The 54,137-nt window shown below is 71.0% G+C and carries 58 protein-coding genes, 2 tRNA genes and 1 pseudogene (1 of these 61 only partly in view); 40 read left to right on the top strand and 21 right to left on the bottom strand.

Annotated elements, in window-relative coordinates; genetic code table 11:
• Positions 1-5 precede the first annotated feature (5 nt).
• On the bottom strand, positions 6-242 hold the full coding sequence (locus ACN26Z_RS24610; RefSeq protein ID WP_421463557.1) for a flavin reductase: 237 nt from the start codon (positions 240-242) through the stop codon (positions 6-8).
• A 645-nt stretch (positions 243-887) separates the two neighbouring features.
• Here ACN26Z_RS24610 and ACN26Z_RS24605 point away from each other — a divergent pair.
• From ACN26Z_RS24605 to ACN26Z_RS24590, 4 genes are all read left to right on the top strand, one after another.
• On the top strand, positions 888-1,691 hold the full coding sequence (locus tag ACN26Z_RS24605) for a helix-turn-helix domain-containing protein (protein ID WP_282237192.1): 804 nt from the start codon (positions 888-890) through the stop codon (positions 1,689-1,691).
• Positions 1,682-1,873: a DUF397 domain-containing protein gene (locus ACN26Z_RS24600; protein WP_421463556.1), complete on the top strand. Its 192-nt coding sequence runs from the start codon at positions 1,682-1,684 to the stop codon at positions 1,871-1,873. The genes ACN26Z_RS24605 and ACN26Z_RS24600 overlap by 10 nt, the downstream gene beginning before the upstream one ends.
• A gap of 31 nt (positions 1,874-1,904) precedes the next feature.
• The gene (locus ACN26Z_RS24595) at positions 1,905-2,096 is read left to right on the top strand and encodes a DUF397 domain-containing protein (RefSeq protein ID WP_421463555.1); all 192 of its coding nucleotides are present in this window, start codon (positions 1,905-1,907) and stop codon (positions 2,094-2,096) included.
• Positions 2,097-2,212: 116 nt separating this feature from the next.
• A complete protein-coding gene (locus tag ACN26Z_RS24590) occupies positions 2,213-3,172 on the top strand; it encodes a hypothetical protein (protein WP_421463554.1) in 960 nt (319 codons plus the stop codon).
• A 101-nt stretch (positions 3,173-3,273) separates the two neighbouring features.
• Here ACN26Z_RS24590 and ACN26Z_RS24585 read toward each other — a convergent pair whose 3' ends face one another.
• The 5 genes from ACN26Z_RS24585 to ACN26Z_RS24565 form a co-directional block, all read right to left on the bottom strand.
• Positions 3,274-4,242, bottom strand: coding sequence for a TAXI family TRAP transporter solute-binding subunit (locus ACN26Z_RS24585; RefSeq protein WP_421463553.1), 969 nt, complete (start codon positions 4,240-4,242; stop codon positions 3,274-3,276).
• Positions 4,239-4,661, bottom strand: coding sequence for a roadblock/LC7 domain-containing protein (locus ACN26Z_RS24580; protein ID WP_301547876.1), 423 nt, complete (start codon positions 4,659-4,661; stop codon positions 4,239-4,241). Before ACN26Z_RS24580 ends, ACN26Z_RS24585 begins: the two co-directional genes overlap by 4 nt.
• On the bottom strand, positions 4,662-7,079 hold the full coding sequence (locus tag ACN26Z_RS24575; RefSeq protein ID WP_282237196.1) for a nitrate- and nitrite sensing domain-containing protein: 2,418 nt from the start codon (positions 7,077-7,079) through the stop codon (positions 4,662-4,664).
• A gap of 62 nt (positions 7,080-7,141) precedes the next feature.
• Positions 7,142-8,161: a TAXI family TRAP transporter solute-binding subunit gene (locus ACN26Z_RS24570; protein WP_282237197.1), complete on the bottom strand. Its 1,020-nt coding sequence runs from the start codon at positions 8,159-8,161 to the stop codon at positions 7,142-7,144.
• Positions 8,162-8,178: 17 nt separating this feature from the next.
• Positions 8,179-10,263, bottom strand: coding sequence for a TRAP transporter permease (locus ACN26Z_RS24565; RefSeq protein WP_421464714.1), 2,085 nt, complete (start codon positions 10,261-10,263; stop codon positions 8,179-8,181).
• A gap of 714 nt (positions 10,264-10,977) precedes the next feature.
• Here ACN26Z_RS24565 and ACN26Z_RS24560 point away from each other — a divergent pair.
• Positions 10,978-12,123, top strand: a complete 1,146-nt coding sequence (locus ACN26Z_RS24560; protein ID WP_421463552.1) for a YihY/virulence factor BrkB family protein — start codon at positions 10,978-10,980, stop codon at positions 12,121-12,123.
• Between the two features lie 68 nt (positions 12,124-12,191).
• Here ACN26Z_RS24560 and ACN26Z_RS24555 read toward each other — a convergent pair whose 3' ends face one another.
• A complete protein-coding gene (locus ACN26Z_RS24555; RefSeq protein ID WP_282237199.1) occupies positions 12,192-12,392 on the bottom strand; it encodes a hypothetical protein in 201 nt (66 codons plus the stop codon).
• 719 nt (positions 12,393-13,111) lie between these two features.
• Here ACN26Z_RS24555 and ACN26Z_RS24550 point away from each other — a divergent pair.
• The 15 genes from ACN26Z_RS24550 (at position 13,112) to ACN26Z_RS24480 (ending at position 31,440) form a co-directional block, all read left to right on the top strand.
• Complete coding sequence (locus ACN26Z_RS24550; protein ID WP_093401396.1) at positions 13,112-14,290, top strand: ROK family transcriptional regulator; 1,179 nt, start codon at positions 13,112-13,114, stop codon at positions 14,288-14,290.
• Positions 14,287-15,867 carry a sugar ABC transporter ATP-binding protein gene (locus tag ACN26Z_RS24545; RefSeq protein WP_421463551.1) on the top strand — a complete coding sequence of 527 codons (1,581 nt, stop codon included), beginning with the start codon at positions 14,287-14,289 and terminating at the stop codon, positions 15,865-15,867. Before ACN26Z_RS24550 ends, ACN26Z_RS24545 begins: the two co-directional genes overlap by 4 nt.
• Positions 15,864-16,970 (top strand): ABC transporter permease, encoded by a 1,107-nt coding sequence (locus ACN26Z_RS24540; protein ID WP_282237201.1) that lies wholly within the window; start codon positions 15,864-15,866, stop codon positions 16,968-16,970. Before ACN26Z_RS24545 ends, ACN26Z_RS24540 begins: the two co-directional genes overlap by 4 nt.
• Positions 16,971-17,060: 90 nt before the next feature.
• Entirely contained in the window at positions 17,061-18,113 is a 1,053-nt protein-coding gene (locus tag ACN26Z_RS24535; RefSeq protein ID WP_421463550.1) for a substrate-binding domain-containing protein, read from the top strand.
• Positions 18,114-18,167: 54 nt separating this feature from the next.
• Positions 18,168-19,343, top strand: coding sequence for a Gfo/Idh/MocA family protein (locus ACN26Z_RS24530; protein WP_421464713.1), 1,176 nt, complete (start codon positions 18,168-18,170; stop codon positions 19,341-19,343).
• 500 nt (positions 19,344-19,843) lie between these two features.
• Positions 19,844-21,004, top strand: a complete 1,161-nt coding sequence (locus tag ACN26Z_RS24525; protein WP_421463549.1) for an inositol-3-phosphate synthase — start codon at positions 19,844-19,846, stop codon at positions 21,002-21,004.
• Positions 20,988-21,965, top strand: a complete 978-nt coding sequence (locus ACN26Z_RS24520; protein ID WP_282237204.1) for an SCO3242 family prenyltransferase — start codon at positions 20,988-20,990, stop codon at positions 21,963-21,965. Before ACN26Z_RS24525 ends, ACN26Z_RS24520 begins: the two co-directional genes overlap by 17 nt.
• On the top strand, positions 21,962-22,897 hold the full coding sequence (locus ACN26Z_RS24515) for a sugar phosphate isomerase/epimerase family protein (protein ID WP_421463548.1): 936 nt from the start codon (positions 21,962-21,964) through the stop codon (positions 22,895-22,897). The genes ACN26Z_RS24520 and ACN26Z_RS24515 overlap by 4 nt, the downstream gene beginning before the upstream one ends.
• Before the next feature lie 70 nt (positions 22,898-22,967).
• Positions 22,968-23,585, top strand: coding sequence for an EboA domain-containing protein (locus tag ACN26Z_RS24510; protein ID WP_421463547.1), 618 nt, complete (start codon positions 22,968-22,970; stop codon positions 23,583-23,585).
• Positions 23,585-24,436, top strand: a complete 852-nt coding sequence (locus tag ACN26Z_RS24505; protein ID WP_421463546.1) for a TatD family hydrolase — start codon at positions 23,585-23,587, stop codon at positions 24,434-24,436. The genes ACN26Z_RS24510 and ACN26Z_RS24505 overlap by 1 nt, the downstream gene beginning before the upstream one ends.
• Entirely contained in the window at positions 24,436-25,647 is a 1,212-nt protein-coding gene (gene eboE, locus ACN26Z_RS24500) for a metabolite traffic protein EboE (protein WP_421463545.1), read from the top strand. The genes ACN26Z_RS24505 and eboE overlap by 1 nt, the downstream gene beginning before the upstream one ends.
• On the top strand, positions 25,644-27,032 hold the full coding sequence (locus ACN26Z_RS24495; protein WP_421463544.1) for an alkaline phosphatase family protein: 1,389 nt from the start codon (positions 25,644-25,646) through the stop codon (positions 27,030-27,032). Before eboE ends, ACN26Z_RS24495 begins: the two co-directional genes overlap by 4 nt.
• Positions 27,029-28,096: a polyprenyl synthetase family protein gene (locus ACN26Z_RS24490; protein WP_421463543.1), complete on the top strand. Its 1,068-nt coding sequence runs from the start codon at positions 27,029-27,031 to the stop codon at positions 28,094-28,096. Before ACN26Z_RS24495 ends, ACN26Z_RS24490 begins: the two co-directional genes overlap by 4 nt.
• Positions 28,097-28,465: 369 nt before the next feature.
• A complete protein-coding gene (locus ACN26Z_RS24485) occupies positions 28,466-30,184 on the top strand; it encodes a ThuA domain-containing protein (protein WP_421463542.1) in 1,719 nt (572 codons plus the stop codon).
• A gap of 248 nt (positions 30,185-30,432) precedes the next feature.
• A complete protein-coding gene (locus tag ACN26Z_RS24480) occupies positions 30,433-31,440 on the top strand; it encodes a sugar phosphate isomerase/epimerase family protein (RefSeq protein WP_093401383.1) in 1,008 nt (335 codons plus the stop codon).
• A gap of 53 nt (positions 31,441-31,493) precedes the next feature.
• On the opposite strand, the gene ACN26Z_RS24475 is transcribed toward ACN26Z_RS24480, so the two are convergent.
• Both ACN26Z_RS24475 and ACN26Z_RS24470 read right to left on the bottom strand, forming a co-directional pair.
• Positions 31,494-32,672, bottom strand: coding sequence for an ROK family transcriptional regulator (locus ACN26Z_RS24475; RefSeq protein ID WP_421463541.1), 1,179 nt, complete (start codon positions 32,670-32,672; stop codon positions 31,494-31,496).
• A 170-nt stretch (positions 32,673-32,842) separates the two neighbouring features.
• Positions 32,843-33,226 (bottom strand): hypothetical protein, encoded by a 384-nt coding sequence (locus ACN26Z_RS24470; protein ID WP_282237213.1) that lies wholly within the window; start codon positions 33,224-33,226, stop codon positions 32,843-32,845.
• A 276-nt stretch (positions 33,227-33,502) separates the two neighbouring features.
• Here ACN26Z_RS24470 and ACN26Z_RS24465 point away from each other — a divergent pair.
• The 8 genes from ACN26Z_RS24465 (at position 33,503) to ACN26Z_RS24430 (ending at position 39,223) form a co-directional block, all read left to right on the top strand.
• Positions 33,503-33,575, top strand: a tRNA-Asn gene (locus ACN26Z_RS24465).
• Positions 33,576-33,865: 290 nt separating this feature from the next.
• Positions 33,866-35,101 (top strand): FAD-dependent oxidoreductase, encoded by a 1,236-nt coding sequence (locus ACN26Z_RS24460; protein ID WP_421463540.1) that lies wholly within the window; start codon positions 33,866-33,868, stop codon positions 35,099-35,101.
• A gap of 46 nt (positions 35,102-35,147) precedes the next feature.
• Positions 35,148-36,098 carry a hypothetical protein gene (locus ACN26Z_RS24455; RefSeq protein ID WP_421463539.1) on the top strand — a complete coding sequence of 317 codons (951 nt, stop codon included), beginning with the start codon at positions 35,148-35,150 and terminating at the stop codon, positions 36,096-36,098.
• A complete protein-coding gene (locus tag ACN26Z_RS24450) occupies positions 36,095-37,792 on the top strand; it encodes a M16 family metallopeptidase (protein ID WP_421463538.1) in 1,698 nt (565 codons plus the stop codon). Before ACN26Z_RS24455 ends, ACN26Z_RS24450 begins: the two co-directional genes overlap by 4 nt.
• 150 nt (positions 37,793-37,942) lie before the next feature.
• Positions 37,943-38,016 (top strand) — tRNA-Ile (locus ACN26Z_RS24445).
• Between the two features lie 113 nt (positions 38,017-38,129).
• A complete protein-coding gene (locus ACN26Z_RS24440; protein ID WP_091614758.1) occupies positions 38,130-38,414 on the top strand; it encodes a type II toxin-antitoxin system Phd/YefM family antitoxin in 285 nt (94 codons plus the stop codon).
• Positions 38,411-38,698 (top strand): type II toxin-antitoxin system RelE family toxin, encoded by a 288-nt coding sequence (locus ACN26Z_RS24435; protein WP_282237217.1) that lies wholly within the window; start codon positions 38,411-38,413, stop codon positions 38,696-38,698. The genes ACN26Z_RS24440 and ACN26Z_RS24435 overlap by 4 nt, the downstream gene beginning before the upstream one ends.
• A gap of 60 nt (positions 38,699-38,758) precedes the next feature.
• The gene (locus ACN26Z_RS24430; RefSeq protein ID WP_282237218.1) at positions 38,759-39,223 is read left to right on the top strand and encodes a tetratricopeptide repeat protein; all 465 of its coding nucleotides are present in this window, start codon (positions 38,759-38,761) and stop codon (positions 39,221-39,223) included.
• Here the strand turns inward: ACN26Z_RS24430 and ACN26Z_RS24425 are convergent.
• On the bottom strand, positions 39,194-39,604 hold the full coding sequence (locus ACN26Z_RS24425) for a type II toxin-antitoxin system VapC family toxin (protein WP_282237219.1): 411 nt from the start codon (positions 39,602-39,604) through the stop codon (positions 39,194-39,196). The genes ACN26Z_RS24430 and ACN26Z_RS24425 overlap by 30 nt on opposite strands.
• The gene (locus ACN26Z_RS24420; protein WP_204005847.1) at positions 39,601-39,879 is read right to left on the bottom strand and encodes a type II toxin-antitoxin system Phd/YefM family antitoxin; all 279 of its coding nucleotides are present in this window, start codon (positions 39,877-39,879) and stop codon (positions 39,601-39,603) included. The genes ACN26Z_RS24425 and ACN26Z_RS24420 overlap by 4 nt, the downstream gene beginning before the upstream one ends.
• A 448-nt stretch (positions 39,880-40,327) precedes the next feature.
• On the opposite strand from ACN26Z_RS24420, the gene ACN26Z_RS24415 reads away from it, so the two are divergent.
• Together ACN26Z_RS24415 and ACN26Z_RS24410 are read left to right on the top strand one after the other, a co-directional pair.
• The gene (locus tag ACN26Z_RS24415) at positions 40,328-40,582 is read left to right on the top strand and encodes a FitA-like ribbon-helix-helix domain-containing protein (RefSeq protein ID WP_013730933.1); all 255 of its coding nucleotides are present in this window, start codon (positions 40,328-40,330) and stop codon (positions 40,580-40,582) included.
• On the top strand, positions 40,564-40,980 hold the full coding sequence (locus tag ACN26Z_RS24410) for a type II toxin-antitoxin system VapC family toxin (RefSeq protein ID WP_421463537.1): 417 nt from the start codon (positions 40,564-40,566) through the stop codon (positions 40,978-40,980). The genes ACN26Z_RS24415 and ACN26Z_RS24410 overlap by 19 nt, the downstream gene beginning before the upstream one ends.
• 280 nt (positions 40,981-41,260) lie before the next feature.
• On the opposite strand, the gene ACN26Z_RS24405 is transcribed toward ACN26Z_RS24410, so the two are convergent.
• Both ACN26Z_RS24405 and ACN26Z_RS24400 read right to left on the bottom strand, forming a co-directional pair.
• Positions 41,261-41,635 carry a type II toxin-antitoxin system VapC family toxin gene (locus ACN26Z_RS24405; protein WP_421463536.1) on the bottom strand — a complete coding sequence of 125 codons (375 nt, stop codon included), beginning with the start codon at positions 41,633-41,635 and terminating at the stop codon, positions 41,261-41,263.
• Positions 41,632-41,886, bottom strand: coding sequence for a type II toxin-antitoxin system Phd/YefM family antitoxin (locus tag ACN26Z_RS24400; protein ID WP_102659982.1), 255 nt, complete (start codon positions 41,884-41,886; stop codon positions 41,632-41,634). The genes ACN26Z_RS24405 and ACN26Z_RS24400 overlap by 4 nt, the downstream gene beginning before the upstream one ends.
• A gap of 56 nt (positions 41,887-41,942) precedes the next feature.
• Here ACN26Z_RS24400 and ACN26Z_RS24395 point away from each other — a divergent pair.
• Positions 41,943-42,034 (top strand): annotated as a pseudogene (locus ACN26Z_RS24395) (VapC toxin family PIN domain ribonuclease); the annotation flags it as partial.
• 26 nt (positions 42,035-42,060) lie between these two features.
• Here ACN26Z_RS24395 and ACN26Z_RS24390 read toward each other — a convergent pair.
• Together ACN26Z_RS24390 and ACN26Z_RS24385 are read right to left on the bottom strand one after the other, a co-directional pair.
• Positions 42,061-42,408: a hypothetical protein gene (locus tag ACN26Z_RS24390; RefSeq protein ID WP_282237222.1), complete on the bottom strand. Its 348-nt coding sequence runs from the start codon at positions 42,406-42,408 to the stop codon at positions 42,061-42,063.
• Between the two features lie 166 nt (positions 42,409-42,574).
• On the bottom strand, positions 42,575-43,339 hold the full coding sequence (locus ACN26Z_RS24385) for a hypothetical protein (protein WP_421463535.1): 765 nt from the start codon (positions 43,337-43,339) through the stop codon (positions 42,575-42,577).
• A gap of 305 nt (positions 43,340-43,644) precedes the next feature.
• Between ACN26Z_RS24385 and ACN26Z_RS24380 the strand changes: the two genes are divergently transcribed.
• Genes ACN26Z_RS24380 through ACN26Z_RS24365 form a run of 4 tightly spaced genes read left to right on the top strand, consistent with a single transcriptional unit; the run spans position 43,645 to position 45,945 of the window.
• The gene (locus ACN26Z_RS24380) at positions 43,645-43,992 is read left to right on the top strand and encodes a PadR family transcriptional regulator (RefSeq protein WP_093401365.1); all 348 of its coding nucleotides are present in this window, start codon (positions 43,645-43,647) and stop codon (positions 43,990-43,992) included.
• A gap of 2 nt (positions 43,993-43,994) precedes the next feature.
• Positions 43,995-44,375: a DUF1048 domain-containing protein gene (locus ACN26Z_RS24375; RefSeq protein WP_421463534.1), complete on the top strand. Its 381-nt coding sequence runs from the start codon at positions 43,995-43,997 to the stop codon at positions 44,373-44,375.
• Positions 44,372-45,184 carry an ABC transporter ATP-binding protein gene (locus ACN26Z_RS24370; RefSeq protein WP_421463533.1) on the top strand — a complete coding sequence of 271 codons (813 nt, stop codon included), beginning with the start codon at positions 44,372-44,374 and terminating at the stop codon, positions 45,182-45,184. Before ACN26Z_RS24375 ends, ACN26Z_RS24370 begins: the two co-directional genes overlap by 4 nt.
• Complete coding sequence (locus ACN26Z_RS24365) at positions 45,181-45,945, top strand: ABC transporter permease (RefSeq protein ID WP_282237226.1); 765 nt, start codon at positions 45,181-45,183, stop codon at positions 45,943-45,945. Before ACN26Z_RS24370 ends, ACN26Z_RS24365 begins: the two co-directional genes overlap by 4 nt.
• A gap of 115 nt (positions 45,946-46,060) precedes the next feature.
• Here the strand turns inward: ACN26Z_RS24365 and ACN26Z_RS24360 are convergent, their stop codons facing one another.
• Positions 46,061-46,843, bottom strand: a complete 783-nt coding sequence (locus ACN26Z_RS24360) for an aminoglycoside phosphotransferase family protein (RefSeq protein WP_421463532.1) — start codon at positions 46,841-46,843, stop codon at positions 46,061-46,063.
• 214 nt (positions 46,844-47,057) lie between these two features.
• On the opposite strand from ACN26Z_RS24360, the gene ACN26Z_RS24355 reads away from it, so the two are divergent.
• The 3 genes from ACN26Z_RS24355 to ACN26Z_RS24345 are packed head-to-tail and all read left to right on the top strand — an operon-like array spanning position 47,058 to position 48,219.
• Complete coding sequence (locus ACN26Z_RS24355) at positions 47,058-47,402, top strand: ArsR/SmtB family transcription factor (protein ID WP_282237228.1); 345 nt, start codon at positions 47,058-47,060, stop codon at positions 47,400-47,402.
• Positions 47,399-47,866 carry an SRPBCC family protein gene (locus ACN26Z_RS24350; RefSeq protein WP_421463531.1) on the top strand — a complete coding sequence of 156 codons (468 nt, stop codon included), beginning with the start codon at positions 47,399-47,401 and terminating at the stop codon, positions 47,864-47,866. Before ACN26Z_RS24355 ends, ACN26Z_RS24350 begins: the two co-directional genes overlap by 4 nt.
• On the top strand, positions 47,863-48,219 hold the full coding sequence (locus ACN26Z_RS24345) for a nuclear transport factor 2 family protein (protein WP_093401358.1): 357 nt from the start codon (positions 47,863-47,865) through the stop codon (positions 48,217-48,219). Before ACN26Z_RS24350 ends, ACN26Z_RS24345 begins: the two co-directional genes overlap by 4 nt.
• A 15-nt stretch (positions 48,220-48,234) precedes the next feature.
• Here the strand turns inward: ACN26Z_RS24345 and ACN26Z_RS24340 are convergent, their stop codons facing one another.
• The 4 genes from ACN26Z_RS24340 to ACN26Z_RS24325 form a co-directional block, all read right to left on the bottom strand.
• A complete protein-coding gene (locus tag ACN26Z_RS24340; RefSeq protein WP_421463530.1) occupies positions 48,235-48,675 on the bottom strand; it encodes a VOC family protein in 441 nt (146 codons plus the stop codon).
• Between the two features lie 38 nt (positions 48,676-48,713).
• Positions 48,714-49,859, bottom strand: a complete 1,146-nt coding sequence (locus tag ACN26Z_RS24335; protein WP_421463529.1) for an RNA polymerase sigma factor — start codon at positions 49,857-49,859, stop codon at positions 48,714-48,716.
• A gap of 6 nt (positions 49,860-49,865) precedes the next feature.
• A complete protein-coding gene (locus ACN26Z_RS24330) occupies positions 49,866-50,273 on the bottom strand; it encodes a YciI family protein (protein ID WP_093401356.1) in 408 nt (135 codons plus the stop codon).
• A 117-nt stretch (positions 50,274-50,390) separates the two neighbouring features.
• Positions 50,391-51,269 carry a dihydrodipicolinate synthase family protein gene (locus ACN26Z_RS24325; protein WP_282237232.1) on the bottom strand — a complete coding sequence of 293 codons (879 nt, stop codon included), beginning with the start codon at positions 51,267-51,269 and terminating at the stop codon, positions 50,391-50,393.
• Positions 51,270-51,339: 70 nt separating this feature from the next.
• On the opposite strand from ACN26Z_RS24325, the gene ACN26Z_RS24320 reads away from it, so the two are divergent.
• Entirely contained in the window at positions 51,340-52,233 is an 894-nt protein-coding gene (locus ACN26Z_RS24320; protein ID WP_421463528.1) for a LysR family transcriptional regulator, read from the top strand.
• A gap of 121 nt (positions 52,234-52,354) precedes the next feature.
• On the opposite strand, the gene ACN26Z_RS24315 is transcribed toward ACN26Z_RS24320, so the two are convergent.
• Entirely contained in the window at positions 52,355-53,449 is a 1,095-nt protein-coding gene (locus ACN26Z_RS24315; RefSeq protein ID WP_421463527.1) for a hypothetical protein, read from the bottom strand.
• A 178-nt stretch (positions 53,450-53,627) separates the two neighbouring features.
• Between ACN26Z_RS24315 and ACN26Z_RS24310 the strand changes: the two genes are divergently transcribed.
• Positions 53,628-54,137, top strand: the beginning of a protein-coding gene (locus ACN26Z_RS24310) for an acyl-CoA thioesterase/bile acid-CoA:amino acid N-acyltransferase family protein (protein WP_421463526.1). 729 nt of this gene lie beyond the right edge of the window; only the first 510 of its 1,239 coding nucleotides appear in the window; it begins with the start codon at positions 53,628-53,630; its stop codon lies off the right edge, out of view.

Below are 54,137 nucleotides of genomic sequence, written 5' to 3'. Positions count from 1 at the left end.
GCGCGTCAGCGGGGGCGGGCCCAGGTGAGGAAGCGGTCGGCCAGGACGCCCGGCGAATGTTGGCCGGTGAGGTCGCCGGCCGCGTCGTACATCATCGTGCCGAGATAGATCAGCAGGCCGGTCCGGTTCTCCCGGTACTCGCCGAGCAGCGCCAGCCGGGCCGGCGAACACGGCCAGGCCGCCCCGCACACCCGGCACCGCCACGAGGGGCGGGCCGCGATATGCGGCCGGTAGCGGGGCATCAGCGCTGCTCCGGCTCGCCGCCAGGGGACGACGGCTCATCCCGGGGCGGTGACCAGCGGCCCCCGTTGGCCCGCCACTCCTGTGCCCGAGTGAGCCACCCCGGTCGCCCCGGGCGGTTGAGGGGGAACACCTCGGTCGGTGCCGCCGCCCAACTCGGGCGACAGCGGTCTTGCTGCGACGGTGTCGGGCGGCGCGGGTTTCGCTGCGACGGTATCGGGTGCGCTGGTTTGTCGGCGGCCGATGTGGGTCGCATGCCTGGTCCCGACGCGCCCCGGCGGGGCGGCTGGGCGGAGCTGCCGGGTGCCGGGTTGGTCGAGGTGGCCCGGTCGGTCATGTCCTGCCACCAGGCCGGTGGCAGGGGGCGGGCGTTCCGGGTGCGCTGGGGGAGCGGCGCGGGTGCCGCCGGGGGCCGGCATCGCCAGAACCTGATTCGCATGAAGCCTCCGTCGAGGTGGATGGGGCGCCGGCCGAATGTCGGGTGTTGCCGGCGCCCCGGCCTGGTTCCGCCCGCCGTCCGTTCCCGTGAGCGGTTCCGCTGCGTGACAGTCTGGTGAGGACACGACTACGGTGGGAGGCCCGGCGCGGCGACGACCAGCGCGTCCACGGCCGGTCCCAGGCGGTACGAGGATGTACGGAGGGTGTCCGTGGAGCGCTCGTCCATGCTGGAGCACTTCGCCGAGGAGCTGCGGCTGGCCCGGGCCGGCGCCGGCATGTCACAGACCGCGCTGGCTGAGGCGCTCAGCTACTCGGCCGCCCTGGTAGCCAAGGTGGAGACCGGCGAGCGCCGACCCAGCCTGGACTTCGCCCGCCGCAGCGACACCGTCTTCGGCGGGGACGGTCGGTTCGAGCGCATCCAGCGCCGAATCAGCCGCGAAACGGTGGTGCCATGGTTCCGCGACTGGGTCGGTGTGGAGCAGGAGGCGACCACGCTGCGCTCGTTCGAGCCGCTCTGCGTGCCGGGACTGTTGCAGACCGAGGGGTACGTCCGTGCGCTGCTCTCCGGTGGCGGCTTGTTCGCCCCTGACGAGATTGAGCAACAGGTGACAAACCGGCTGGACCGCCAGGCGGCGCTGACCCGTGACCGGCCACCGCTGTTTACCGTGGTTATCGACGAACACGTGCTGCGCCGCCGGATCGGCGACGCCGAGGTGATGCGCGAGCAACTGCGGCACCTGGTGAAGGTCGGCTCGACGCTGCCCCGGGTCCGCATCCAGGTCGTGCCGCTCTCCGCTGGGGCATACGCCGGACTTGGCGGCCCGTTCGTGATCGCCACCCCACCGCACGGGGAGGACGTCGTCTACCTGGAGGGACAGCGCCACGGGCAGGTCGTCGACCGCACCGAGTACGTCCAGCGCATGATTGACGTTTGGGAGTCGATCCGGGGTGAGGCACTATCGCAGCAGCAGTCCCTCGACCTGATGGCGGAAGTGGCGGAGACATGGAGTTGACCGACGCTCGTTGGCGCAAGAGCACCCGCAGTGGTCCTGACGGCGGCAACTGTGTGGAGGTGGCCGACAACCTGCCTGGTCTGGTGGCCGTGCGCGACTCCAAGGATCCGACCGGCCCAGTGCTGGCCTTCCCGCCCACCGCGTGGCGCGCTTTCCTGACCCGGGTCACCGAACAGCCGTAACCCCTGAATCTGATCGCGGAGTGGCGGAGACATGGACATGACCGGTGCCCGATGGCGCAAGAGCACCCGCAGCAACGGGCAGGGCGGCAACTGCGTGGAGGTGGCCGACAACCTGCCTGGTCTGGTGGCCGTGCGTGACTCCAAGGACCCGACCGGCCCGACACTCACCTTCCCGCCCACCGCGTGGCGCAGCTTCCTCACGCACCTCCCCGTAAACCCGTAACCCCGCCACGCTCCACCGTCCTATCTGGTCAATCTTGGACAGAATCCGTTAGCGAATAACGGGAAGTGTCCAAGATCTGGTGGTGTTGGGGCCGGTGGGGCGGCCACGGTCGGTGGATGGTTCCCGATGACGCGGCTGGGGCGCTGGAATGGCTGGCCTTCGAGCAGGCCGGTGTGCTCACCAGCGCGCAGGCCCGCAGCGTACTGACCGACGGCACCGTACGCGGGTTGGTGCGTTCCCGGCGGTGGCGGGCGATAAGTCGCGGGCTGCTGCTGACCGGCAATGGCCGGTTGACCCGGGATCAACAGTTGTGGGTCGCGGTGCTCGCCGCCGGAGCGGGTGCGGTGCTCGGGGGTGCCACGGCAGCCACCGAGGCGGGCGTACGTGGCCTGCGATCCGAGCCCCTGCACGTGCTCGTGCCGGCGTCCCGTCGGGCCGGGCGGACCATCCTGCGCCAGTTGCCGATCGACATGGCCGCAGTCGTGGTGCACCGGACATCGGTCCTGCCCGATGCGCATCTTCAGGTTGGTCGTCCGCCCCGCACGACCACCGCGCGGGCCCTTGTCGACGCCGCCAGCTGGGCACCCTCGCCACGGGTGGCGCAGGAGACGCTCGCCGCCGGCTGCCAGCAGCGGCGGGTGCTGCCGGAGGAACTGGCCGCGGTGCTGGACGTGCTGCCTCGCGCGCCTCGGCGGCAGTTGATCCGGCAGACCATCGACGACATCGCCGGTGGCGCTCAGGCGTTGAGCGAGATCGACTTCGTCCGGCTCTGCCGTCGGGCCGGTCTGCCCCGGCCCGACCTGAAACAGCGGCGGACCGACGCGGCGGGCCGGACGCGCTGGCTGGACGCGTACTGGCGGGAGTGGGGTGTGCACGCGGAGATCGACGGCGCGCACCACATGGACGTACGCCAGTGGACGGCGGACATGCGACGGCAGAACGACGTGTGGACCGCGGGGGAGCGGATCCTCCGCTTTCCCGCCTGGTTGGTCCGGGCACACCCGGAACAGGTCGCCGACACCGTCCGCCGCGCCCTCCTGGCCGCCGGCTGGCAACCCGACGCCACAAACCGCTGAGATCTTGGAAAGTTCCCGTTCGGACGGCGCTAACGGAAAAAGTCCAAGATCTCAGAAGCGGGGAGCGGGGAGCGGGGAGCGGGGGCTCCGTGGCGAGTGGGTCAGGCGCCCTGGTAGTAGCGGGCGGCGCCGGGGTGCAGGGGGATGGGGTCGGTGGTGGCGGCCGACTCGCGGTTGAAGTTGCGGGCCTCGGGGTGCGCCACGGCCAGGTCGGCCTGGTACGTGAAGAGCAGGCGGGTCAGGTCGTACGCCAGGTCGTCGGGCATCTCCGCGCTGACCAGGATCACGTTGGGGACCGTCACGGTGGGGGTGCCCGAGGGGGTGTCGTAGGCGTCGGGGGGCAGTTCGGCGGTGGTGTAGACCGAGCCGTGCGTGGCGCTCAGCGGCTCGATCAGGTCGGCGACCGGCAGCAGCCGGAACCGGTCGGGGGCGTTGGTGAGCAGGTCGGCGATGCCCGGAGTGGGTAGCCCGCCGGAGAAGAACATCGCGTCGAGCGTGCCGCTGCGCATCCGGGCCACCGTCTCCGGCAGCGAGACCCGGGCTCGGCGTACGTCCCGTTCGGGGTCCAGTCCGGCGGCGGTGAGCAGCCGAGCGGCGATGACATCGGTGCCGGACTTCGGTGAGCCGGTGGAGACCCGTCTGCCGCGCAGTCCCGCGAGGTCGGCGATCTGCGCGTCGGCGCGGACGATCACGTGGGTGTAGTTGCTGTAGACCCGGGCCAGCGCCCGAACCGGCTGCGGGCGACCATCGAAGGCGCCACGGCCGGCGGTGGCGTCGGCCGCCGTGTCGGCGAGGCTGAAAGCGATCTCCATGTCGCCGTCGACCAGCCGGGTGATGTTCTCGACGGAGGCCCCGGTCGGTTCCGCCCGAGCCTCGTAGCCGGGCAGGTGGCGGCTGATCACATCGGCGTAGCCGCCGCCGAGCTGGTAGTAGACCCCGGTGGTGTTGCCGGTGGCGAGGAAGATGCGCCCGTCGTGCCACGGCCGAGCCTCCGGGGTGCGCTCGGCGCCGCAGGCGCTGACCAGCGCGACCGCCAGCAGCGCCGCCACCAATCGCCGCCCCCGGCTCATGCCGGCACTCCGCCGGGGTGGTCCGCCCAGTTGCGGGCCGCCGGTTCGAGCGCCTCGGCGACCCGCTGGACCAGCGTCGCCGTTTCGTAGCCGATCTGGCCCAGGTCGCAGCCGGCGGCGGCCAGCACGCCGAGCAGGGCGCGGTCACCGACCGCCATAACCAGCAGTACGCCGCCGTCCATGTCCACGATCTGCTGTCGGACCCGGCCGGCGGACATCAGCCGGGCAGCGCCGACGGTCAGGCTGGCCAGGCCGCTGATCACGGCGGCGAGCTGGTCCGCCTGGTCGGTCGAGAGGTGCGGCGAGGCCGCCAGCCGCAGCCCGTCCCCGGAGACGGCGAGGGCGTGCGACACGTCCGGTACCTGCTCGGCGAAGTTCGCCAGGAGCCAGTCGAGGCCGGGGCTGCCGTTGGGCATCATTCAGGGTCTCCCGTTCGTCTGCTGGTTACGTCGCATCGCGTGAGCCACCCCGGCGGAGAGGGCGGACAGCCGGGCCCGTACCACCTCGGGGTCGAGCAGGTCCGGCGCGGCCTGCGGCGGCGGCACGTCGTGCAGTTCGGACTGCAGGCCGCCGCCGCGTACCCGCCGGGGCAGGCCGGCCGCGGTGGCTTCCTCGGGGCGGGCGGTGCCGGGTCGCCAGGCCGACGCGCCGTTGGCCGACGCGGGCGGCCCGTTCGGCGCGAGGCCGACGGGCTGTGCGGGCGGTCGGTAGTGCGGTTGACCGGGCTGTTCGGGTGACCAGGCCGCTGCGCCGTTGCCCACCACCGGCAGCGTCATCGTGGGGGCGCGGTGCACGTCGTACCGGTCTGCTGCGGCACCGACCACCGCCGGAGCGCCCCGGTGCCGGAACCAGGCGCCGGCGGCCGGGGGCGCCGGCCGGCCGACCGCGTTCGGACGGCCGGTGAGCTGCTCCATCCGGGTCAGCAGCGACTCCGGCACGTCCACCTGGGCGACCGTTCCGGCACCGGCGCTGTGCAGCCGCACCTGGATGCCGTGCCGGGCGGCCAAGTGGGCCACCACGTGCAGGCCCATGCTGCCGGCCGCGGCGCTGGACAACGCCGCCGGGGCGCGCAGCCGCTCGTTGATTTCGGCCAGCCGGTTCTCGCCGATGCCGATGCCCTGGTCGTGTACGCGCAGCGTCAGCCCGTCGACGGTACGTCGACCGTCCACGTGCACGGGAGTGTGCGGCGGGGAGTACGAGGTGGCGTTCTCCAGCAGCTCGGCCAGCAGGTGCACCAGGTTGCCGACTGCCGAACCGTGCACACCGGCGGTGGGCACGTCGATCTCGACCCGGGCGTACTCCTCGATCTCGGAGGCGGCGCCGCGTACGACGTCGGCCACCAGATGCGGGCCGTCCTGCGAGCGTCCGGGCTCGCCGCCGGCCAGGACCAGCAGGTTCTCGCCGTTGCGCCGCATCCGGGCGGCGAGGTGGTCGAGGGCGAAGAGTCGGGCCAACGCGTCCGGATCCGTCTCCTCCTGCTCGAACTCGTCGAGCAGCCGCAGCTGCCGGGTGATCAGCGTCCGGATCCGGCGGGCCAGCGCCTCGACCATCCGGGTCACGTCCATCCGCAGTTCGGCCTGCGCACCGGCGAGCCGCAGCGCGGCCCGGTTGACGGTGTCGAACGCCTCGGCCACCTGGGCGATCTCGTCGCGTCCACGGCTGATTCCCGCGGTGAGTTGCGAGGCGGTGCCCTCCGTCGGGCCGCTGTCGCCGGCCGCGATGGCGGTGATCCGCTCGGGCAGCTCCCGATGTGCCATGGTCAGCGCCGCCACCCGTAGCCGGCGCAGCCGGCGGCTGGTGCGTACCGCCAGCAGCGCGGCGCTGGCCAGCGAGACCAGCGCCAGGCCGGCGGTGGATCCGCCGGTGACCAACGCCCGTTGTCGGGCGTCCGTGGCCAACTCGGCGGCGCGCTGGTCCAGCTCGTCGGAGAGTTCCCGGCCGAGCAGGTTGAATCGGCGGATGGCACCGCTCTGGGCGACGTACCAGGCGTCTCCGTCGGCGGGCAGCGCGGCCGGCTCGGCGTCGGCGTTCAGTGCGCTGTCGCGCATCCGCCGGGCGGTGGAGACGTCGCCGCCGGCGATCAGACGGGTGTACGCGTCGGTGGCGCGTTCCCCGGCGATCCGGGAGAACTCGGCCTGCCGCTGCTCCTGCGCGCCGCGCAGCCGGCCCAGCCGGGCGAGCTCGCCCTCGACCAGCTCACCTCGCACGAAGATTGCCCTGAGCAGGTCACGTTCCAGCGACGCCAGGTGTTCCTGGGCGGCGACGGCGGCCACCTCACGGGCGCGGTTGGCCAGCTCGGGGTCGCGTAGCTGAGCGGGCAGCGCGTCGGCGACGGCGAGCAGCGACTCGACCAGCGCCGCGTAGATCCCGTCGGCATTGTCGGTGGTGAGCGCGGCGATCCGGGCCTCGTCGAGCTGGTCGAGGTGTTCGGTCACGCCGTCGAGGTCCTGGCCGAGGTCCGGGGCGGTGCGGCGGGCGTCGGAGCTGGCGGTCCGGTAGCGTTCGCCGGCCTCGTCGACCCGGCGCCGCTGGGCGTCGACCAACTGCCGGCCGGAGGTACCGCCGCGCTGGCGGAGCGCCGCCGTCTCGCCGAGTTCCCGTTCCAGCTCGTGTACCAGCGAGACGGTGGCGGTGGCGGTGCCGGCCAGCACCCGGGCCCGTTCAGCGTCGGTGGAGGCGGCCAGGGCGTCACCGGTCTGGATGGCCCCCAGCACGAGCAGGCCGGCGGTGGCGATCAGGATCGGTGCGAGCAGTTGGGTACGCACCGACCAGAGTCGGCCGGTGTGGCCGGACGGACGGTTGTGCCGGCGTACGCGGGCCAGCGAGGACAGCGGCACGGGGGTCTCCCGAGGTAGGGGCGGCCGGGCCGGAGGGGAGGTGCCGGCCCGGCCGCCGTCGGTCAGCTCGCGCCGAGGTCCTGCAACGCCTTGGCCGCGCCCCGGTGCAGACCGACCGGGTCGGTCTTGCGGGCGGTGTCCAGGGCGATGCCCTTGGCAGCGGGATTGGCCTGGGCCAGCGCGTCCTTCTTCTCGAACACGGTCCGAGTGATCGCGCAGGCCACGTTGGCGTCGAGGTCCTTGCGGACGAGCAGCACGTTCGGGACCACGATGGTCGGGGTGTCCGCCACTGTGGAGTACACGTCCTTGCCGATCATGCCGGCCTGGTACGCGGGGTTCAGCTCGCTCATCTTAGGCAGCAACGGCGTGATGTCGATGAATTTGACCTTGTCACCAGCGGTGGTGAACAGGTCGGTGAGGCCGCCGGTGGGCAGCCCGCCGGACCAGAAGAAACCGTCGACGGTGCCGTCCTTGACGCCCTCCACGGTCTTGGTGAGGTCGAGCCGCTGGGCCTGGACGTCCGTGGCCGGGTTCAGGCCGGCGGCCTCCAGCAGCCGGTTCGCGATGACCTCGGTACCGGACTTGGGGGAGCCCGTCGAGATCTTCTTGCCGCGCATGTCGGCCACCGAGTTGATCCCCGCGTCGGCCCGGACGACCACCTGGGTGTAGTTGTCGTAGATCCGGGCCAGCGCCTCGACCGGCTGCGGTGCGCTGAAGCTGTCCTTGCCCTCCACCGCGTTGACGGCCGTGTCGAACAGCGAGAAGGCCACGTCGTACTGGCCACCGACGAGCTGTTCGATGTTCTGGACCGATGCTCCGGTCTCGGCTGCGGTGCCGGTCAACCGGCCGCCGGTGCTGTCCGCAAGCTGCCCGGCCAGGGCGTTGCCGACCACGTAGTAGACGCCGGTGGCGTTACCGGTGGCGATGCCCACCCGGGTGTTCTCGGCCACCTCACAGGTGACGGCGCTCGCGGTGTCGTCCGTGGCCGCGGCGTCCTGGCGGCCTCCGCAACCGGCGGCGCCGGCGGCGACGAGGGTGAGGACTCCCACCCCGGCGACGAGCCGCGCGTTGATCCGTCCCACAGTGTCTCCTTCCTGGGTCATGCCGGTGATCCGGCTCGCGTTCCGCCGGAGGGGCCGGCGGATCCGCGTCGTATGAACACGCCCACCGCCATGACGCCGGCCAGCACGGCACCGATCGCGACGGGCACGGGTTGCAGCCAGAGCAGCGTCAGTCCGGCGGCACCGCCGATGACGCGTTCCGGCGCGCCCGCCGCGCCGACGCCGGGCAGCCAGCCGCCCGCCGCGACGGCCAGCACCGCGACACCGAGGGCCGTGACAACGGCCGCGACGAGGATCCGCCGGGGGCCGCCGATGCCGAGCAGGCCGAGCCCGGTCGGGGTGATCACGAATGCCAGCGGAATCAGGTACGCCGGCAGCGCGTACCGCAGGGTGTGCCACATGGTCGGCACCAGTCGTCCACCGGTGACCGCGGCGGCGGCGACGGCGGCGAGCGCGGTCGGCGGCGACACCTCGGACAGCACCGCGAAGTAGAAGACGAACATGGCGGCGGCGGGAGCGCTGACCCCGAGGTCCAGCAGCGCCGGCCCGATGATCACCCAGCCGATCACGAACGACGCGGTCACCGGGACCGCCAGGCCGAGCAGGCTGAGCGCGACGGCGGCGAGCAGCGCGGTCAGCGCGAGCACCACGGCCGGCTCGGAGCTGACCGCGCTCGCGGCGCCGACCAGGAGTGCGGCGGCCTGCGGACCGAGCCCGGTCTTGGTGGTGGTGGCGGTGATGACGCCGGCCGCCGCGCAGACGACGGTGACGGCGAGGACTCCGCGTACGCCGTTGGAAAGCGCCGCGACCAGTCGGGCGGGGGTGAGCCGGTGACTGCGGTCCAGGAAGGACAGGACGATCGCGAGGACGGTGGCCAGCACCACGGCACGGGTCGCCGACAGCCCGACGGCGAGCAGCCCGACGATGGCGAACAGCGAGGCGAAGTGATACCCGGACCGGGCCAGCAGCCGCCAGGCGGAACCGGCTGCGAGGGATGCCGCCCGCACTCCGGAGCGGCGTGCGTCGATCTCCACCGAGAGCACGATGCCGAGGTAGTAGAGGACGGTCGGCACCACCGCCCAGCCGAGTACCTGGAGGTAGGACACGCCGAGGTACTCGGCGATGATGAAGGCCGCCGCGCCGAGCGTCGGTGGGGACAGGATGGCACCGACGCCGGCTGCGGCGAGCATGCCGCCGGCCCGTTCCGCCGGGTACCCGGCACGGCGCAGGATCGGCCAGGTGACCGCGCCGATGCTGACGGTGGTCGCCGCACCGGAGCCGGAGACGGTGCCGAGCAGGAAGCCGGAGGCCACCGCCGTACGACCGGCGGCGGTGCGCGAGCGCCGGAACGCCGCGGCGGACAGGTTCACGAAGAACCGGCCGGCGCCGGAGAGATCGAGCACCGCCCCGTAGATGGTGAACAGCACGATGTACGTGGCGGCCACGTCCAGCGGGGTGCCGTAGAAGCCGCTGTCGGAGTTGTAGAAGGCGTCGACCAGTTGCCCGAAGTCCAGCCCGGCGTGCGCCACCGCCCAGGTCTGTGGCAGCAGTCCCCCGTAGTAGCCGTAGCCGAGGAAGAGCAGACAGACGGCGGGCAGGATCCAGCCGGTGGTGCGTCGGCAGCCCTCCAGCAGCAGGAACAGCAGGACGCTGCCCATCGCCACGTCCATCCCGACCAGCAGCCCCTGCCGGTCGAGGAAGGCGTCGTAGCCGCCGCCACCGCCGGCCAGGGCGATCGGCAGCACCGGGTACAGGCAGCCGGCCAGCGCCGCGGCGGCCATTAACCAGTCGACCCGGCTGGGCCCGGACCCGGTCGGCCTGGATCCGCCGGACCCGGTCGCGTCGGGTGCCGACGCCGACGAGGCTCGACCTGCGAACAGCTCCCGCAGGCGGCGAGGCGGCCGCAGGTCGGCCGGGTAGACGAGGAAGACCAACGGGAGTACGCCGGCGAGGAAGAAGATCAGGTAGTACTTGCTGCCCTGGGCCAGCGGCCGGAACACCTGCCAGAGCGCCAGCAGGCTGATCGCCAGGGTGGCCGCGGTCAGTGCGAGAGCGATTGGTCCGGTCAGCACCCGACCCGGCTTCTCGTCCTCGAACCGCCCGGCGATGTCGACCGGATCGATCTGGACCGGATCGGTCCCGACGGCGGGTGCCTCCGCCTCCGCGACTCGGCTGTGTCCGCCGCGACGCTCAGGTCCGGAATCTTCGGTGAATCGGATAGCCGACACGAGGGGGGACGATACGCGAATTGACTCCACGTTGGGGGACATAGTCGCACATCGCTTCGCTGAGTGACTTTACATTCTTTCAAGTCATGCGTCGCGGCAATAATTAAGAATAGCGTTCATGATTGGCCCGGACGTGCCGATGGAGGTAGGGCTGGTCGCCGGAGAGGGCAACGACAGCTGTCCGTTTTATCGGGTTAGCGGGCATCTTGCGGGCGGATTTGTCGACTAGAAAATCTAGTCGAGTGATTACTCTCCGTGTATGCAACTACGGTAGGTGTCGCTCCGAACCGGCTGGGTTGTCGCCTGCTCGACGTCCTCCGGAAGATTGACGCGGCCGGTCCCGGGGCGCATCGCCGGCCGGTGGGCCGATCCCGGCGGGCGAGGCACGACCAATTCCCCGCAGTGATCGCATTCGTCTGAGCCGGTGGATGGGAAGCATCGTAGGCGCATTTCCCGGGTCTGCCCGAAACCGGAACCGCGCCGACCGTCTCGCACCCTGGCCCGAGGCTTCGGGCCAGCCGGGCGAGCGGCTGCCCGGTGGGGTTACTTCACGTCGGTCGCTGGGCATGTCTCCTCAACCAGCACCGAGCGGAGCCGAGGGGAGAGGCGATGGCCTCCGAGGAGTCTTCCCGTCCAGACCGGCGTGACCCGGGGCTCGACACCGCCCCCGAGGGGCAGCGGGACGAGTCGGGTGCCGCCCGCGCCCGCGCGGAGCGGCCGGACGACCGTGACCGCGAGGGGCGGCGGGACGAGTCGGGTGCCGACCGCGACCAGGTGCCGGTAGGGCGCGAGGCAAGTGACCCGCCGGCACATCCGGGCCGGTTGTCGCGGGGCGAGTGGCTGGCGGCGGTGCGCCGGACGGTGCGCGAGTTCGGCGACGACAGCCTGACCGACTGGGCCGCGGCACTCACCTACTACGGGGTGCTCTCCATCTTCCCGGGCCTGCTGGTGCTGGTTTCGCTGCTGGGCCTGCTGGGCGCGGCGGCCACCCGGACGGTACGCGACACCGTCGCGGAGTCGGTGCCCGAGGAGAACATCCGCATGATCCTCGATGCCGCGATCGAGCAGGCCCAGCAGAACGGCGGGTTGGCCGGTATCGCCGCGATCATCGGTCTGCTCGCCGCCTTCTGGTCCGCCTCCGGTTACGTCGCCGCCTTCATGCGTGCCTCCAACGCGATCTACGACGTGCCGGAGGGGCGACCGATCTGGAAGACCCTGCCGATCCGGGTGGGGGTCACCGCGCTGGTCGGTGTGATGCTGTTGGCCAGTGCGGTGATCGTGGTCTTCACCGGCCGCTTCGCCGAGGAGGTCGGCGCTGCGCTGGGGGTGGGGAGCACGGCCGTGGCGGTGTGGGACATCGCCAAGTGGCCGGTGCTGCTGCTCCTGGTCAGCCTGATGTTCGCCATCCTCTACTGGGCGTCGCCGAACGCGCGCCAGGGCGGCTTCCGCTGGGTGAGCCCGGGTGGGGTGCTGGCGGTGCTGATCTGGCTGCTGGTCTCCGGCCTGTTCGCCTTCTACGTCGGCAACTTCGGCTCGTACAACAAGACCTACGGGGCGCTGGCCGGGGTGATCATCTTCCTGGTCTGGCTCTGGTTGAGCAACATCGCGATCCTGTTCGGTGCGGAACTCGATGCCGAGCTGGCGCGGGCGCGGGCGATCAGCGGCGGCCTCCGGCCGGTCGACCGGGAGCCCTACGTTGAGTTGCGCGACGATCGCAAGCTGCGCTCGAAGGAAGGTGGCGGGCGTGCCGGCTGAGGGTCGTCGCCGTGCCTCGGGAGCGCTGGGGCACGGCGACGATCTCAGCTGCGTACTGCGATTGACTGTCAGCCGCAGGCCGAGACGAGACACCAGGCGTTGAGCGTGATTTCCTGGTAGTCCCTGACCCGGTGCCAGCCGGGACGATAGGTGCTGCCAATCTTGTCGCAATAAATGTAGCCGCTCGGCACCTGGAACCCGTCGGTGTTTCGGAAATCGTAGTGGTAGCTGGAATCGGAAGCGGTGCCCTGCCCGGCCGGGAGCATCATCGTCTTTGTGTTTGAAGGCCAGTTCCCGGAGATTTTCAACTACCTGCCGAGCCAGTTCTTCACCTCTCCGCAAAAGACCCCAGCGGCGCAGTTGCCGAGCGGCGTCACGTCTCGCTGGTGGAGGATCGCAGCAGCTCAGAGAGCTCGCCTGGGGTCGTCCTGCGGTCGGCTGACGGTGCGCTGCCCGCGGTGGTCGACGGTGCCGCATCGGCTCGGGCGGCTGGGGTGACCAGTAGCGTGGCCTACAAAGCTACAGCCGTCGCCCGATGGCCCGTGTTCGTGGATTTCCGCCCTGTGTGCGGACCCGAGGAGGGTGCGCATCGTCAACGAACGTGTCGTCGGTATTCCCCCGTGTCTGGTCGGGGCGCTACCTTCGGTGTCAATCGGTGTGACGCGACTACATTGACTGGCGTTTCTGTTTATGGGCCGGGCTGGCCGGACGGATTTGCGCAATGTCCTCGCCCGGACGCATGTCATTCGACACCTGTCGTCGTGCGTCTGCTGGTGCGACGAGGGTCGATGGATTGGCTGCGGCGGGGGTGCTGGCCTGCGGCTCGGGCATGGTGTCGACCCGCGGGTAGCTTTTGCTAGATCCAGCAAAAGTTGGGCACAGATTGGTTCTAAGGTCTGGACAGGGTGCACTGAAGCCTCCTACTGTGTCGGGCACCACACGTCGGCATTTCGTCGATGTGAACACCCCCGGTGGGAGAGGTGAGCCCGTGCCCAACGCCGACCCCCTGCACGTCCGGTTGTTGCGGTTGTTACGCGACGAGGGAGCGCTGTCGCGGGCCGAACTCGCCGACCGTCTGGAGATGCCCCGGCCCCGGTTGCTCGCCGAACTGGAGCGGCTGGTCGCCCTCGGCTACGTGGCGGAGGCGGGCAAGGCGGCCTCCCGGGGCGGGCGTCGGTCGACGCTTGTCGAACTGAGCCCCGAGCTGCGTTTCGCCGCCGTCGACCTGGGTGCCAGCTCGATCGACGTCGAGGTCGTCAACGGCCGGCTGGAGCCGGTGGCAGCGTACGCGGAGGCGGCCGACATCCGGTCCGGCCCGAAGGCGATCCTCCAGCGCGTCAACGAGCTGCTGCACAAGGCCCGGGTCGACGGCGTCTACGAGCGACTCGACGCGGTCGGTATCGGTGTGCCCGGCCCGGTCAGCTTCCGCGACGGAGTGCCGGTCTCGCCGCCGATCATGCCCGGCTGGGACCGTTTCCCCGTCCGTGAACTGCTCACCCGCGAGCACGGCTGCCCGGCGGTGGTGGACAACGACGTGAACATCATGGCCATCGGCGAGCGGCACGGCGGCGTGGCCCACTCGGTCGACGATTTTCTCTTCGTCAAGATCGGCACCGGTATCGGCTGCGGGATCTACCTCAGCGGCGACGTCTACCGGGGTACCGACGGGTGCGCCGGCGACATCGGCCACATCCAGGTCGACCCGCAGGGGTCGATCTGTTCCTGCGGCAACGCCGGCTGCCTGGAGGCGCTCTTCAGCGGGGCGGCCCTCGCCAAGGACGCCACCGCCGCCGCGCGGGCCGGCACCTCACCCGCCCTGGCCGAACGGCTGGAGGCCAACGGCTCGGTCACCGCTCTCGACGTCGCCGCCGGGGCGCTCGAAGGGGACGTGACCTGCATCCAGCTCATCCGCGAGGGGGGACGGCGGGTCGGCGGCGTGCTCGCCGGGCTGGTCAGCTTCACCAACCCCTCGATGATCGTGATCGGCGGCGGACTCGCCCAACTGGGGCACATCCTGCTCGCCGAGATCCGCAGTGTCGTGTACCGCCGCTCGCTGCCGCTGGCCACCGGGAACCTGCCGGTGGTGCTCTCCGAGCTGGGCCCGCGGGCCGGTGTGGCCGGCGCCGCGGTGCTCGCCAGCGACCTGGCGTTCGGGGAGGCGGCATGACCGGGCAGGACATCGCGAGCGGGACTGGCGCGTCGCCGGACCCGGCGACCACCGGCGCGGGCGAGGTGGTGCTGCGCCTGACCGACGTGGTCAAGACCTTCCCCGGCGTACGCGCCCTGGACGGCGTGCAACTGGAGGTCCGCGCGGGCGAGGTGCACTGCCTGCTCGGGCAGAACGGTGCGGGCAAGTCCACCTTGATCAAGGTGCTCGCCGGGGTGCACCGGCCGGACTCGGGGCACATCGAGTGGCGCGGCGACCGGGTCGCCTTCGCCAACCCGCAGGCCGCGATGCGCGCCGGGATCGCCACCATCTACCAGGAACTCGACCTGGTCGATGACCTGTCGGTGGCGGAGAACGCCTTCCTGGGACACGAGCCCCGTCGGCTCGGGTTCATCCGTCGGGGCCACATGGCCAGCCGTACCCGCCAGATCCTCGGCCGGCTCGGCCACGCCGAGATCCCACCGGGCCGGATGGTGCGGGCACTGCCGGCGGCCGGCAAGCAGGTGGTCAGCATGGCCCGGGCGCTGTCCCACGAGGCGCGGCTGATCATCATGGACGAGCCGAGCGCCGTGCTCGCCCACGACGAGGTGGAGAACCTCTTCCGGATCATCCGCGAACTAACCGCGCAGGGCATCGCGGTCATCTACATCTCGCACCGGTTGGAGGAGATCCGCGAGATCGGTGACCGGGTGACCGTACTCAAGGACGGCCGGACCACGGCGGCGAACCTGCCGGCCCGCGAGACCCCGACCAGCGACCTGGTTTCCCGGATGACCGGCCGGACCATCGAGTACGTCTTCCCGGACCGCGCCGCCGACACCGTGATCGGCGACGAGCTGCTCCAGGTCAACGGGCTGACCCGCCACGGCGAGTTCGCCGACGTGTCGCTGTCCGTCCGGGCCGGTGAGATCGTCGGCATTGCGGGCCTGGTCGGCTCCGGCCGCTCCGAACTGCTGGAGACGATCTACGGTGCCCGGGCGGCCGAGGCCGGTTCGGTGCGGATGGCCGGCCGGACGCTGCGGCCGGGCAGCGTCGGCGCGGCGGTGAAGGCCGGCATGGGCATGGCCCCTGAGGAGCGCAAGAGCCAGGCGCTGCTGCTCGGCGAGCCGATCTACCGCAACGTCACCCTCGCCACCTTCGGCCGCTACGCCCGCTTCGGCTTCACCGACGTGAGCCGGGAACGGGCGGAGGCCGACCGGATCGCCGAGAGCCTGGAGATGCGCCCGCGCGACGTCCGCCGGGCGGTACGCACGCTCTCCGGCGGCAACCAGCAGAAGGTGGTGGTCGGTCGCTGGCTGCTCGGCGACACGAAGCTGCTGCTGCTCGACGAGCCCACCCGAGGGGTGGACGTCGGCGCCCGGGCCGAGCTGTACCAGGTGATTCGGCAGCTCGCGGCTCAGGGGGTCGGGGTGCTGCTGGTCTCCAGCGAGGTGCCCGAGGTGCTCGGCCTGGCCGATCGGGTGCTGGTGATGCGCGAAGGGCGGGTCGTCCGGACCGCCCCCGCCGACGAACTCGACGAACCCACCGTGCTCGACCTCGTGATGGCGGGGTCCCTGATGGAAGGCGCAGCGGCATGACCGATAGTCCGCCCACGACTAAGCTGCCGGCGCAGTCGCCGCCGGTGGACCCGGCCGAGACCGAGGCGGCGGGGCACGCCACGGCGGGCCCCACCGGCGGGCTGTCCTGGTGGCACGGCGACGGCGGTGAGGGCGCCAAGCGGAATCTCGCCCTGATCGGTGTGCTGCTGGCACTCTTCGTGATCGGTGCTGCCACCCGCTGGGACCTGTACTCCAACCCGGACTGGGTCTGGGCGAACATGCTCAGCATCCTCAAGCTCGCCTCGGTGGTTGGCGTGGTCACCGTCGGGATGACCTTCGTGATCATCGGTGGTGGCATCGACCTCTCGGTCGGCGCGATCGTTGCGCTGGCCGGGGTCTGGTGCACCACGGTGGCGACCCAGAGCTTCGGCGCCGGCGGGATGATCTTCACCGCGATCGTCGTCGGGGTGGCGGTCGGCCTGGTCAACGGGACGCTCATCGCGTACGGGCGGCTGGTGCCGTTCATCGCGACGCTGGCCATGCTCGTCGCCGCGCGCGGGTTGGCCGCCGAGATCTCCCAGAAGCAGACCCAGATCTCGCAGAACAGCACCATCAACGGCATCGCCAGTACCGATCTGCTCGGTATCCCGCTGCTGGTCTACATCCTGGCGGCCGTGGTCGCCGCAGGCTGGGTGTTGCTCAACCGCACCACCTTCGGGCGGCGCACCGTCGCCGTCGGCGGCAACCCGGAGGCCGCCCGGCTGGCCGGCATCAACGTCCGGCTGCACACCCTGCTGCTGTACGCGCTGTCCGGCCTGTGCTGCGGCATCGCCGCCATCATGCTCACCGCGCAGGCCACCTCCGCCCAGGCGGCGATGGCGAACCTCTACGAGCTGGACGCGATCGCCGCTGTGATCATCGGCGGCACGCTGCTCAGCGGCGGGCGGGGCACCATCGTCGGCTCCCTGCTCGGTGTGATCATCTTCGCCACCATCACCAACCTCTTCGCCATCAACGGCCTCTCCACCGAGGCGCAGAACATGGTCAAGGGCGGCATCATCGTCGCCGCCGTCCTGATCCAGCAGATCCAGTTCGGCAGTCTCTCCCAGTTCTTCCGTCGTAACCGGCTCACCACGAGCTGAGCACCACCGCATCCGGGCCACCCGAACAACCGACGGTGGTCGGGCTTCGTACACCCAAAATCCCCACCAGTGAATAACCAGGAGGTCGTCATGACCCAGCACAGTCGCGACATGTCGCGGCGCCGGCTGCTCTTCGGCGGGGCGGCCGTCGGCGCCGGCGTACTGCTCGCCGGTTGTACCAGCAACGAGCAGTCGCCGACCGAGGCACAGACCAAGGCGGCCGACGGCAACGCCAACTCCGAGCCGGGCAAGCAGGTGACCATCGGCTTCTCCGCGCCGGCCGCCGACCACGGCTGGATCGCCGCGATCACCAACAACGCCAAGTCGCAGGCCGCCGCGTACTCCGACGTGGAGTTCAAGACGGTCGAGGCCGGTGCGGACGCGGCGGCCCAGCGGGCGGCACTGTCCACCCTGATCTCGCAGAAGCCCGACGTGATCGTGCTGCTGCCGCACGACGGCAAGGAGCTGAACTCGTTCGGGCTGGAGGCGATGGCGGCCGGCATCCCGGTGGTCAACCTGGACCGGGCCTTCCCGGACGCCAAGGCGTACCGCCTGCAGATCAAGGGCGACAACTACGGCATGGGCGTCTCGGCGGCCACCTTCATCGTCGAGCAGCTCAAGGCCAAGGGCGTGAGCAACCCGGTGATCGCCGAGATCGCCGGGATGGACGAGTTGGAGCTGACCCAGGAGCGTACCCAGGGCTTCAACGACACCCTGGCCCAGCACGGCCTGAAGGTGAAAAACCGCCGGGCGGCGCGGTTCACCGCCGACTCGGGCCAGCAGGAGGCGAGCCAGCTGCTCCAGGCTGAGCCGAAGATCGACGCGATCTGGAACCACGACGACGACCAGGGCATCGGTGTACTGGCCGCGATCAGCCAGGCCAACCGCAACGAGTTCTTCATGGTCGGCGGCGCCGGCTCGAAGAAGGCGATGGAGGACATCCAGGCCGACAACACGGTGCTGAAGGCCACGGTGACCTACAGCCCGTCGATGGCGTCCTCGGCGATCTCGCTGGCCCGCCTCATCGGCCAGGGCAGGGGCATGTCCGACCTGGTGGAACTCCAGGTTCCGAAGGAGATTGTCCTCGCCTCCGAAACGATCACCAAGGAGAACGCGAGCAACTACCTCAAGCTCGGGTTCTGACACAACGGGGGGAGACCCACCTTGTCCACGACAAACAACGAACTGCGGGTCGGCATGGTCGGCTACGCGTTCATGGGAGCCGCGCACTCGCAGGCGTGGCGCACCGTGAACCGGGTGTACGACCTGCCGGCGCGGGCCCGGATGGCGCTCATCTGCGGCCGGGACGCCGGGAAGGTGGCCGACGCCGCCGACCGGCTCGGCTGGGACGAGCACACCACGGACTGGCGGGAACTGGTGAACCGCCCGGACATCGACGTGGTCGACATCTGCACACCGGGTGACAGCCATGCCGAGATCGCGCTGGCGGCGCTGGCCGCGGGCAAGCACGTGCTGTGCGAGAAGCCGTTGGCAAACACGGTCGCCGAGGCCCGGGAGATGGCCGCTGCGGCGGCCACCGCCCAGGCCGGCGGGGCGCGGTCGATGTGCGGCTTCAACTATCGGCGGGTGCCCGCGGTGGCGCTGATGCGTCAGCTCATCGCCGACGGGCGGCTCGGCGAGATCCGGCACGTCCGGGCCACCTACCTGCAGGACTGGATCGTGGACCCGCAGTTCCCCCTGGTCTGGCGGCTCCGCAAGGAGGTGTCGGGCTCCGGTGCACTGGGCGACATCGGTGCGCACATCATCGACCTGACCCAGTACGTCACCGGACAGCGGATCAGCGGGGTCAGCGCGGTGACCGAGACCTTCGTCAAGGAGCGGCCGTTGCCGGCCGAGTCGAGCGGGTTGGCGGCGCAGGCCGACGGGGCCGGCGCCGCCACCGGCCCGGTCACCGTCGACGACGCGGCGATCTTCGTGGCCCGTCTGGACGGCGGGGCACTGGCCACGTACGAGGCGACGCGGTTCGCCACCGGGCGCAAGAACGCCCTCCGTGTGGAGATCAACGGTTCGCTCGGCAGCGTCGCCTTCGACCTGGAACGCCTCAACGAACTGGAGTTCCTCGACGCCACCCGGCCCGCCGCCGAGCAGGGTTTCAACCGGATTCTGGTGACCGAGGCCGAGCACCCGTACCTGTCGGCCTGGTGGCCGCCGGGGCACATCATCGGGTACGAGCACTCCTTCACCCACCAGATGCGCGACTTCATCGAGGCGGTGGCGACCGGCGTCGACCCGTCGCCCTCGTTCGTCGAGGCGTTGCAGGTGCAACTGGTGCTGGACGCGGTGACCCGCTCGGCCGAGCTGGGCTCCTCCTGGGCCGCGGTGGAGCCGTCGATGGCGACGGCCGCCGCCTGAACCACCTCCGGAGCCGACCGGCGAGGATCGGCCACGGTTGCGCCCCGTGGCCGGTACGGGTCGGGTCCGGAGGTCGTGCTCCCGGGCGACCGGCGGCACGAGCAATGCGGCTCCTCCGGTGCGGCCGGACCGGGATTCCCCGGCAGCACCGGAGGGCCGCCGCCCACCTACCAGTCCGCTGACCACCCACCTGGAGACTCCCGCCGCAAGGCGGACCGTGTCCGACGAGTCGTCCGACCGGGACACCGTCGTCCCGGCCGGGCCGGATGCGGGGGAGGCAGGGGCGAGACGCCGACTGCCCCTGCCTGCCAGCCCCGTCCGACCGACCCACCCGGTACGCCGGCCCGACGTCGTCGCCGCCGACCTCGGCGCCGGCCGGCGAGTACCCACCGGGGGGCGGCGGACGGGGCGCATCGGCTTAACCCGTATCTTTTTCAACTTTTTCCTGATATCAAGATGCAATCGATGCTTGTCGGTTTCTGGACACCGGAAGGAGCGCCATGCGTACAGGTGTCTGGCTGGTGGGAGCGCGTGGCTCGGTCGCGACCACCAGCATCGTCGGGGCGCTCGCGCTGCGTGCCGGGCTGACCGGGCCGACCGGCTGCGTCACCGAACTGCCCGGGGTCAATAGCCCCGCCCTGCCGGGCTTCGCCGACCTGGTCTTCGGTGGCCACGACGTGGCCGTCACGCCGATCGCCAAGCGCGCCGAGGCGCTCGCTGACGCCGGTGTACTGCCGGCCCGCCTGGTCGCCGCGCTGCCCGAGGAACTGTCCGCCGTGGAACGGGAACTGCGCCCCGCGCCCACCGCCGGGACCCAGGCCGACCGGGCCGCCGCGCTCGTCCGCGATCTCACCGCCTTCCGGCAGCGACACGAGTTGGCCCGGGTGGTGGTGGTCAACGTGGCCGCGACCGAACCGGCGCCCCGCCCGCATCCCGGGCACGCCGACGCGGACGCGCTGCGGGCCGCTCTCGCCGGCCCCGACGAGGTGCTGCCCCCCAGCTCGCTCTACGCGTACGCAGCCGTCGCGGCGGACTGCCCGTACGTCGACTTCACCCCGTCGACCGGTCTACGGCTGCCGGCGCTGACCGCGTTGGCCGACCGCCACGGCGTGCCGTACGCCGGCCACGACGGCAAGACCGGGGAGACCCTGCTCAAGTCGGTGCTCGCCCCGATGTTCGCGATGCGTCACCTCACCGTCCGGTCCTGGTCCGGGCTCAACCTGCTCGGCGGCGGTGACGGCGCCACCCTCGCAGATCCCGACGCCAACGCCGCGAAGGTGCGCAGCAAGCAACGGGTGCTCGGCGAGACGCTCGGTTACCTGCCGCAGGGCGACACCCGGATCGGGTACGTCGAGGAACTCGGTGACTTCAAGACCGCCTGGGATCTGATCACCTTCGCCGGGTTCCTGGGCACCGGGATGCGGCTGGAGTTCACCTGGCACGGCTGCGACTCGGCGCTGGCCGCCCCACTCGTGCTCGACCTGGCCCGGCTCACCGCCGCCGCGCACGCCGCCGGCCGCACCGGGCCGCTTACCGATCTGGCCTTCTTCTTCAAGGATCCGCTGGGCACCGCGACGCACTCGCTGGCCGACCAGTGGACCCGGCTGTGCGCGTTCGCGAGCAGCCTGGACGCCGGAGGCATCGATGCCACGCGTGGCTGATCTGGCCGAGCTGGTCCGCGCCCCGGCCGCGCTCTCCGTACCCGGGGACGTGGTCGCCGGCGCCGCTGCGGCCGGCAGCCTCGGTCCGCGTACCCCCGCCCTCGCCGCCGCGTCGGTGCTGCTGTACTGGGCCGGCATGGCCGCCAACGACTGGGCCGACCGCGAGCTGGACGCCGTGGAACGCCCCGAGCGGCCGATACCGAGCGGCCGGGTCGGTCCCGGTCTCGCGGTCGGCCTCGCCGCCGGTCTCACCGTGGCCGGCGTCGGGCTCGCCGCCGCAGCTGGCGGACGGCGCGCCACCGCCGTCGCGTTGCCGCTCGCCGCCGCCGTCTGGGGGTACGACCTGGCGGCCAAGAACACCGCCGCCGGCCCCGCCGTGATGGCCACCTGCCGGGGGCTGGACGTGCTGCTCGGTGCCGCCGGGGGTCGGACGGCGCGGGCGTTGCCGGCGGCGGTCACCGTCGCCGCGCACACCTGGACCGTCACCGCGCTGTCCCGCCGGGAGGTCAGTGGCACCGACCGCGCCCTGCCGCTGCGTACCCTCGCCGGCACCGCCCTGGTCGCGGCGAGCGCCGCGCTCCCGCCCGGTCGCCAGCTCACCGCGAGCGGCACCCGGGCCGGTGGTCCGGCGGAATCCGGCCGGCGCGCCCCTGTGGTCCGCGCCGACGGTCAGCGAACCGGCGACGTCGGAATCGGTCGGCGTGCCCTTGACGCGGCGGCGGTGGCGCTGCCGGCCGTCCTCGCCGCCTGGTACACCGTTCGCTACGGCACCGCGCAGGCGCGGGTGGCGGCCGAGCCCACCGCCGCGCGGGTCCGCTCGGCGGTGGGCGCCGGCATCACCGGCCTGCCCGCCTTGCAGGGGGCGCTCACCGCCCGCGCCGGGTCCGGTCTGCTCGGACTGGCGGTGGCGGCGGCCGCGCCGTTGGGCCGGCGGCTGGCCCGGAAGGTCTCACCGACATGACGGCCGCCGGCACCGACACGGCCGCCGACGAACTGCGGTTCGGGTACGGGACCAACGGCTTCGCCAACCATCGCCTCGACGACGCGCTCGCGGTCATCGCCGATCTCGGTTACGCCGGTGTCGCACTCACCCTGGACCACGACCATCTCGACCCGTTCGCGCCCGGACTGGCGGGGCGCGTCGACGCCGTCGCCCGTCGGCTGGCCGAACTCGGCCTCGGCCTGGTGATCGAGACCGGCGCGCGGTTCCTGTTGGACCCCTGGCACAAGCACGCCCCGACGTTGCTGCACGACGACCCCGCGCTCCGGATCGAGTTCCTGCGCCGGGCGGTGGCGATCGGCGCGGATCTCGGCGCCGAGGCGGTCTCGTTCTGGGCCGGTGTCCGGCCGGGCACGGTCTCCCCGGCGGTGGCCTGGGACCGCCTGGTCGCCGGCTGCGCCAGCGTGATCGAGGCGGCGGAGGCCGTCGGGGTGACGCTTGGATTCGAACCGGAACCGGGCATGCTGGTGGCGGACATCGCCGACTGGCGTCGCCTGCACGCGGCCCTCGGCTCGCCGGCCCGCCTCGGCATCACCCTCGACATCGGACACTGCCGTTGCCTGGAGCCGCAGTCGGTGCCCAACTGTGTCCGTGACGTCGCCGCACACCTGGTCAACGTGCAGATCGACGACATGCGGCGGGGTGTGCACGAACACCTGGAGTTCGGTTCCGGCGAGATCGACTTCCCGCCGGTGCTGGCCGCGCTGCGCGAGATCGGCTACCGGGGCCTGGTGGCGGTCGAGTTGCCCCGGCACTCGCACGCCGCTCCCGCCGTCGCCGCCCGCTCGCTGGATTTCCTGCGCACCGCCGCCTCGCGGCACGCCCTTTGCTCTGCTTCAACCGGCGCACCGCCAGGCGTCCGCTATCCGGACAACGACCGACGCGTGGAGTGAAGCAGAGCAAAGGACGCACGCGGTAACACCGCCACGGCCGTCGACGGCGGCGGACGAGGGAGGAGACGCGATGACAGTGGACGAGCTGCGGGCGGCCCTGCGGGGCGTACCCGATCCGGACTGGTTGGCCACGGCCCTGGACCGCGTCGCGACCGACCCCACCGCCATCGCGCGGTTCTTCCCGGCGGCCGGTCGTCGCTGCGGGCGACACGACCTGCCCGACCTGCCCGGATGGACCGCCGACGAGGCCGCCCGGGCCGTGCTGCTGGCCAGCCTGCCCACCGACCATGCCGAGCAGGCCGAGATTCTCTACCGCACCGGGGACGCCGCCGAGAAACGGGCCGTGCTCAAGGCGCTGCCGCTGCTGCCGATCGGCGCGGCCGGAGTGGCGCTGCTGCACGACGCGATCCGCACCAACGACACCCGGTTGGTGGCCGCAGCCCTCGGCCCGTACGCCCGCCACCTCGACCCGTCGGCCTGGCGGCAGGCGGTGCTCAAGTGCGTCTTCACCGGCGTGCCGCTGGCGGTGGTGGCCGACCTCGACACCCGCGCGGACGGGGAACTGGCGGAGATGCTCGCCGCGCTGGCCGCCGAGCGCCGGGCCGCCGGTCGGAGCATGCCCGCCGACGCCACCGAACTGCTGGATCGGCTCACCGCCGCCAGCCAGCCCCAGCCCAGGGAGGTGTGATGCGGATCTTCGACCCGCACATCCACATGACGTCGCGCACCACCGACGACTACGAGCGGATGGCCGCCGCCGGCGTCCGGGCGGTGGTGGAGCCGGCGTTCTGGCTGGGCCAGCCGCGTACCAACGTCGGCTCGTTCACCGACTACTTCGACTCGTTGGTCGGGTGGGAGCCGTTCCGGGCCGGGCAGTTCGGGATCCGCCATCACGCCACGATCGCGCTGAACCCGAAGGAGGCCAACGACAGGCGTTGTCGGCCGGTGCTCGACGAGCTGCCCCGCTACCTGGAGAAGGACGGCGTGGTGGCGGTCGGCGAGATCGGGTACGACTCGATGACCCCCGAGGAGGACGACGCCTTCGCCGCCCAACTCGCCCTGGCCGTGGCGCACGACCTGCCAGCGATGGTGCACACCCCGCACCGGGACAAGGCCCGGGGTGTCGAGCGCAGCCTGGCCGTGGTCGCCGAGTCCGGCATCGCGCCGGAGCGGGTGGTGCTCGACCACCTCAACGAGACGACAGTGAAACTGGTCCGGGACACCGGCTGCTGGCTCGGCTTCTCCATCTATCCGGACACCAAGATGTCGCCGCCGCGAATGGTCGAGCTGCTCAAGGCGTACGGGACCGAACGGATGCTGGTCAACTCGGCCGCCGACTGGGGACGCTCCGACCCGCTGCTCACCCGGGCCACCGGCGAGGCGATGCTGCGCGCCGGCTTCACCGACGACGACGTCGACCGGGTGCTCTGGCGTAACCCGATCGAGTTCTACGGGCAGTCCGGGCGGCTCGACCTGACCGACGACGACTTCGCCGAGCCGACCTTCGCCGGCAACTCGATCCTGCGCGGCGGCAGCTGATGCGGCTACGGCACGCCGGCGGGCGCACCGTCCACCTCGGGTACTGCACCAACGTGCACCCCGCCGAGGACCTCGCCGGCATCGTCGCCCAACTGGACACCTACGCGGTGCCGATCCGCGAGACGCTCGGCGCCGACCCGCTCGGGCTGGGCCTGTGGCTGGCCGCTCCGGTCGCCGCCGAACTGGCCGCCGACCCGGCCGCCCGTCGTCGGTTGCGCACCGAGCTGACGGTACGCGGGTTGGAGGTGGTCACCCTCAACGGCTTCCCGTACGCCGCCTTCCAGGCACCGGTGGTCAAGGGCGCGGTGTACCGGCCGGACTGGACCACGGACGACCGGCTCGGGTACACCCTCGACCTGGCCCGGGTCCTGGCCGACCTGCTGCCCGACGACGCCGCCCGTGGCTCGGTCTCCACCCTGCCGCTGGCCTGGCGCGCGCCGTGGGACCGCAGCCACGCGGAGGCCGCCCGTCAACGACTCGACCGGCTCGCCACCGGACTGGCCGCCGTCGAGCGGGACACCGGCCGGCCGGTGCGGGTCGGTTTCGAGCCGGAGCCCGGCTGCGTGGTGGAGAGCACCCCGCAGGCCGTCGCCGCGCTGTCCGGAATGGACACCGATCGCCTCGGGATCTGTCTGGATCTGGCCCACCTCGCCTGCGCCTGGGAGGAGCCCGCCGCCGCTCTGGAGCGGCTGGCCGTCGCCGGCCTGCCGGTGGTCAAGGTGCAGGTGTCCGCCGCGCTGGAGGCGGCCGACCCGACCGCTGACGCCGCCGCCCTGCGCCGCTGGGTCGAGCCGCGTTTCCTGCACCAGACCCGCACCGCCGGCTGCGCCGCCGCATCGGCCGGTGGGCTGCGGGCCGCCGATCCGGCGGATCCGAGCTGGGCGGCCGACGATCTCGACGTCGCCCTGGACGCCGGGCTGCCCGGGCCGTGGCGGGTGCACTACCACGTGCCACTGCACGCCCCACCCGAACCACCGCTGGGCTCGACCCTGCCGGTGCTGCGCGCCGCGCTGGCCGCGCTCTTCACCGGTGCGGACGCCGGCTGCGACCACCTCGACGTCGAGACGTACACCTGGGGGGTGCTGCCGGCCGCGCGGCGCCCGCGCACCGACGCGGAGCTGGCCGCCGGGATCGCGGCCGAGCTGGCCTTCACCCGGGATGAGCTGGTCGCCCTCGGGCTGACCCCGCTAGCTGAGGCGGTGAGAGCATGAGCAGGCAGCTGGTGGTGCTCGATGTGGTGGGGTTGACCCCCCGGTTGCTGGCGCACATGCCCCGGCTCCGCGCGGTCGCCGACACCGGATTCCGCGCCGAGTTGGGCACCGTGCTGCCGGCGGTGACCTGCTCGGTGCAGTCGACCTTCCTCACCGGCGCCCTTCCGGCGGAGCACGGCATCGTCGGAAACGGCTGGTACTTCCGGGACCTCGGCGAGGTGCTGCTCTGGCGGCAGCACAACGCGCTGGTCGGCGGGGAGAAGCTGTGGCAGGCCGCGCGCCGCGCCCGACCCGGCTACACGGTGGCGAACGTCTGCTGGTGGTACGCGATGGGCGCGGACGTGAACTGGACGGTCACCCCGCGCCCGGTCTACTACGCCGATGGTCGCAAGGAGCCGGACTGCTACACGGATCCGCCGCAACTGCACGACGCGCTCACCGGCCGGCTCGGCACGTTCCCGCTGTTCACCTACTGGGGGCCGGGCGCGGGCCTGCCGTCGTCGCGTTGGATCTGCCGGGCGGCCGAGCAGATCCTCACCGAGTCCTCGCCCGATCTGACCCTGGTCTACGTGCCGCACCTGGACTACGACCTGCAACGTTTCGGTCCGTCCTCGCCCCGGTCCGCCGCCGCGGCGGCGGAGCTGGACGGCGTGCTCGCGCCGCTGCTGGACGCCGCGCAGAGCCGGGACGCGACGGTGGTGGTGCTGTCGGAGTACGGCATCACCGAGGTGTCCCGGCCGGTGGACGTCAACCGGCTGCTGCGCGCCGAGGGACTGCTGCGGGTGCACACCCAGGCGGGCATGGAGTACCTGGACCCGTGGACCTCGCGCGCCTTCGCCGTCGCCGACCACCAGATCGCGCACGTGTACGTGCGCGATCCGGCCGACGTGCCGGCGGTGGCGAAGCTCTGCGCCAGCCTGCCCGGGGTGGCCGAGGTGCTCGACGCCGACGGCAAGGCGGCCCACGGGCTGGACCATTCGCGCGCCGGTGAGCTGGTGCTGGTGGCCGAGCCGGACGCCTGGTTCACGTACTACTACTGGCTTGACGACGCGCGTGCGCCCGACTTCGCCCGGCTGGTGGAGATCCACCGTAAGCCCGGGTACGACCCGGCGGAGCTGTTCTTCGACCCCGCCGCGCCGGGTGCGGCGAAGCGCCGCGCCGGGGTCGCCTTGGCCCGCAAGAAGCTCGGGATGCGGTACCTGATGAACGTGGTCGGGTTGGATGCCGGCGCACGGGCGGTCCGGGGCTCACACGGACGGCTGCCCGCCGATCCGGCCGACGGGCCGGTGCTGCTCTGCTCCGACTCGTCGGTGGCCCGGGACCGGATAGCGGCCACGGAGGTGAAGGGGCTGCTGCTGGAACTGGCCGGGTTGGAGGGACGGTGACGGTCGCCGAGGCAGCTGTCGATTCCGCCGGGCTGCGGGCCCGCTTCGACGCCGAGCTGACCGCGTTCCTCGACCGGCAGGATCCGGACTGGCCGGACGGCGCGCCACGGGGCGTCTTCACCACATTGCACCGGTTCGTGCTGGCCGGCGGGAAGCGCCTGCGACCACTGTTCTGCTACTGGGGCTGGCGGGGCGCGGGCGGCCCGGACGGCACACCGATCGTGGTTGCCGCCGCCGCGCTGGAGCTGTTCCACGCCTTCGCGCTGATCCACGACGACATCCTGGACGGCAGCGACCGCCGCCGGGGGGAGCCCTCGGTGCACCGGATCTTCGCCGACCTGCACGCCCGCTCCTCCTGGCGGGGCGACCCCGAGGCGTACGGGCGCAACACCGCCCTGCTCTGTGGTGACCTCTGCGCCGCCTGGTCGGATCAGATGTTCCACGAGTGCGGGTTGAGCCCCGACCAGGTGCACCAGGGGTACGCCGTGTTCGCGCTGATGCGGACCGAGGTGATCGCGGGGGAGTATCTCGACCTGGTGTCCGGGGTGGGCGACGGCTCGGTGGCGAGCGCGCTCACGGTGATCCGGATGAAGGCGGCCCGCTACACGGTCACCCGGCCGTTGCAGATCGGCGCCGCGCTGGCGGGCGCCCCCGTCGAGCTGCTCGACGCGCTGGCCGAGTTCGGTGACCCGCTCGGGGACGCCTTCCAGTTGCGCGACGACGTGCTGGGGGTCTTCGGTGACCCGGCGGTCACCGGCAAGTCCGTCCTTGACGATCTGCGCGAGGGCAAGCCGACGGTGATGATGGCGCTGGCCCGCGATGCCGCCGACCGGGCGCAGGGCGCCCGGCTGCGCGAGCTGTTCGGCAATCCCGACCTGGACGCCGACGGCGCCGCCGAGCTGCGCGAGATCATCGAGAGCACCGGCGCTCGCCGGAAGATCGAGCAGATGATCCAGGTCCGCGCCGAGGCCGGGCTCGCGGCGCTGGAACACACCGAGGTGACCGCGGAGAGCCGGACCGCCCTGATGGAGCTGGCCGGCCAGGCCATCGACCGACAACGCTGAATGCCATCGACCGGCGGCGCTGAGCGCTGTCGCGCCGGAAGCCCTCTCGTACGGCTTTTGATCGAACTGACTAAAGTCGGCATCCGGCGGGCAAAAGATATAGACACATCAACGTATGACGTTTAGTGTCGTCGCTAGGACCAACACGTTTCGTCAAGGTAAACCGGCGTCGCGGCACCCCTCCTCGGCACCCCCGCTACGGCATTCGGCGCGACGGCGCGCGCCCCGCCCTGGCAGAGGGCGGACGGTACGAAAATCCAGTTGTGGGCGTGCAACGGGGGCGTCGCGCAGGTCTGAGGAGGGGCCCCTCGTCAACGCCTAGTGTTGGTAAGGGGCCCCTCCTGACACAACGATCGTTGGGAGAGCTAGATGCGAAAACTCCTCCGAACAACCGTCGGCCTGGCCACCGCCGCCCTCGCCGTACTCGCCTGCACCACACCGGCCACCCCGGCCAGCGCCGCCGACGCCCCGTACGACGTGCTGGTCTTCTCCAAGACGGCCGGCTTCCGGCACGACTCCATCGCGGTGGGCACCCAGACCATCCGGGACCTGGGCGCGGCGAACAGCTTCACCGTCACCGCAACCGAGGACGCCGCGGTCTTCACCACCGGCAACCTCGCCCAGTACGAGGCAGTGATCTTCCTCAACACCACTGGTGACGTGCTGAACAACAGCCAGCAGAGCGCCTTCGAGTCGTACATCAGCTCCGGCGGAGGCTACGTCGGCGTGCACTCCGCCGCCGACACCGAGTACGGCTGGTCCTTCTACGGCAACCTGGTCGGCGCGTACTTCCGCTCCCACCCGGCAATCCAGCAGGCCACCGTCCGGGTGGAGAACCGCGCCCACGCGGCCACCGCCCACCTGCCGCAGAACTGGGTCCGTACCGACGAGTGGTACGACTTCCAGAGCAACCCCCGCGCCAACGCGCGGGTGCTGGCGAACCTCAACGAGTCGACGTACTCCGGCGGTGTGATGGGCGCCGACCACCCGATCGCCTGGTGCAAGACGTACAACGGCGGCCGGTCCTTCTACACCGGCGGCGGGCACACCCAGGCGTCGTACGCCGAGCCAGCCTTCCGGGCGCACCTGCTCGGCGGCATCCGGTACGCAGCCGGCCGCACCAAGGCCGACTGCCGGCCGGAGACCGGCTACACCACCCTCTACAACGGCTCGACCAGCGGCTGGTCCCAGGCCGGGCCGGGCAGCTTCAGCAACTCGGACGCCACGCTGACCTCCGTCGGCGGGATGGGGTTGTTCTGGCACAGCGCCAAGCAGTTCACCAACTACTCGCTGAAGCTGGACTGGCGACTGGCCGGCGATGACAACTCCGGCGTCTTCATCGGCTTCCCACCGTCGAGCGACCCGAACTCCGCCATCAACAACGGCTACGAGGTGCAGATCGACCCCACCGACGCCGCTGACCGGACCACCGGCGCGGTCTACGGCTTCAAGTCCGCCGACCTCGCCGCCCGGGACGCCGCGCTGAACCCGGCGGGGGAGTGGAACACCTACGAGCTGCTGGTGGAGGGGGAGCGCCTCCTGGTCTTCCTGAACGGCTCGAAGATCAACGATTTCACCAACACCGACCCGGTCCGGTCGCTCGCCGGCCACATCGGCATCCAGAACCACGGCACCGGCGACGACGTCTCGTTCCGCAACATCCGGATCAGGGAACTCGGCGGCACGAACCCGCCGCCGGACGGTGACCGGACCGGTCGGATCACCGGACTGGCCGGCAAGTGTCTGGATGTGCGTAACGGCTCGTCGGCGAACGGCACGCAGATCCAGCTCTGGTCCTGCAACGGCGGCGCGGCGCAGACCTGGACGGTGACGCCGAACTCGACGATCCGGGCGTTGGGCAAGTGCCTGGACGTCAACGGTGCCGGGTCAGCCGACGGCACGAAGATCCAGCTCTGGACCTGCAACGGCGGTGGTGCGCAGGTCTGGTCGGCGCAGTCCAACGGCACCCTGCGGAACCCGAACTCGGGCAAGTGTCTGGACGTGTCGAACAACAGCTCCGCCGACGGGCAGGCCGTGCACCTGTGGACCTGCCACACCGGCGCCAACCAGCGCTGGGTCCTTCCGTAACCGAACCAGCGGTAGTGCCCCGGTGCGACGCTCACCCGTCGCGCCGGGGCACTTTCCTACCGCGCGCCGCCCGCCTAGAGTGGGAGACGGCGACCGCGAGGTGGCCGGTGAGTCGACGGGAGGCGCAACCCGTCGGCCCCAGACGCGACAAGCGTCCACCGGTGCACCGTCGGGGCCGCCGCATCCGGCCATCCTCGCCCCGGTCCCGCAGGTAACGGAATCCCCAACACGACAGGGGAAAAGGACACATGGCGCGACCGATCACGCTGTTCACCGGCCAGTGGGCCGACCTTCCGTTCGACGAGGTGTGCCGGCTCGCCGCCGAGTGGGGCTACGACGGCCTGGAGATCGCCTGCTGGGGCGACCACTTCGAGGTCGACAAGGCCCTGGCCGACGACTCGTACGTCGAACGCAAGCGGGAGACGCTCGCCAAGCACAACCTTCAGGTCTTCACGATCTCCAACCACCTGGTCGGCCAGGCGGTCTGCGACCACCCGATCGACGAGCGGCACCAGGGCATCCTGCCCGCCCGGATCTGGGGCGACGGCGAGCCCGAAGGAGTACGCCAGCGGGCCGCCGAGGAGATCAAGGACACCGCTCGCGCGGCGGCGAAGCTCGGCGTGAACACCGTCGTCGGCTTCACCGGCTCGTCGATCTGGCACACCCTGGCGATGTTCCCGCCGGTGCCGCCGGAGATGATCGAGCGCGGCTACCAGGACTTCGCCGACCGGTGGAATCCGATCCTCGACGTCTTCGACGAGGTCGGGGTGCGTTTCGCCCACGAGGTGCACCCCAGCGAGATCGCGTACGACTACTGGACGACGAAGCGGACCTTGGAGGCGATCGGTAACCGGCCCGCGTTCGGGCTGAACTGGGACCCGTCGCACTTCGTCTGGCAGGAACTCGACCCGGTGAACTTCATCTTCGACTTCGCCGACCGGATCTACCACGTCGACTGCAAGGACGCGAAGGTGCGTACCGGCGACGGCCGTCGCGGTCGGCTGGCCTCGCACCTGCCCTGGGCGGATCTGCGCCGCGGCTGGGACTTCGTCTCCACCGGCCACGGCGACGTGCCCTGGGAGGACTGCTTCCGGGCGCTGAACGCCATCGGCTACTCCGGGCCGATCTCCGTCGAATGGGAGGACGCCGGGATGGACCGGCTGGTCGGCGCCCCGGAGGCGCTCCAGTTCGTCCGCCGGCTCGCCTTCGACGCACCGTCCGCCGCCTTCGACGCGGCGTTCAGCAGCAAGGACTGAACCGTACGGACGCCCGGGAGCCGGCCCGCGCCGGCTTCCGGGGGTCGGCGTGGTCAGCCGGCGCTGAAGACGTGCTCGCTGGCCAGGTGGGCCGCGCCCACCACGGCGGCCCGGCCGGCCAGATCCGACAGGACGATCGGCATGGCGCCGGTGGCCAGTGGCGCCGAGCGTCGGTAGACCACGCCACGGATCTCGGAGAGCAGGAGGTGACCGAGCCCGTCGGGCGCCCCACCGATCACGACGATGCCGGGGTTGAAGAAGCTGACCAGGCCGACCAGCACCCGACCGAGCCGGCGGGCGGCATCACGGACCAGCAACTGGGTGGCCGCATCCCCGGCGGTGGCGGCCGCGGCCACGTCCTCGACGGTGAGCCCGCCCGCCTCGGCCAGCCGCGCGGCCAGCGCCGGGGAGCGACCCGTCCGGGCGACCGCCAACGCCGCCCGGACCAACCCCACGTCCCCGCAGTACGCCTCAAGACAACCGGCCTCCCCACAGGCGCAGGGCGGGCCCTCCTCGCCGAGCGGTAGATGCGCGATGTCGCCGGCGCTGCTGGTCGCACCCCGGTAGAGCGACCCGCCGAGCACCAGCCCGCAGCCGATCGCCGTACCGAGCTTCAGGTAGAGAAAATCCTCGACGGTACGGCCGATGCCGGCGTGCCGCTCGCCCAGGGCGAGCACGTTCGCATCGTTGTCGACCAACACCGGGCAGCCCAGTTCTGCGGCGAACGCGTCGCGGACCGGGAAGCGCTGCCATCGGGGCAGGACGGCCGGTGCAGTGGAGGTGCCGCCGTCGACCGGCCCGGGAAGGGCGACACCGACCCCGGTGAGCTCGGTGACACCCAGCTCGGCGCGGAGTTTGTCGACCAGCTCGACGGCCCGGCCGGTCACCGGCTCCGGTCCGTCGCGCACGTCCGCCACCTCGTCGGTCTCGGCCAGCACGTTCAACTCGCCGTCAGTGATCGCAACGGTGACCCGGTCGGTGGCGACCACCACGCTGGCGAAGCGCACGCCGCCGGAAAGGCGGAGCAACGACGACCGGCGCCCGCCCCGGGAGGCCGCCGGCCCGGCGGTCTCGACCAGCCCTCGGGCGGTGAGCCGGTCCAGTTCGGTGGTGAGGGCCGTCCGGGACAGACCCAGCAGGTCACCCAACTCCACCCGGGAGCGGGGACCCTCGTCCCGCAGTAGCCGGACCAACCGTGCCTGCTGCGGATTCTCCGGCCGGACCAGGGCCATCTCGACCACCTCCGTGCGGAGTGTTCCACGGCGGTGTTTCAGGCCAGTGGCCGGCCGGGAGCGGACCCGTCAACGCCTGTCGCCGCAGCGGCCCGGCGTGACCCGCCGCCGGCCGGGCACACGGACGGGCCCGGCCACCAACATCGGTGGCCGGGCCCGTCCGGGGGTGCTCAGAGGGTGCTGCCGTTGGCTCCAGAGCCGGACGGCTTGCTGCGGGGGGTGGCGGACGTCGAGCTGGAACCCGACGAGCCGGAACCCGACTTGGTGCCGGCCGTGGCCGGCGTACCGGCGAACGCGTCGTCGGCGGGGGTGATCCCCGCCTTGCCGTTGGCGTTCAGCTTCTCGCCCAGCTTGGAGTTGCCGAGCTTGTCCCTGCCCTCGTGGTAGAGACGGTTCGCCTGGGCCTGCGCGACCCCGGCCGCCTCCTGGACGGTCGGGTGGTCGAGCACCTTGCGGCCCCGGACCACCAACTCCTCGTACTTCTCCCGGCCGGCACGGGCGCCCAGGACGAACCCTGCAGCCAGCCCGCCAAGGAACATGATCTTTCCGCGCATGGCGGCTCCTTTCGTACCTGACGCGCCGCCGTCCCGCTCCCGGATACCCGGGTGGCGGGACTGACCGATTCGCGCCTGCGTCCTGTCGTCGGCAGCTAACTACCCATCCTGCTCTCCGCTCATACCTCCTTGTGCCAGGATGACGATTTGTCCGGTAAACCGCCCCCGGGCCGCTCGGTGGTGGCCGATGAACCCCCTGGACCAACACCCCCCGCCGTCCTGTACTCTTGTGCCCGGCGCGCGGTGCGGAGCGATCCGCTCCGGGCGTTGTTGCGGTCCCCCGTAGCTCAATTGGCAGAGCAGCCGGCTGTTAACCGGCAGGTTTTTGGTTCGAGTCCAAACGGGGGAGCTTCCCTCCCCACCACGACGCCCACCGGCCAGATCCGGTGGGCGTCACTCGTGTCCCCACCAGATCCGGCCGACCGGCGCGACGCCGGGCTTCAGCGGGCGGCACCCGGCCGACGCGTCTACGCTGGTGCGCGTCGATCCTGCGACGACAGCCGGTGGGTGGGATGTCCGGAAACTGGAAGATCGGCTCGGTCGAGCCGCGACCATCCGAGGCCGCTGCGCGCCCCACCCTGGCGGCACGGCCCGCCCGCCGCCAGCCCGCACCGGCACGACCAGCGCAGGGCGTACCCCATGTCCGCTGACACCGACGTTGTGATCGTGGGCGGCGGCCTCGCCGGTCTCGCCGCGGCCCGCCGCCTGCATCGCGCCGGGGTGTCCTGGCGGTTGGTGGAGGCCGCCGACCGGCTCGGTGGCCGGGTCGCCACCGACACCGTCGACGGCTTCCTGCTCGATCGTGGATTCCAGGTCCTCAACACGGCGTACCCCCGGCTCGGCGCGCTGCTCGACGTGGACCGTCTCGACCTCGGCTTCTTCGTTTCCGGGGTGCTGGTACGCAAGGGCGACCGGCTGCTGCGACTGGTCAGTCCGCTACGCGATCCCGCCGGTGGGCCGGGCACCGCCCTGGCCCCCGTCGGGTCGCTGCCCGACCGGCTGCGCTTCGCCGCCCTCGCCGCGAGCTACGCCACGTTGCCCGCGGAACGTCTGCTCGCCAGACCCGAAACCACCGCCGAGACGGCGCTGCGTCGCGCGAACCTCTCCCACGCCATCATCGAGGATCTGCTGCGCCCGTTCCTGTCCGGCGTGCTGCTCGACCGGGAACTGGCAACCTCCAGCCACGTCCTGGCCATGGTGCTGCGCTCGTTCGCCCGAGGCCGGGTCGGCCTGCCCGCCGACGGCATGGTGGCGTTGCCCCGGGCCGTCGCCGCCGCGCTGCCGGCCGGGCTGCTGGACCTGAACACCACCGTCGCCGCGGTGGCGCCGGGCCGGGTCAGCACCAGCGCCGGTGAGCTGCGCTGCCGGGCCGTCGTCGTCGCCGTCGACCCGCTCACCGCCACCCGGCTGCTGGACCTGCCGCCGGTGCGCATGCACAGCTACACCACCTACTACCACGCCACCGCCGAGCCACCGGTGGGCGAGCCGATCCTGCTCGTCGACGGCGACCGCCGTGAGATGGTCGCCAACACGGTAGTGGTCAGCCGGGCCGCGCCCAGCTACGCGCCACCCGACCGGCACCTGATCGCCACCTCCGTGGTCGGCCCGTCGGTACCGTCCGAGTCGGCCGTGCGGCTGGAACTGACCCGGCTGTACGGGCGGCCCACCGCCGACTGGGAGCACCTGACCACGGTCACCATCCCCGCGGCGCTGCCCGCCGCGCCGCCGCCACAGGGCCGGCTACGAAAGCCCGTGGCGCTGGGAAACGGGCTGTTCGTCGCCGGTGACCACCGCGACAGCCCGTCGATCCAAGGGGCACTCGCCAGCGGATGGCGCACCGCCGGAGCCACCCTGCGGCACCTGCGTCAGCACTGAAATTCGGGGTCACCAGGCCCGATGATGATCACCTATGATCCTCGCCATGCCCCGACCCCTCGCGCCGCCGGTGTTCGACGCCGCGGCGGCGTACCCCCAGGTGGCCGCCGCCCGTGACGCGCTGGCCGCGGGCGACTGGCCGGCGATGCGCACCCTCGTCGACGCCCAGGACGCACACGGCAGGACGGTCCTCGTCGGCGAGGTCGGCGACACGGCGGACGCCGAGACGTTCCTCCGGAAGGCGCTCGCCGAACAGCCGGACGACCCGGTGGCCGCTGCCATGCTGGGGGCGCACCTGATCCGCGCCGGGTGGCGGATCCGGACCGCCCAACGGGCGCAGGACGTCAGCCGCGAACAGTTCGCCCAGTTCTTCGAACATCTGCGCCGGGCCGAGCAGGTCCTCATCGAGGCCACCGCCCGCCACCCGGAGGACGCGGCAGCCTGGACCCAGCGGGTCACCAGCGCCCGCGGCCTGCAACTCGGCCAGGCCGAGGCCCGCCGCCGCTACGACCGCCTCGCCGCCAGGCACCCGCACCACCTGCCGGCCCAGAGCTCCCTGTTGCAGCAGTTCTGCCCGAAGTGGAGCGGCACCTGGGAGAAGGCGCACGACTTCACCCGGGAGTGCACCGCCGCCGCACCGGCCGGCGCGCCCAACGCGGTCCTCATCGTCGAGGTGCACCTGGAGCAGGCCTTCGACCACGGCACCCTGTCCGCTGCGCGGGCATTCCTGCGCGGCCAACAGGTGCGCGCCGCGATCCACGATGCGGCCCAGCGCTCCATCTGGCACCGCGAGTTTCGGCACGGCTGGGGTTGGGTCCGGGTACGCAGCACCTTCGCCCTCGCCTTCTGCCTGATGGAGGAGTGGACGTCGGCGGCGCAGCAGTTCGCCGCCCTCGGTGACCTCGGCGACGAGTCGATGTTCGGCTACTTCGGCGACGCGGTCGCGCAGTTCCAGCGGTTCCGCGACAAGGCGTACGCGAAGGGCGGCCAGCCGTGATCCAACACCTGGAAACCGACGGGGTGCCGACCCTGCTCGCCCCGACCGGCGGGCCGATGCGCGCCGGGCTGACCTTCCGGGTCGGCACCGCCGACGAGACGCTGGCCCGCCACGGCATCACGCACCTGCTCGAACACCTCGTTCTCGCCCCGCTGGGCACCGCCGACTACCACTTCAACGGCGCCACCGGACCGACCTTCACCACCTTCCACATGCAGGGCTCAGCACCGGACATCGCCACCTTCCTCACCTCCGTCTGCGCCAACCTGACCGAGCTGCCGACCGGGCGGTTGGAGGTGGAGAAGGACATCCTGCGCACCGAGTGGAGCAGCCGGGGAAGCGCGGCCATCGACGACATCCCGCTGTGGCGCCACGGTGCCCGCGACCACGGGCTCAGCAGCTACCCGGAATGGGGACTGGGCAGGCTCACCGCCGAGGAACTGCGCCAGTGGGCCGCACGCTGGTTCACCCGGGAGAACGCGGTGCTCTGGATCGCCGGCGACCGGGTTCCCGAAGGGCTGCGGCTGGACCTGCCCGCCGGCAGCCGGCAGCCGGTACCGGCCGCCTCGTCGGCGCTGCCGACCACCCCGGCGTACTTCGTGCACGGCTCGCGGGCGGTGGTGCTCGACGCGGTCGTGCGGCGCCGCACCTCGGCGAACGTCTTCGCCGAGGTGCTGGAGCGCGAACTGTTCCGGGCGCTGCGCCAGGACGCCGGACTCTCCTACACCATCGGCAGCGGCTACGAACCGCGTGGCGACGGCCAGGCCCACCTGCGGGCCCTGGCCGACTCGCTGGCCGAGAAGCAGGACGCCGTGCTCGGTGGATTCATCGACGTGCTGGCCAAGCTGCGGGTGGGCCGGATCGAGCAGAGCGACCTCGACGCCGTGGTGGCCAAGCGGATCGACATGTACGCCACCGCCGAGGCCGACGCCACCCGGCTGCCCGCGTACGCCTTCAACCTGCTCACCGGCGAGCCAAACCGCACCATCGACGAGCAGCTCGCGCAGTTGAAGGTGGTCACCCTCGCAGACCTGCACGAGGTCGCCCAGGAGGCGTACGCCTCGGCGCTGCTGATGGTGCCGAACGGGACCAGCGCCGACTGGGCCGGCTTCACCGCCGCGCCCACCTCGTCGGAGTCGACCGTCGCGGGCACCACCTACCGCGCCCGCGACGACGACAGTCGACTGCTCATCGGCACCGAGGGGGTCAGCCACCTCAGTGCCGGCGGCACCCTCACCGTCACCTACGCCGACTGCGCCGCGATGCTCGCCTGGCCCGACGGCGCCCGGCAGCTCATCGGGCACGACGCGATCGTGCTGCACATCGAGCCGACCCTGTTCGACACGCGTCCGGCGGCGATGCAGGTAATCGACAGCGGAGTACCGATCGACCGGCAGATCACCATGCCGCCCCGCGATCCGGAGAGCATCCCGCAACCGCGTACCCTCCGCGAGGCCCGCGAGCGCCTGACCCGGCCGAAGCGGGCCGGGTGGGAGGTCCTGCTGATGGTGCTCAGTGGCCTGGCCACGCTGGTGGTGGGCGGGTTCACCCTGCTGCTCACCATCGGCATGCTGATCAGTCCTACCGCCGAGGAGGACGTCGCCGTACTGTGGGGTGCGGTCGTGATCGGCTGGCTGCTCACTGTTATCCTCGCGTTGCCCATCGTGCTGCTGACGCGGGGGCGACGCCGGTGAGGAGAGGCCGCGGCCGCCGAATCCCTCCCGACCTGCACCGCACGGCGCTCACATCGAGCGTCCGACCGTGCGGTCCGGCGGACCGCAGGGAGGTCGGGAAGGTTAGTTGGCCGGTGATCGACTGGGCGGGATAAGATCCGGCCCGGTGCCGGGGCGGTAGCTCAGCCGGTTAGAGCAGGGGACTCATAATCCCTCGGTCGCGGGTTCGAGTCCCGCCCGCCCCACGCAACTTTCTGACCTGCCGTTTTGTGGCGCCGTGTGTTCACCATGCGAACCATCGGCATGGTGTCTGGAGGAACGGTGGACGCCGCAGCAGATTTTGGTCATACTTATGACCATGACGACGCTGCCGTTGGGGGAAGTGAAGACTCGGCTCTCTGAACTGGTGGGGCGGGTGCACGACCACCATGAACGGGTGACCGTGACCGTGCATGGTCGGCCGTCGGCCGTGCTGGTGTCGGTGGAGGACTTGGAGCGTCTGGAGGAAACCGTCGCGGTTCTCGGGGATGCGGGCACCCTGCGGCGGCTGGCCGACTCCGACGCCGAACTGGCCCGAGGTGAAGAGGTGTCCGCCGACCAGCTTGCGGAGACCATTCGCGCCCGTCGCGCCTCGGCCGCGTGAGCCCTCGGCTGCCGGAAGATCCGCACACGCTGCGCACCACACCGACCGTCCGTCGAGCGCTCGCCGAACGGTTGCCGGAGGCCGTCGCTGTCGCCGCGTACGAGTTCATGACCGGGCCGTTGGTGCGAGAGCCGTACCGGGTCGGAAAGCGTTTGTTGCCGCCGTTGTCGGATCGGTTCAGCGCCCGGCGAGGTACCTACCGGATTATCTACCGCATCGACGACGACAACCGCACCGTGACTGTTGTGGACATTGATCATCGAAGGGATGTGTACCGCTCCTGACGCCCCTGGCTCTCCGCGCCCGATGGCGTCGAGGCATTCAGTACGGTAGGTGCCGTGTCGATGAGTGTGGCAGACGAGGCTGCGGCCCTTGAGGCTGAGGTGGAGCAGTATCCGGACGAGCGAGGTGAGATCCTGCTCGAGGCTGCCGACGCATGGCGCCGGTCGGGGCGGTTCGACCGAGCAGCCGACCTGCTGACCAGGCTGATCACTGACGCCGGTGGGGACGGCTGCTCCGCGATGGCGCAGCTCGCTGAGGTGCGATTCGAGCAGGGCGACGTCGATGAGGCGTACGTCTTGCTGGATGCCCTGGCTCACGACGCAGCGGTGGATGACGGTCACTGCACCTTGGTCGCCGAGCTGCTCGCCGAGCGAGGCGACCTGCATGGTGCGTTGCGCTGGTACGAAGGGGTCGCAGAAGCGCAGGCCGCAGCCGGTGTCGCCGGCCGCGCTGCCGTACGGCGGCCGGACCCCGCACCAGGGTGGTGGATTCGTGGGTCAGTTCTGGCCGGGGCTTGCTACGGGTAGTCCTGCTTCCTTGGCGCATTCGAGCAGCCGCCGATCGTAGGTGACGAAGGCGGTGAGTGCCGCGCCGGACTCGTTGGTCAGCACTTGGGCGGTGGCCAGGTGGATGGCGTCGAGGCTGCGGAGCGTCGGCTCGGCGAACGCAGCTGCGGTCGCACGGATCGTGCTGTCGATCTCCAGTCGGAACAGCCGTCCGACGGCAGCCGGTACTCCGATCAAAGCTTGCGGAGCTGATCGGCGCAGCGCTCTGGGTACTTCCACCTCGACGAGAGCGGAGGAAACCAGCGGCACGTCGTCGTGCTTGTTGAGCCAGGAGACAAGGTCGGCGCTGCACATCTCCTGCCGAACCAGCTTGACGACGGCAGCTGAATCGAGATAGATCACCAGCGCTCCTCGTCACGCATCGCAGCGAGTGAGGCGGCCGCGTCCACACTCTCGTCACCGAGCTTCGGCGGAAGTGGAACAGAGCCGCCGCCGGTGGGGGCGACGGCTCGCCCTGCCGCTACCAACTTGGCCAACACCGACCTGTCGTCGCCTACCGGAACAAGTCGGGCAATCGGGTGTCCGCGATCGGTAATCTCGACGGTCTCGCCGCCACTCACCCGAGCCAGCACCTGGCTCGTGTTCTGGTTCAGTTCCCGGACACCGATGCGTTCCATGGACACAAGTGTAGAACTAAATGTTCTACGGTTCTACCTCCTGGCGTCATCCGGGCTGCCTGTTCGCCGTCCAGAGAGGTTTACGGGTCTAGACCACGGCGACTGGCTGGCGGTTCGGTGGGTGGTGTCGGAATCATCGCGCACGACCCGAGGTCCGTGGGCCGGGCAAGTTCAGGGTTAGCGGATCGCCTGCGATCGTGGCGACACGGTTCGCATGGTGGCACCTCCGGCCCACCAGTTGTTTTCCCTGGTCAGCCAGGCTACCGATGACCCGGACGCCCCGCGTCAAGATCTGGACCGATCGCCGTCAGTCCGCAATGAGTCCGCAGCAGCACAATCCGCCGCTCGCGTCACCGTCCTCGAAGGCGTGGTGTCGGAGTGAGCAGGGCACGTGCATCGGGTTCGAGTCTTTCCTGGCCAACACGAGAGCTGCATGCATAATGAATGCATGGTTGCTCTCCAGATTCGGGACGTTCCGGAGGAAGTGCGAGACGCCCTGGCGGCCCAGGCCAAGGCGCGTGGGCAGTCACTGCAGGCGTACCTGCTGGAGTTGGTGGAGACGCAGGCTCGACGGCTGCGCAACACGGCGGCCCTTGATCGCTTCGCAGGTCGATCCGACGGTGCTCGCTCTCTGCCGGGGGAGAGCGCCGCCGAGTTGGACGACCAGCGGGAGCAGCGCGGACCGTGGGGAAGCGCCGCGTGATCGTGGTGGATGCGTCGGTTCTGGCCGACGCTCTGGTCGATGATGGGCCGGTCGGGGATGCGGCGCGGGCGGAATTGACCGGAGATTTGCACTGGGCCGCGCCGAGCCACCTTCTGGTCGAGGTCATGTCCGTGATCAGAGGCAAGGTCCTCGGGGGGAAGCTCGGCCTTGCTCGGGCGCAGGAGGCGATCGACACCCTGCCTTCGTTGGTCATCGACGAGGTTGGTGCCGCGACACTGCTTGATCGGATGTGGCAGTTGCGGGGCAATGTCACGGCGAATGACGCGGCGTATATCGCGGCGGCGGAGCTGCTGGCCTGTCCACTCGTGACCGGTGATGGTCGGCTCGCCACAGCCGGCGGCGTCCGCTGTGAGATCCGACTGCTCGTGGCCTCCTGACGTTGGCCGCCCGATGATCATCGGCCTGACGCCCTTGGAGCGGCCAACCTGAGTGGAAGCGGCTCACCGACGATCGTCGCACTGTGGTCGCATGGTGGTACCTCCGGCCTACCTTGCTGATCTTTGATGCGAGCCAGTCCCCGCAGCGCGTCGTGACGCTCTGCTTGGCTGCTCGACGCGGACTGTGGCTGGCCATGGATCCCCCGCGGAGGGACGGCCGGTGGGCGAGTTGGGCCTGGGCCTCTTCCGGGCACTGTCAGGCGTGGGCCGAACTGTCCGATCACACCTTGAGGACGTCCACGTCGTACAGCGCCATCGACGCGTCGCGTGAGGCGAGGGTCAGCCCTTCGGTGATTGCCTGTGCCACCAGCATGCGGTCGAAGGGATCGCGGTGATGCGATGGCAGGCGGCCTGCGGCGATGGCGTGGGCGTGGGTCACCGGGAGTTCCCGGAAGCCCATGTCTCTTACCCGCTCTGCAAGGTCAGTGGGGCCGGCGAGTTTCCCGATGCTCTGTTTGATGGTGATCTCCCACAGGGTGACCGGGGAGAGGAAGATGTCCGGCTCGTGGCGTAGTCGGTCGAGCAACTCGGTGCCGAGGGTCGGGTCGCCGGTGATGGCCCAGAGCGCGACGTGAGTGTCCAGCAGCAGATTCATGCGCCGATGCCGAAGTCGTCGGCGATCTCGGCGTTGGTCTGTGGTGAGTCCCAGTCACCGGAGAGGTCCAGTTGGCCGGCGAGAGAGCCGACTGCGGTGCGGTTAGCCCGCCGGACCAGCGGTACGACCTTCGCCACCGGGGTGCCCGCCCGGTCGATAATGATCTCTTCGCCGCGTTCCACCCGCTCGATGATGCGCGACAGGTGGGTCTTGGCATCATGCATGTTGTAGTGCACGGCCTCGGCCGACATGGCGCAACCTCCTCGCTTAGCTAAGGGATTAGTTTAGCCTGCTCGGTCGCATGCGTCAGTTGATGGCGTGCCCACTCGTGACCGGTGATGGTCGGCTCGCCAAGGCCAGTGGTGTCGCTGCGAGATCCGACTACTCGCTGCGTCCTGACGGTGGCCGGGCGAGTGCGCTGACGTCTACTGGATTGGATCACCGTCTGTGGCGGGGTTCAGTTCGGCGCCGAGGCCATCCAAGCGAGGTAGCGGGCGGCGTGGTTCACGGTCGCCAGCCAGGTTGTCCGGTATCTGCTCAACGACGACCGCCATCGAGCCAAAGCGGCGCATCGTCGTCCCGGCTGGCGGTTGTTGGTCTGTGATGAGCCAGACGCCCGTCGAGGTCAGTTGACTCAGGGGCGGCCCGTCGGGATCACCGCTGGTCATCTTCACATGGTGATCCGTAGTGACCTGCCAGGCGGCCTCAACGGTCAGGCCGACAAGGTCAGGCACCGTCGTTTCCCGCTCGCTCGCCGGGCCGATCCAGACCACGCCAGCCTCCATGAGAGTCCACATCGCACAAGTCGTCGCGCGAGGAGTCCCGTTCCCCGTCCGGCCAACGTTAGTGGACGCCTCAGCAGCGGTCCTCCGCCACAAGGTCGGCGTTACTCCGCCAGCGACTGGCCACCTCGACGGCGATGGACAGCGCTTTTCGTGGTCAGCGACGCGACAAACGCGCTGCCCGACGCTTCTCAAGAGCCCGGCGACGGCGATCGCGCTCGTCGGCCGAGAGGTCGGTGATCGGCCGCTCCGACCGCCCGGTCGATTCGCCGTGGAACCGGGCGCGCCAGTGCTTGCGCAGCAGCACAGCGGACCAGCCGACCAGGCCGACGGCTGCGGCGGCGAGCAGTACGCGTACGGACGTCGGCAGGTCCTCCATGGTGGCGAGGACGGCTGCCAACCAGCCGAACCCCGCGGGAATCGCGGCGGTCATCGCTCGCAGGCTGACGGCCCAGCCCGCCACGTAGAACCGCATGAGGGTGTCCGTCCAACGGGACCGGTGGACGGGCAGCAGCGACAGGGACACCTGCGTCAACGTGACACCCATGGTGCTCCCACGCGCCCCTCGCGTCGTGAAGGACAGCGCGTCGTCGGCGTAGGAGGGGCGTAGCGACCGGACCAGAAAGGTGAACGACAGCAGCATCGGGGGCAGCGCCGCGCACGGCAGCATCCACAGCACGCCGGCGCCCCAGAGCAGCGCGAGCAGCGGGAGCGAGATCACGATCGCGATCGCCTCTGCCGGGTTGTGCAGCGACTCGGCGACGCCCCCGGTGATGAGCTCGACCTCGCCGAGGGCGCCGGTGACATCGGCCCAGACCAGAAAGGCCAGCATCCCCGGTCCGAGCGCGAGGATCACCGTCGAGAGCGCCGCCCACACGAGCCCGATCAACAGGTAGCCGAGAGGCCGGAGCGCGAGCGCCACCGGACCACGATGCCGGACTGGCGGGGCCGTCTCGGACCGTACCCGCGCACTGCTCACCCCGTCGCCCATCGCTGAGTTCCCCTCGCTCGTCCGGCCCGCAGCTCGTTCAGCGTCAGCTGCACGTCAGGTGCTCGCCTCGTTCGACCGCGCCAAACGGTAACGCCGCCTCCGACGGCGTCCGGCAGCGACGTCCTCAGGATGGAGCCCGCGTCGAAATCGCTTGGTATTCAGTGTTGCTATCTACCGGTACCTAGCGCTACTGTCTACCAGTAGTCAGCGTCGCTTGGTAGCGAGGGGATGAGGACATGGGCAACCAGATGACCGAGATGCTGAAGGGCACCCTCGAAGGCATCGTCCTGGCGATCCTGGCCCGCAGGTCCGCGTACGGCTACGAGATCACCGCGTGGCTGCGCGACCGCGGGTTCTCGGACATCGCGGAGGGCACCATCTACGCACTGCTCGTCCGCGTGGAGCAACGGGGGTTCGTGGACGTGGAGAAGGTGCCCTCCGAGAAGGGGCCCCCGCGGAAGGTGTATTCGCTGAACGCGAAGGGGCGGGACCAACTCGCCGAGTTCTGGAGGACGTGGAGCGTCCTCACGGATCGCATCGAGCAACTCCGTCACAACGGCAACCAACACGACCAGGGAGCATGAGCATGGCCGCGAAGTGGATCGAGACGCTCGTCGGATCGCTGGAGCAGAAGAAGCAGTACAAGCACCACATGGCCCGGATCGAGGCCCTGCCGGAGCCCTACCGCGGCTCGGCCAAGGCGCTGCACAGGTACTTCATGTACCACGGTGGCATCCTCGACGGCGACACGATCACCACGATGCTCGGCGACTTCGTCGACCTCTGGGAGCGTGCGGTCGCCGACGGAACGCCGGTCCGTGCCGTCGTCGGCGACGACCCGGTCGAGTTCGCCGAGACGTTCCTACAGGCGTACGCCGGCCGGCAGTGGATCGACAAGGAGCGCGAGCGTCTCCGGAAGGCGATCGACGCCGCCGACGACAACAACCGGCAGGAGGACAGGCCGTGACCAACCAGACGCGTGAACCCGCGATCAGCGTGCGGGCCGTCACCAAGTCCTACCAGGACCTGCACGTGCTGCGGGGTGTCGACTTCGACGTGGCGGCCGGGAGCATCTTCGCGCTGCTCGGCTCGAACGGCGCCGGAAAGACCACGCTGGTGCGGATTCTGTCGACGTTGCTGAAGGCGGACAGCGGCAGCGCGAGCGTCCACGGCTTCGACGTCGCCGCTGCTCCGGGCGAAGTACGCGGGTCGATCAGCCTGACCGGCCAGTTCGCCGCAGTCGACGAAACGCTCACCGGTCGGGAGAATCTGATCCTGATCGCGAAGCTCCGTCACCTGAAGAATCCCGGTGCGATCGCCGACGACCTGCTCGCCCGCTTCTCGCTCACTGAAGCCGGAAACCGCCGGGCGGCGACGTACTCGGGCGGCATGCGACGGCGGCTGGACATCGCGATGAGCCTGGTCGGCAACCCGCCGGTCGTGTTCCTCGACGAGCCGACCACCGGCCTCGACCCGCAGGCCCGCATCGAGGTCTGGCAGACGGTGAAGCAACTCGCCAAGGATGGCACCACCATCCTGCTGACCACGCAGTACCTCGACGAGGCCGAGCAACTCGCCGACCGAATCGCGATCCTGCACAAAGGCACCATCATCCAGCACGGCACCCTCGCCGAGCTGCGGCAGCTTCTCCCGTCCGCCAAGGTCGAGTACGTCGAGAAGCAGCCGACCCTTGAAGACGTCTTCCTTGCCCTCGTCGGCGGCAGCAGTGACACCACCGACGAGGCGGCCATTCCTGCGGGAGAGGAATCCCGATGACCGCCCACGTCCTCAGCGACACCGGAACCCTCACCGGTCGCTCCCTGCGCCACATCCTCCGCAGCCCGGACACCATCATCACCACAGCGATCACCCCGATCGCACTGCTGCTGCTCTTCGTGTACGTGCTGGGCGGGGCCATCAACACCGGCACCGGTGAGTCATACATCAACTACATGCTGCCGGGCATCCTGCTCATCACCATCGCCTCCGGCATCGCCTACACCGCGTACCGTCTGTTCCTGGACATGCAGGGTGGCATCTTCGAGCGCTTCCAGTCGATGCCGATCTCGCGTCCCTCCGTGCTCTGGGCACATGTCCTGACCTCGCTCATCGCCAACCTGGCCTCGCTCGTGATCGTCATCGGCGTCGCGCTGATCATGGGATTCCGCACCAGTGCGTCCGTGGTCGACTGGCTCGCCGCCGCCGGCATCCTGGTCCTGTTCACCCTCGCCCTCAGCTGGGTCGCCGTGATGCCGGGCCTGACCGCCAAGACCATCGACGGCGCGAGCGGCTTCAGCTACCCGCTGATCTTCCTGCCCTTCATCAGCTCGGCGTTCGTCCCCACCGACTCGATGCCCGGCCCGGTCGCCTGGTTCGCCGAGAACCAGCCGGTGACGTCCATCGTGAACACCCTCCGTAACCTCTTCGGGCAGCAACCCGTCGGCAACGACATCTGGATCGCCCTCGCCTGGTGTGTCGGCCTGCTCGTGGTGGCCTACGTCGCCGCGACCGCGATCTACCGCAAGAAGATCAGCTAGCCGATCGTACGAAACGGCGCCGCGTCCACCCGGACGCGGCGCTGTCCCCTGTGCAGGTCCGCCCCCTGCGGGATCAGCTATCGGACTGGTGACGGCCGCCGCAGGCGAGGCCGGCTCAGGGGTGTAGGGCGCGTTCGAAGACCAGGCGGTTCGCGCGTACGTACTCCGCGTCGTTGAGGTACTGGATGTGGTGTCCGTCCGCGAGATGGCCGGCGAAGGCGGTGTTGCCGGCGGCTGCCTGGGCGTGCATGAAGTCGACGAGTGCGTGCAACCGGGCGACGGTGACGTCGACCAGGTCGGATCGGGCGCTGTCGTCCAGTCCGTAGCGGTCGCAGAACGTCCGGAGCCGAGCGGCCTGTTCCTCGGCGGTCCCGAAGCCGTCCGTGTTCTCCGGAGCGGTCATCGGCACCCATCGGTAGGCCGCGTAGGCGACATCCCAGATCCGGGGCCCGAGCTGGGCGTGGTCGAAGTCGATGATGCCCACGACACGGTTGCCGTCGAGCACGCAGTTGTGTGGCGCGTAGTCACCGTGACAGATGACCTCGACCGGCTCGGTCGCCGGCACCTGCCAGCCGTCGCGGGGCGCTCGCCGCGCGTACTCGGCGGTCGCGTCGTGATACGCCCGCAGCAGCGCGGCGGCACTCTCCAATGCCTCGACCGAGGCCGCCGCGGGGGTGGGCGGATAGTTCGACACCTCGCCCGGCAGGAAATCGAGGATCTCGAAGCCGGGCTCGCTCGTGTCGCGTAGCCGGGGCGCCGCCGGGAAGCCCTGGGCGGCGAGATGCCGCAGCAGTTCGTGGACCCGGACGGACCAGGGGCCGGTAGGTCGACGCACCGTGTCGCCGATCCGGACGACCTCGTTGACGCCGCCGCCCGTCAGGATCTCCCGCTCGACCATCCGCCCCCACTCCGTCGCGTCGACGCCCGTCCGACCGGCTGAGCGCCGGCTGACCGAACCTGACCGTACGACGGTACGAGGCCGCTCTTGAGCGTCGGCCTGGAGGGTGCAGGTGCGGTGGTCGCCGGGTACGGGCCGGAAGGCGAGTGCTACTGCCGGCAGCGAACGGCAAACTACCGCTTTCGCAAATGATTGTTTGTGTTAGCGTGGGGGCATGTCCATCTCGCTGGCACCCGCCCCGGAGCTCGACTCCGCCTTCGCCGCCCTCGGTGACCCTGTCCGGCGTGCCCTGGTGGCCCGTCTCGCGCGCGGTGACGCCACGGTGGGAGAGCTGGCTGCGCCCTTCGACCTGACCCCACAGGCGATCTCGCACCACGTCGGGGTGCTGCGCCGGTGCGGCCTCATCGAGCAGCGGCGCGAGGGCACGAGGCGTCCCTGCCGGTTGAGGGCCGATCAGCTGTCGTTGCTCGGCACCTGGATCGACGAGCAACGCCGGGTCTGGAACGACCGGCTCGACGCCCTGGAGCGGCACCTCGCCGACGAGGAGGCGGCCCGATGACCGCCAGGTCGCAGCTTCGCGGCGACGAACTGATCGCCAGCCGCCACCTTCCGGCCGAACCCGATCGCGTCTGGGTGGCCTTCACCTCACCGGCGGGGATCGCAGCATTCTGGGGCGGTTCGCACGCCGTCGTGCCGCCCGAGTCCGTGGTCGTGGACCTGCGTCCCGGCGGGGAGTTCGCGCTCGACACCCGCGCGCCGGACGGCGCCACCCGTCGGCTCCGCTTCGTCTACGTGCGCGTCACCGCACCGCACGAGCTCGTGTTCGACGAGCCGTTGACCGGGCTGCGGACCACCGTGAGTCTCCACCCCGCTGGCGGCGGCACCGAGCTGACCGTGCACCAACGTCGACTGCCCGCTGAGCTTCGCACGACCCAGGCGGCCGATGGGCTCGCCTCGATCCTCGACGCGTTGGCGGCGCACCTGCAACAACCCGACGCCCCCACAGGACGGAGCACATCATGACGCAGCAGACCCAGCGCGACCTCGTCGCGGATTACCTCGAAGGTTTCCGGACGAGCGACCACCGGCGAATCCTCGCCACCCTCACCGAAGACGTTGAATGGGTCATCCACGGCCACCGGACCACCCGAGGCAAGACCGAGTTCGACAGCGAGATCGAGAATCCAGCCTTCACCGGCAGCCCCGACCTGGACGTCCAGCGCGTGTACGAGGACGGCCCGGTGGTCGTCACCACCGGCGAGGGGCGTGGGACAAGCGTCGAGCACGGACCGTTCCGGTTCGCCTTCAACGACCTGTTCACCTTCCGCGACGGACTGATCGCCCGCGTCGACTCCTACGTCGTCCCACTGCCCTGAGCCGCTTGTCGGCCTTCAGCCGAGCTGTTGAGCCAGGCCGACGACGATGCCCTCGGGGCCGCGCACGTAGCAGAGCCGGTAGCTGTCCTCGTACTGCGCCAGCTCGCCGACCAGGTCGGCCCCGTGGGCGCGCAGGCGGGCGACGACGTCCTCGATGTCGTCGACGGCGAACATGATGCGCCGGATGCCCAGGGTGTTCGCCGGTGCCTCCTGCGGCTCGGGGGTGATCGCCCTCGGCGTGTGGAACTTCGCCAGTTCGATGCGCCCGTGGCCGTCGGGGGTCCGGAGCATCGCGACCTCCTGCCGGACGTCGTCGATGCCGATGACGCGTTCCACCCAACGCCCCTCGATCGGCGCCCTGCCCTCCAGTTCCATGCCGAGTTCGACGAAGAACGAGATGACCCGGTCAAGGTCGTGGACCACGATGAGGACGTTGTCCAACCGCTGGATCGCCATGCTTGTCTCCTTGAAGATGATGCGGCCACAGCGACCGATCAACCGCGTAGCAACGCGTTGAGTCGGGCGGCCTGCCGGGTGAGATGGTCGATTTCGGGAAGGCTGGGCGCCGATCGGGCGGCCTTGGCGTAGAGCCGCGCTGCGGTCGCCAGGTCGCCGTCACGCTCATGCAGGTAGGCGGCGACAGCGGCGTACCGGGGCAGGGCCGGGTCGAGATCCGCCAGGGCTGCCAGGCCGGCCCGTGGCCCGTCGGCCTCGCCGACCGCGACGGCCCGGTTGAGGCGGGCCACCGGACTGTCGGTGAGGCGCACCAGTTCGTCGTACCATTCGACGATCTGCACCCAGTCGGTCTCCTCGGCGGTGCGGGCGTCAGCGTGCAGCGCGGCGATGGCGGCCTGTGCCTGGAACTCGCCCAGGCGGTCGCGGGCCAGCGCGTTCTGGAGCACCTGCACGCCCTCGGCGATCAGGCGGGTGTCCCAGCGACTGCGGTCCTGTTCGGCCAGCGGCACCAGCCGGCCACCGGCGGCGGTCCGCGCCGTGCGGCGGGCGTGATGGAGCAGCATGAGCGCGAGCAGGCCGGCCACCTCCTCGTGTCGGATCCTGGCCGCCAACTGGCGGGTGAGTCGGATCGCCTCCGCAGCGAGGTCGACATCGCCCGAGTAGCCCTCGTTGAAGACCAGGTAGAGCACGCGCAGCACGGTGCTGACGTCACCGGGCTGGTTGAACCGGACTCCCGAGACGGTCCGCTTGGCTCGGCTGATCCGCTGCGCCATGGTCGTCTCCGGCACCAGGTAGGCCCGGGCGATCTGCCGCGTGGTCAGTCCACCCACCGCCCGCAGCGTCAGCGCCACCGCCGAGGCCGGGGTCAACGACGGATGCGCGCACAGGAAGTAGAGGGCGAGCGTGTCGTCCACCAGTTCACCCGGGCCGGGCGCGGGCTCGACCTCCGCCAGCGCCTCGCGCCGTCGCCGCGAGGTGTCCGCGCGAGCCGCGTCCAGGAATTTCCGCCAGGACACGGCGACCAGCCAGCCCTTGGGATCGCGCGGCGGGTCGGTAGGCCATGCCCGGACGGCCTCGACCAGCGCGTCCTGCACGGCATCCTCGGCCGTCGCGAAGTCGACCCCGCGACGGACGAGGATGCCGATCACGGCGGGAGTAAGGGTCCGTAGGACGGCCTCATCCACCGTGCGTCACTCCGAGATGGTCGGCGGCTCGGTCAGGAACGGCCGCACCTCGAGCCACTCGTGCAGCGGCTTCCCGCCGGCACCCGGTGCCGCGGACAGCTCACCGGCCAGTTCCAGCGCCCGGTCGTAGGTCTCGACGTCGATCACCATCCAGCCGGCGATCAGATCCTTGGTCTCGGCGAACGGGCCGTCGGTGACCGGCGGTCGCCCCTCGCCGTCGTAGCGGACGAACGTTCCCTCCGGGGAGAGCGCCTGACCCTCGACGAACTCGCCGGTGTCTTCGAGCCGAGCCGCGAAGTCGCGCATGTACTGCACGTGGGCCGAGATCTCCTCGGGCGTCCACTGGTCCATCGGCACGTCGTGCAGCGGGGTCGGGCCGCCACGGTAGTGCTTGAGCAGCAGGTACTTGGCCATCGGATGCTCCTTGTCAGGTACGGGGCCATTGTGGCCGCGTTCGCAACGAGGACGGAGCCCGACCCGGCTTCTCGACATGCCGCCGGGAAATTTCTCGCTGAGATTCGCCGGACGCCCTCACACCGGTACCGCCGGCACCCTGGCCAGGCAGGTCAGCGCCCGCGCGGTGGCGGTCGACGTGGCGGGCAGCAGCGGAGGACGGACGAGCGGCGTCGGGATCCGCCCCTGGGCGTGCAGCACCGCCTTGACCACGGCAGGGTTGGGCTCGGCGAACAGCGCGGCCGAGAGGGCGGCGAGCCGGTGGCCGAGCGGCCGGGCCCGGGCGACGTCGCCGGACCGCCAGGCCGAGACCAGCTCGGCGTAGTCGGCGGTGGCGAGATGCGCGGAGGCGAGGATGCCACCGGCCGCGCCGAGAGCGAGCAGCGGTGCGACGTACGCGTCCTCGCCGCACAGCACCGCGAAGTCGGACGGCGGGTCGGCCAGCAGGGCGATCGTGTCGGCGTCGATGCCGCCGACCGCGTGCTTGACGCCCACCAGGCCGGGTAGCCCGGCGAGGCGGCGCAGCGTGCCGACGCCGAGCTGCTGCCCGGTGCGGTACGGGACGTGGTAGGCGACAAGCGGCACGGGGGACTCCTCGGCCAACCGGGCGTAGTGCGCGAGTACCGCCTCCTCGCCGGGGCGCAGGAACGGCGGGACCAGGCAGAGCGCCGCCCCGACCTCGGGTCGCTCGGCGAGGGCCCGCAGTTCCGGCGCGGTGTGCGCGCCGACCAGGAGACCGGCCCGGTGCTCCCGGCAGGCCGCGGCGACCGCGTCGACCACCATCCGCTGCTCGACGGCGCTGAGGGCGTGCGGCTCGGCGGTGGTGCCGAGGGCGACCAGACCGACCGCACCGGCCGCCAGCACCTCGTGGGCGAGAGCGCTCAGCGCGTCGAGGGCGACGGCACCGTTCCCGTCGAACGGCGTGATCATGGGTACGTAGAGCCCGGCAGGTGTCATGCTGCCAGCCTCCGCCAGCGGAAGATGAAGCACCAGTTCCGATTGCTCACCGAATACGTAAGCTGAGCTGATGCTTGACGTTCGCCGGCTGCGCCTGCTGCGGGACCTGTCCCACCTCGGCACCATCGCCGCCGTGGCCGAGGCGCACACGTACACGCCGTCCGCCGTCTCCCAGCAGCTCGCCGCGCTGCAACGCGAGGCCGGTGTCGCGCTCCTGGAACGCGCCGGCCGGCGGGTCACCCTGACCCCGGCCGGGGAGGCGCTGGTCCGGCACACCGAGGTGGTCCTCGCCGCGCTGGAGGCGGCCGACGCGACCCTCGCCGCCGCCCGGGGCGGGCTCTCCGGCACGGTACGCATCGGCGCGTACCCCAGTGCCGTGCGTACGCTGCTGCTGCCCGCCCTGGTCGCGCTCGGCCGTGACCATCCCGCGCTGGACCTGATGGTCACCGAGTTGGACCCGGTCGCGGTGCCCGACGCGCTGCGCGACCGCCGCCTCGACGTGGCCCTCGTGCACGACTACGACATCGTGCCCGTCGAGCCGGATCCGGCCTTGGACTCGGTGCCACTGCTCGACGAGACGGTGTTCCTGGCCGTCGGGGCGGACCGCCACCCCACCGGTGACCCGATGCGCTCGGTACGCGACGCGGACTGGATCGTCGCCAGCCCGGGCACGCTCTGTCACGCGGTGACCCTGCACGCCGGTGAGCTGGCCGGCTTCCGCCCGACCGTGCGGCACCACGCCGACGACTTCGCCGCCGTGCTCGCCCTGGTCGCCGCCGGTCAGGGCGTTGGACTGGTGCCCCAACTGGCGGTTGATCGGCCGCCCAGCGGGGTGGTCCTCGTTCCGCTCACCATCCGACGGCGGACCCGGATCGCCTACCGACAGGGCGCGGCTGGCCATCCCGCGGTGGCCGCCAGCATCGCCGCGTTGCGCGCCGCCGCCAGCGACCTGCCAGGGGCGTAGCTGGCCGGATCGTGTCGTCCGGCCAGCTCCGCCGCCGGGCAGCGGGGAAGATGACGCCGCGTGCAACTGTCGCGCCGACCGAAAGCCCCGCCCAGGTGTGCCTGGGCGGGGACCGACGGGCTCAGACGCTCGACGAGAAGGTCGAGCTGAACGGGGCGTCCTGCGGACGGCCGGCGTTGCTGAAGCAGGCGACCGGCAACACCGCGTCGCTGCCGAACTGCGCCCACAGCTCCTGGACCGTGCAGTACGAGGGGTCGTCACCGATCGCGGTCACCTGCGCGGTGGTGCTCTTCTCGTGCAGGGCCGGGAACTTGACGACGAAGGTGCCGGGGCCGGTGGGACCGAAGCCGTTGGCGCCGACGCCGAGCGGGTACGAGTAGTTCGTCGGGCCGGCGAACGGTGTCGCAAGGTACCCGAAGTGCTTCGGCGGGCCGAACGACGCGTAGACCGAACGCTCCCGATGGAACGACACGGTGAAGTCGCTGTTCATCCGCGCGCCGGTGAACGGATCATGGCAGGCGACGTAGACCACCGCGTCCAGGCCGGCCGCACCCCAGCGGAGGATCTTGCATCGGCGCGGTTGTGCGTTCGGCTGCTGGGCGGTCACCTGGACGTTTCCGGACAGCACGCCGGGTGGCGCGCCGACCGCCCGGAAGCGCACGTCGTAGATGCCCACCGCGACGTTGGCGACGGTGACGGGCGCACCTGTTGAGTTGTACGACTGGGCGAGGACGTTTGACAACACCTGCGCCGAGGCGTACGCGCCGACGCCCGCCGGGAGGATGCCGGAGCTGACCGTCCACAACACCGTGAACGGGGTGTCGGCCGGGGTGCCCCCGGGCCGGAAGCACTGCACGTCGACGATCTCGTCGGCGCCCGAACTGCCCCACCGTACGAGTTCGCAGAAGCGGCCGTCCTTCGCCACGGCGGTGACGTGTGCGTTGCCGCGCGAACCCAGGCCGATGGCCGGGAACCTCACCAGGAACCGGCCGGGGGCGACCTTGCCGCCGGTGGCCGTGGGCCCCGGCGCCCAACTGCCGAACTGGTAGGCCGCGGGCAGCGGCGTCCAGACCGGCACCGTCGGATCGTCGACGTACGCGAATCCGAAGCGGTCGGCGGTGGCGGCCGTGGCCGGTGCGCCGGTGATCGACAGCGCCGCGGCCAGCACCACGGCTAGGACGGCGGCAAGGTGACGGAGACGGAGACGGAGAGACATGGGCCACTCCAATCGGTGGTAGTCGAAGCTTGCTGCCACTGTTCCGGGCACCGGTCAAGGTCACAGTCGGCTTGCCTACACCGGCGAGGCGGGTGCCCGGCACCAGCGCGGTCGCCCTGCCGACAACCGATGGCAGCGGGACGGACGTCGGTGGACAGTCGGCAATACGGTGTTGTCGATGCCGCGTTGGTGGAGAACGTCGAGGATCCTGCCCGCCGTCCTGGTGGGGCTGTTGGTCGCGACCCTGCTCGTCGGCGACCGGGGCAGGGGCGGCGCGGCGCGCCTGCGCCTGGACGTGACGCCGGCCGTGGCGCTCGTCGACCAGCCGTTGCGGGTACGCGTGAATGGCCTGGCCGCGAGGGAACGGGCGGTGATCGCCGCCGAGGCGGAGGATCACGCGGGGCGCGTCTGGCGTGCGGCGGCGACGTTCGTGGCCGACGCCAACGGTGTGGTGGACGTGTCACAGGACGCCCCGGTGGACGGCTCCTACTCGGGTGTCGACCCGATGGGTCTGTTCTGGTCGATGGATCCGCTGGACGGCGACGCCTCCTCCTTCGCGCCCATCTGGCCGCACCTGCGGCGTGACTTCCCAGTCCGGCTGTCGGCCGTGGGTGGCGGGCGCGAGCCCGCCACCGTCACCGTGCGGCGGGACTGGACGGCGGGTCAGGTCTCCTTCACCGAACTGACC

Origin of the sequence: Verrucosispora sp. WMMD703 (assembly GCF_049178935.1) — a bacterium.
GTDB lineage: Bacteria > Actinomycetota > Actinomycetes > Mycobacteriales > Micromonosporaceae > Micromonospora > Micromonospora sediminimaris.
The sequence above is the reverse complement of the archived record's forward strand: the minus strand, read 5'-3'. Positions and strand labels throughout refer to the sequence as shown.

Coding starts and splice junctions, on each gene's coding strand:
- ACN26Z_RS24610 (WP_421463557.1), bottom strand. CDS start 242: ATGCCCCGCTACCGGCCGCATATCGCGGCCCGCCCCTCGTGGCGGTGC.
- ACN26Z_RS24600 (WP_421463556.1), top strand. CDS start 1,682: ATGGAGTTGACCGACGCTCGTTGGCGCAAGAGCACCCGCAGTGGTCCT.
- ACN26Z_RS24595 (WP_421463555.1), top strand. CDS start 1,905: ATGGACATGACCGGTGCCCGATGGCGCAAGAGCACCCGCAGCAACGGG.
- ACN26Z_RS24590 (WP_421463554.1), top strand. CDS start 2,213: ATGGTTCCCGATGACGCGGCTGGGGCGCTGGAATGGCTGGCCTTCGAG.
- ACN26Z_RS24585 (WP_421463553.1), bottom strand. CDS start 4,242: ATGAGCCGGGGGCGGCGATTGGTGGCGGCGCTGCTGGCGGTCGCGCTG.
- ACN26Z_RS24580 (WP_301547876.1), bottom strand. CDS start 4,661: ATGATGCCCAACGGCAGCCCCGGCCTCGACTGGCTCCTGGCGAACTTC.
- ACN26Z_RS24560 (WP_421463552.1), top strand. CDS start 10,978: ATGGCCTCCGAGGAGTCTTCCCGTCCAGACCGGCGTGACCCGGGGCTC.
- ACN26Z_RS24555 (WP_282237199.1), bottom strand. CDS start 12,392: ATGATGCTCCCGGCCGGGCAGGGCACCGCTTCCGATTCCAGCTACCAC.
- ACN26Z_RS24545 (WP_421463551.1), top strand. CDS start 14,287: ATGACCGGGCAGGACATCGCGAGCGGGACTGGCGCGTCGCCGGACCCG.
- ACN26Z_RS24540 (WP_282237201.1), top strand. CDS start 15,864: ATGACCGATAGTCCGCCCACGACTAAGCTGCCGGCGCAGTCGCCGCCG.
- ACN26Z_RS24535 (WP_421463550.1), top strand. CDS start 17,061: ATGACCCAGCACAGTCGCGACATGTCGCGGCGCCGGCTGCTCTTCGGC.
- ACN26Z_RS24530 (WP_421464713.1), top strand. CDS start 18,168: ATGGTCGGCTACGCGTTCATGGGAGCCGCGCACTCGCAGGCGTGGCGC.
- ACN26Z_RS24525 (WP_421463549.1), top strand. CDS start 19,844: ATGCGTACAGGTGTCTGGCTGGTGGGAGCGCGTGGCTCGGTCGCGACC.
- ACN26Z_RS24520 (WP_282237204.1), top strand. CDS start 20,988: ATGCCACGCGTGGCTGATCTGGCCGAGCTGGTCCGCGCCCCGGCCGCG.
- ACN26Z_RS24515 (WP_421463548.1), top strand. CDS start 21,962: ATGACGGCCGCCGGCACCGACACGGCCGCCGACGAACTGCGGTTCGGG.
- ACN26Z_RS24510 (WP_421463547.1), top strand. CDS start 22,968: ATGACAGTGGACGAGCTGCGGGCGGCCCTGCGGGGCGTACCCGATCCG.
- ACN26Z_RS24505 (WP_421463546.1), top strand. CDS start 23,585: ATGCGGATCTTCGACCCGCACATCCACATGACGTCGCGCACCACCGAC.
- eboE (WP_421463545.1), top strand. CDS start 24,436: ATGCGGCTACGGCACGCCGGCGGGCGCACCGTCCACCTCGGGTACTGC.
- ACN26Z_RS24495 (WP_421463544.1), top strand. CDS start 25,644: ATGAGCAGGCAGCTGGTGGTGCTCGATGTGGTGGGGTTGACCCCCCGG.
- ACN26Z_RS24485 (WP_421463542.1), top strand. CDS start 28,466: ATGCGAAAACTCCTCCGAACAACCGTCGGCCTGGCCACCGCCGCCCTC.
- ACN26Z_RS24480 (WP_093401383.1), top strand. CDS start 30,433: ATGGCGCGACCGATCACGCTGTTCACCGGCCAGTGGGCCGACCTTCCG.
- ACN26Z_RS24475 (WP_421463541.1), bottom strand. CDS start 32,672: ATGGCCCTGGTCCGGCCGGAGAATCCGCAGCAGGCACGGTTGGTCCGG.
- ACN26Z_RS24470 (WP_282237213.1), bottom strand. CDS start 33,226: ATGCGCGGAAAGATCATGTTCCTTGGCGGGCTGGCTGCAGGGTTCGTC.
- ACN26Z_RS24460 (WP_421463540.1), top strand. CDS start 33,866: ATGTCCGCTGACACCGACGTTGTGATCGTGGGCGGCGGCCTCGCCGGT.
- ACN26Z_RS24455 (WP_421463539.1), top strand. CDS start 35,148: ATGCCCCGACCCCTCGCGCCGCCGGTGTTCGACGCCGCGGCGGCGTAC.
- ACN26Z_RS24440 (WP_091614758.1), top strand. CDS start 38,130: ATGACGACGCTGCCGTTGGGGGAAGTGAAGACTCGGCTCTCTGAACTG.
- ACN26Z_RS24430 (WP_282237218.1), top strand. CDS start 38,759: ATGAGTGTGGCAGACGAGGCTGCGGCCCTTGAGGCTGAGGTGGAGCAG.
- ACN26Z_RS24420 (WP_204005847.1), bottom strand. CDS start 39,879: ATGGAACGCATCGGTGTCCGGGAACTGAACCAGAACACGAGCCAGGTG.
- ACN26Z_RS24415 (WP_013730933.1), top strand. CDS start 40,328: ATGGTTGCTCTCCAGATTCGGGACGTTCCGGAGGAAGTGCGAGACGCC.
- ACN26Z_RS24405 (WP_421463536.1), bottom strand. CDS start 41,635: ATGAATCTGCTGCTGGACACTCACGTCGCGCTCTGGGCCATCACCGGC.
- ACN26Z_RS24400 (WP_102659982.1), bottom strand. CDS start 41,886: ATGTCGGCCGAGGCCGTGCACTACAACATGCATGATGCCAAGACCCAC.
- ACN26Z_RS24380 (WP_093401365.1), top strand. CDS start 43,645: ATGGGCAACCAGATGACCGAGATGCTGAAGGGCACCCTCGAAGGCATC.
- ACN26Z_RS24375 (WP_421463534.1), top strand. CDS start 43,995: ATGGCCGCGAAGTGGATCGAGACGCTCGTCGGATCGCTGGAGCAGAAG.
- ACN26Z_RS24365 (WP_282237226.1), top strand. CDS start 45,181: ATGACCGCCCACGTCCTCAGCGACACCGGAACCCTCACCGGTCGCTCC.
- ACN26Z_RS24360 (WP_421463532.1), bottom strand. CDS start 46,843: ATGGTCGAGCGGGAGATCCTGACGGGCGGCGGCGTCAACGAGGTCGTC.
- ACN26Z_RS24355 (WP_282237228.1), top strand. CDS start 47,058: ATGTCCATCTCGCTGGCACCCGCCCCGGAGCTCGACTCCGCCTTCGCC.
- ACN26Z_RS24350 (WP_421463531.1), top strand. CDS start 47,399: ATGACCGCCAGGTCGCAGCTTCGCGGCGACGAACTGATCGCCAGCCGC.
- ACN26Z_RS24345 (WP_093401358.1), top strand. CDS start 47,863: ATGACGCAGCAGACCCAGCGCGACCTCGTCGCGGATTACCTCGAAGGT.
- ACN26Z_RS24340 (WP_421463530.1), bottom strand. CDS start 48,675: ATGGCGATCCAGCGGTTGGACAACGTCCTCATCGTGGTCCACGACCTT.
- ACN26Z_RS24330 (WP_093401356.1), bottom strand. CDS start 50,273: ATGGCCAAGTACCTGCTGCTCAAGCACTACCGTGGCGGCCCGACCCCG.
- ACN26Z_RS24325 (WP_282237232.1), bottom strand. CDS start 51,269: ATGACACCTGCCGGGCTCTACGTACCCATGATCACGCCGTTCGACGGG.
- ACN26Z_RS24320 (WP_421463528.1), top strand. CDS start 51,340: ATGCTTGACGTTCGCCGGCTGCGCCTGCTGCGGGACCTGTCCCACCTC.
- ACN26Z_RS24315 (WP_421463527.1), bottom strand. CDS start 53,449: ATGTCTCTCCGTCTCCGTCTCCGTCACCTTGCCGCCGTCCTAGCCGTG.